Origin of the sequence: Amycolatopsis sp. cmx-8-4 (assembly GCF_046548675.1) — a bacterium.
GTDB lineage: Bacteria > Actinomycetota > Actinomycetes > Mycobacteriales > Pseudonocardiaceae > Amycolatopsis.
This window is the reverse complement of record NZ_JAEBDZ010000015.1, coordinates 110,702-166,612: the sequence shown is the minus strand read 5'-3', so window position 1 is coordinate 166,612 and position 55,911 is coordinate 110,702. Positions and strand designations below refer to the sequence as shown.

At 72.1% G+C, this 55,911-nt stretch carries 52 protein-coding genes (2 of these 52 only partly in view); 20 read left to right on the top strand and 32 right to left on the bottom strand.

Translation table 11 applies throughout. The features are described from left to right. On the bottom strand, window positions 1-626 hold the 5' portion of the coding sequence (locus ACLJQZ_RS29520; RefSeq protein WP_410623122.1) for a Nif3-like dinuclear metal center hexameric protein. Its footprint begins 196 nt before the window's first position; the window shows 626 of its 822 coding nt (coding positions 1-626); the start codon lies at window positions 624-626; its stop codon lies off the left edge, out of view. A 514-nt stretch (window positions 627-1,140) separates the two neighbouring features. Here ACLJQZ_RS29520 and ACLJQZ_RS29515 point away from each other — a divergent pair. From ACLJQZ_RS29515 to ACLJQZ_RS29505, 3 genes are read left to right on the top strand one after another with little or no spacing between them, the layout of a single operon-like run. Continuing rightward, a complete protein-coding gene (locus tag ACLJQZ_RS29515; RefSeq protein WP_410623121.1) occupies window positions 1,141-1,602 on the top strand; it encodes a low molecular weight protein-tyrosine-phosphatase in 462 nt (153 codons plus the stop codon). Window positions 1,603-1,662: 60 nt separating this feature from the next. Next, the gene (locus ACLJQZ_RS29510) at window positions 1,663-2,508 is read left to right on the top strand and encodes an SURF1 family protein (RefSeq protein ID WP_410623120.1); all 846 of its coding nucleotides are present in this window, start codon (window positions 1,663-1,665) and stop codon (window positions 2,506-2,508) included. A gap of 50 nt (window positions 2,509-2,558) precedes the next feature. Then, on the top strand, window positions 2,559-3,182 hold the full coding sequence (locus tag ACLJQZ_RS29505; RefSeq protein WP_410623119.1) for an FMN-binding negative transcriptional regulator: 624 nt from the start codon (window positions 2,559-2,561) through the stop codon (window positions 3,180-3,182). Between the two features lies 1 nt (window position 3,183). On the opposite strand, the gene ACLJQZ_RS29500 is transcribed toward ACLJQZ_RS29505, so the two are convergent. Further along, a complete protein-coding gene (locus ACLJQZ_RS29500; protein ID WP_328646135.1) occupies window positions 3,184-4,074 on the bottom strand; it encodes a cobalamin biosynthesis protein in 891 nt (296 codons plus the stop codon). Between the two features lie 154 nt (window positions 4,075-4,228). After that, on the bottom strand, window positions 4,229-4,921 hold the full coding sequence (locus ACLJQZ_RS29495; protein ID WP_410623118.1) for a FadR/GntR family transcriptional regulator: 693 nt from the start codon (window positions 4,919-4,921) through the stop codon (window positions 4,229-4,231). A gap of 104 nt (window positions 4,922-5,025) precedes the next feature. Between ACLJQZ_RS29495 and ACLJQZ_RS29490 the strand changes: the two genes are divergently transcribed. From ACLJQZ_RS29490 to ACLJQZ_RS29475, 4 genes are all read left to right on the top strand, one after another. Further along, a complete protein-coding gene (locus tag ACLJQZ_RS29490; protein WP_410623117.1) occupies window positions 5,026-5,520 on the top strand; it encodes a gluconokinase in 495 nt (164 codons plus the stop codon). After that, complete coding sequence (locus ACLJQZ_RS29485) at window positions 5,517-6,884, top strand: gluconate:H+ symporter (protein WP_410623116.1); 1,368 nt, start codon at window positions 5,517-5,519, stop codon at window positions 6,882-6,884. Before ACLJQZ_RS29490 ends, ACLJQZ_RS29485 begins: the two co-directional genes overlap by 4 nt. 273 nt (window positions 6,885-7,157) lie before the next feature. Beyond that, complete coding sequence (locus ACLJQZ_RS29480) at window positions 7,158-7,481, top strand: ArsR/SmtB family transcription factor (RefSeq protein WP_410623115.1); 324 nt, start codon at window positions 7,158-7,160, stop codon at window positions 7,479-7,481. After that, window positions 7,478-7,984, top strand: a complete 507-nt coding sequence (locus ACLJQZ_RS29475; RefSeq protein ID WP_410623114.1) for an SRPBCC domain-containing protein — start codon at window positions 7,478-7,480, stop codon at window positions 7,982-7,984. Before ACLJQZ_RS29480 ends, ACLJQZ_RS29475 begins: the two co-directional genes overlap by 4 nt. Before the next feature lie 51 nt (window positions 7,985-8,035). Here the strand turns inward: ACLJQZ_RS29475 and ACLJQZ_RS29470 are convergent, their stop codons facing one another. The 11 genes from ACLJQZ_RS29470 to ACLJQZ_RS29420 all read right to left on the bottom strand — a co-directional run bounded on the left by ACLJQZ_RS29470 (window position 8,036) and on the right by ACLJQZ_RS29420 (window position 22,274). After that, window positions 8,036-9,004: an N-acetylglucosamine kinase gene (locus ACLJQZ_RS29470; RefSeq protein WP_410623113.1), complete on the bottom strand. Its 969-nt coding sequence runs from the start codon at window positions 9,002-9,004 to the stop codon at window positions 8,036-8,038. Next, entirely contained in the window at window positions 9,001-10,266 is a 1,266-nt protein-coding gene (locus ACLJQZ_RS29465) for a 6-phospho-beta-glucosidase (protein WP_410623112.1), read from the bottom strand. Before ACLJQZ_RS29465 ends, ACLJQZ_RS29470 begins: the two co-directional genes overlap by 4 nt. Then, window positions 10,263-11,153, bottom strand: coding sequence for a carbohydrate ABC transporter permease (locus tag ACLJQZ_RS29460; RefSeq protein WP_410623111.1), 891 nt, complete (start codon window positions 11,151-11,153; stop codon window positions 10,263-10,265). Before ACLJQZ_RS29460 ends, ACLJQZ_RS29465 begins: the two co-directional genes overlap by 4 nt. Further along, window positions 11,150-12,184, bottom strand: coding sequence for a carbohydrate ABC transporter permease (locus ACLJQZ_RS29455; RefSeq protein WP_410623110.1), 1,035 nt, complete (start codon window positions 12,182-12,184; stop codon window positions 11,150-11,152). The genes ACLJQZ_RS29460 and ACLJQZ_RS29455 overlap by 4 nt, the downstream gene beginning before the upstream one ends. Then, the gene (locus tag ACLJQZ_RS29450; protein ID WP_410623109.1) at window positions 12,181-13,542 is read right to left on the bottom strand and encodes an extracellular solute-binding protein; all 1,362 of its coding nucleotides are present in this window, start codon (window positions 13,540-13,542) and stop codon (window positions 12,181-12,183) included. The genes ACLJQZ_RS29455 and ACLJQZ_RS29450 overlap by 4 nt, the downstream gene beginning before the upstream one ends. Before the next feature lie 23 nt (window positions 13,543-13,565). Next, window positions 13,566-14,801: an ROK family transcriptional regulator gene (locus ACLJQZ_RS29445; RefSeq protein WP_410623174.1), complete on the bottom strand. Its 1,236-nt coding sequence runs from the start codon at window positions 14,799-14,801 to the stop codon at window positions 13,566-13,568. Window positions 14,802-15,225: 424 nt separating this feature from the next. Continuing rightward, window positions 15,226-16,245, bottom strand: a complete 1,020-nt coding sequence (gene nudC, locus ACLJQZ_RS29440) for an NAD(+) diphosphatase (RefSeq protein WP_410623108.1) — start codon at window positions 16,243-16,245, stop codon at window positions 15,226-15,228. Beyond that, on the bottom strand, window positions 16,245-17,636 hold the full coding sequence (locus ACLJQZ_RS29435; RefSeq protein WP_410623107.1) for a M16 family metallopeptidase: 1,392 nt from the start codon (window positions 17,634-17,636) through the stop codon (window positions 16,245-16,247). The genes nudC and ACLJQZ_RS29435 overlap by 1 nt, the downstream gene beginning before the upstream one ends. Continuing rightward, window positions 17,633-18,925 carry a M16 family metallopeptidase gene (locus tag ACLJQZ_RS29430; RefSeq protein WP_410623106.1) on the bottom strand — a complete coding sequence of 431 codons (1,293 nt, stop codon included), beginning with the start codon at window positions 18,923-18,925 and terminating at the stop codon, window positions 17,633-17,635. Before ACLJQZ_RS29430 ends, ACLJQZ_RS29435 begins: the two co-directional genes overlap by 4 nt. Window positions 18,926-18,988: 63 nt before the next feature. Beyond that, window positions 18,989-20,536 carry a DUF2207 domain-containing protein gene (locus tag ACLJQZ_RS29425; protein WP_410623105.1) on the bottom strand — a complete coding sequence of 516 codons (1,548 nt, stop codon included), beginning with the start codon at window positions 20,534-20,536 and terminating at the stop codon, window positions 18,989-18,991. A 1-nt stretch (window position 20,537) separates the two neighbouring features. Then, window positions 20,538-22,274, bottom strand: coding sequence for a DUF2207 family protein (locus ACLJQZ_RS29420; RefSeq protein WP_410623104.1), 1,737 nt, complete (start codon window positions 22,272-22,274; stop codon window positions 20,538-20,540). Between the two features lie 483 nt (window positions 22,275-22,757). Between ACLJQZ_RS29420 and ACLJQZ_RS29415 the strand changes: the two genes are divergently transcribed. Continuing rightward, complete coding sequence (locus tag ACLJQZ_RS29415) at window positions 22,758-23,861, top strand: neutral zinc metallopeptidase (RefSeq protein WP_410623103.1); 1,104 nt, start codon at window positions 22,758-22,760, stop codon at window positions 23,859-23,861. 100 nt (window positions 23,862-23,961) lie between these two features. Here ACLJQZ_RS29415 and ACLJQZ_RS29410 read toward each other — a convergent pair whose 3' ends face one another. Then, entirely contained in the window at window positions 23,962-24,981 is a 1,020-nt protein-coding gene (locus tag ACLJQZ_RS29410; protein WP_410623102.1) for an RDD family protein, read from the bottom strand. Window positions 24,982-25,013: 32 nt separating this feature from the next. Here ACLJQZ_RS29410 and ACLJQZ_RS29405 point away from each other — a divergent pair, with 32 nt between their 5' ends. Next, the gene (locus ACLJQZ_RS29405) at window positions 25,014-26,021 is read left to right on the top strand and encodes a stage II sporulation protein M (protein WP_410623101.1); all 1,008 of its coding nucleotides are present in this window, start codon (window positions 25,014-25,016) and stop codon (window positions 26,019-26,021) included. Here the strand turns inward: ACLJQZ_RS29405 and ACLJQZ_RS29400 are convergent. From ACLJQZ_RS29400 to ACLJQZ_RS29375, 6 genes are all read right to left on the bottom strand, one after another. Beyond that, window positions 26,013-26,768 carry an RICIN domain-containing protein gene (locus ACLJQZ_RS29400; protein ID WP_410623100.1) on the bottom strand — a complete coding sequence of 252 codons (756 nt, stop codon included), beginning with the start codon at window positions 26,766-26,768 and terminating at the stop codon, window positions 26,013-26,015. The genes ACLJQZ_RS29405 and ACLJQZ_RS29400 overlap by 9 nt on opposite strands. A 48-nt stretch (window positions 26,769-26,816) precedes the next feature. Next, complete coding sequence (locus ACLJQZ_RS29395) at window positions 26,817-28,109, bottom strand: DUF58 domain-containing protein (protein ID WP_410623099.1); 1,293 nt, start codon at window positions 28,107-28,109, stop codon at window positions 26,817-26,819. Window position 28,110: 1 nt separating this feature from the next. Further along, the gene (locus tag ACLJQZ_RS29390) at window positions 28,111-29,082 is read right to left on the bottom strand and encodes a MoxR family ATPase (RefSeq protein ID WP_326946362.1); all 972 of its coding nucleotides are present in this window, start codon (window positions 29,080-29,082) and stop codon (window positions 28,111-28,113) included. Further along, window positions 29,079-30,218: a DUF4350 domain-containing protein gene (locus ACLJQZ_RS29385; RefSeq protein WP_410623098.1), complete on the bottom strand. Its 1,140-nt coding sequence runs from the start codon at window positions 30,216-30,218 to the stop codon at window positions 29,079-29,081. Before ACLJQZ_RS29385 ends, ACLJQZ_RS29390 begins: the two co-directional genes overlap by 4 nt. Further along, window positions 30,215-30,841: a DUF4129 domain-containing protein gene (locus tag ACLJQZ_RS29380; protein WP_326946360.1), complete on the bottom strand. Its 627-nt coding sequence runs from the start codon at window positions 30,839-30,841 to the stop codon at window positions 30,215-30,217. The genes ACLJQZ_RS29385 and ACLJQZ_RS29380 overlap by 4 nt, the downstream gene beginning before the upstream one ends. Before the next feature lie 77 nt (window positions 30,842-30,918). Next, window positions 30,919-32,097 (bottom strand): hypothetical protein, encoded by a 1,179-nt coding sequence (locus ACLJQZ_RS29375; RefSeq protein WP_410623097.1) that lies wholly within the window; start codon window positions 32,095-32,097, stop codon window positions 30,919-30,921. Window positions 32,098-32,291: 194 nt separating this feature from the next. On the opposite strand from ACLJQZ_RS29375, the gene ACLJQZ_RS29370 reads away from it, so the two are divergent. Beyond that, window positions 32,292-33,371, top strand: coding sequence for a neutral zinc metallopeptidase (locus tag ACLJQZ_RS29370; RefSeq protein WP_410623096.1), 1,080 nt, complete (start codon window positions 32,292-32,294; stop codon window positions 33,369-33,371). 3 nt (window positions 33,372-33,374) lie between these two features. Here ACLJQZ_RS29370 and ACLJQZ_RS29365 read toward each other — a convergent pair whose 3' ends face one another. Together ACLJQZ_RS29365 and ACLJQZ_RS29360 are read right to left on the bottom strand one after the other, a co-directional pair. Next, the gene (locus tag ACLJQZ_RS29365; protein ID WP_410623173.1) at window positions 33,375-33,821 is read right to left on the bottom strand and encodes a hypothetical protein; all 447 of its coding nucleotides are present in this window, start codon (window positions 33,819-33,821) and stop codon (window positions 33,375-33,377) included. 115 nt (window positions 33,822-33,936) lie between these two features. Continuing rightward, entirely contained in the window at window positions 33,937-35,016 is a 1,080-nt protein-coding gene (locus ACLJQZ_RS29360) for a potassium channel family protein (protein WP_410623095.1), read from the bottom strand. A gap of 91 nt (window positions 35,017-35,107) precedes the next feature. Here ACLJQZ_RS29360 and ACLJQZ_RS29355 point away from each other — a divergent pair, with 91 nt between their 5' ends. Then, complete coding sequence (locus ACLJQZ_RS29355) at window positions 35,108-35,476, top strand: hypothetical protein (RefSeq protein WP_410623094.1); 369 nt, start codon at window positions 35,108-35,110, stop codon at window positions 35,474-35,476. A 136-nt stretch (window positions 35,477-35,612) separates the two neighbouring features. Here the strand turns inward: ACLJQZ_RS29355 and ACLJQZ_RS29350 are convergent, their stop codons facing one another. After that, complete coding sequence (locus ACLJQZ_RS29350) at window positions 35,613-38,852, bottom strand: ATP-dependent helicase (protein ID WP_410623093.1); 3,240 nt, start codon at window positions 38,850-38,852, stop codon at window positions 35,613-35,615. After that, on the bottom strand, window positions 38,849-42,022 hold the full coding sequence (locus ACLJQZ_RS29345; protein WP_410623172.1) for an ATP-dependent helicase: 3,174 nt from the start codon (window positions 42,020-42,022) through the stop codon (window positions 38,849-38,851). The genes ACLJQZ_RS29350 and ACLJQZ_RS29345 overlap by 4 nt, the downstream gene beginning before the upstream one ends. 172 nt (window positions 42,023-42,194) lie before the next feature. On the opposite strand from ACLJQZ_RS29345, the gene ACLJQZ_RS29340 reads away from it, so the two are divergent. The 7 genes from ACLJQZ_RS29340 to ACLJQZ_RS29310 all read left to right on the top strand — a co-directional run bounded on the left by ACLJQZ_RS29340 (window position 42,195) and on the right by ACLJQZ_RS29310 (window position 46,411). Next, the gene (locus ACLJQZ_RS29340) at window positions 42,195-42,518 is read left to right on the top strand and encodes an MGMT family protein (protein WP_410623092.1); all 324 of its coding nucleotides are present in this window, start codon (window positions 42,195-42,197) and stop codon (window positions 42,516-42,518) included. 28 nt (window positions 42,519-42,546) lie between these two features. After that, window positions 42,547-43,398 carry a siderophore-interacting protein gene (locus ACLJQZ_RS29335; RefSeq protein WP_410623091.1) on the top strand — a complete coding sequence of 284 codons (852 nt, stop codon included), beginning with the start codon at window positions 42,547-42,549 and terminating at the stop codon, window positions 43,396-43,398. 83 nt (window positions 43,399-43,481) lie between these two features. Further along, window positions 43,482-43,916 (top strand): SRPBCC domain-containing protein, encoded by a 435-nt coding sequence (locus tag ACLJQZ_RS29330; RefSeq protein ID WP_410623090.1) that lies wholly within the window; start codon window positions 43,482-43,484, stop codon window positions 43,914-43,916. After that, window positions 43,916-44,245 (top strand): ArsR/SmtB family transcription factor, encoded by a 330-nt coding sequence (locus tag ACLJQZ_RS29325; protein WP_410623089.1) that lies wholly within the window; start codon window positions 43,916-43,918, stop codon window positions 44,243-44,245. The genes ACLJQZ_RS29330 and ACLJQZ_RS29325 overlap by 1 nt, the downstream gene beginning before the upstream one ends. A 21-nt stretch (window positions 44,246-44,266) precedes the next feature. After that, complete coding sequence (locus ACLJQZ_RS29320; protein WP_410623088.1) at window positions 44,267-45,616, top strand: MFS transporter; 1,350 nt, start codon at window positions 44,267-44,269, stop codon at window positions 45,614-45,616. Then, entirely contained in the window at window positions 45,616-46,122 is a 507-nt protein-coding gene (locus tag ACLJQZ_RS29315; RefSeq protein ID WP_410623087.1) for a DUF899 family protein, read from the top strand. Before ACLJQZ_RS29320 ends, ACLJQZ_RS29315 begins: the two co-directional genes overlap by 1 nt. Further along, window positions 46,034-46,411 carry a DUF899 family protein gene (locus ACLJQZ_RS29310; RefSeq protein ID WP_410623086.1) on the top strand — a complete coding sequence of 126 codons (378 nt, stop codon included), beginning with the start codon at window positions 46,034-46,036 and terminating at the stop codon, window positions 46,409-46,411. The genes ACLJQZ_RS29315 and ACLJQZ_RS29310 overlap by 89 nt, the downstream gene beginning before the upstream one ends. Window positions 46,412-46,615: 204 nt before the next feature. On the opposite strand, the gene ACLJQZ_RS29305 is transcribed toward ACLJQZ_RS29310, so the two are convergent. Both ACLJQZ_RS29305 and ACLJQZ_RS29300 read right to left on the bottom strand, forming a co-directional pair. After that, window positions 46,616-47,422: a uroporphyrinogen-III synthase gene (locus ACLJQZ_RS29305; protein WP_410623085.1), complete on the bottom strand. Its 807-nt coding sequence runs from the start codon at window positions 47,420-47,422 to the stop codon at window positions 46,616-46,618. Beyond that, the gene (locus ACLJQZ_RS29300) at window positions 47,415-48,383 is read right to left on the bottom strand and encodes a helix-turn-helix transcriptional regulator (RefSeq protein ID WP_410623084.1); all 969 of its coding nucleotides are present in this window, start codon (window positions 48,381-48,383) and stop codon (window positions 47,415-47,417) included. The genes ACLJQZ_RS29305 and ACLJQZ_RS29300 overlap by 8 nt, the downstream gene beginning before the upstream one ends. A gap of 63 nt (window positions 48,384-48,446) precedes the next feature. Between ACLJQZ_RS29300 and ACLJQZ_RS29295 the strand changes: the two genes are divergently transcribed. Beyond that, on the top strand, window positions 48,447-48,842 hold the full coding sequence (locus tag ACLJQZ_RS29295; RefSeq protein ID WP_410623083.1) for a DUF3224 domain-containing protein: 396 nt from the start codon (window positions 48,447-48,449) through the stop codon (window positions 48,840-48,842). A 9-nt stretch (window positions 48,843-48,851) separates the two neighbouring features. Then, on the top strand, window positions 48,852-49,958 hold the full coding sequence (locus tag ACLJQZ_RS29290; RefSeq protein ID WP_410623082.1) for a DNA glycosylase AlkZ-like family protein: 1,107 nt from the start codon (window positions 48,852-48,854) through the stop codon (window positions 49,956-49,958). A 40-nt stretch (window positions 49,959-49,998) separates the two neighbouring features. Here the strand turns inward: ACLJQZ_RS29290 and ACLJQZ_RS29285 are convergent, their stop codons facing one another. The 5 genes in view from ACLJQZ_RS29285 to ACLJQZ_RS29265 are tightly spaced (at most 40 nt apart) and all read right to left on the bottom strand, a layout consistent with a single transcriptional unit that may run on beyond the window. After that, on the bottom strand, window positions 49,999-51,102 hold the full coding sequence (locus ACLJQZ_RS29285) for a uroporphyrinogen-III synthase (RefSeq protein WP_410623081.1): 1,104 nt from the start codon (window positions 51,100-51,102) through the stop codon (window positions 49,999-50,001). Further along, window positions 51,099-51,443 (bottom strand): nitrite reductase small subunit NirD, encoded by a 345-nt coding sequence (gene nirD / locus ACLJQZ_RS29280; protein ID WP_410623080.1) that lies wholly within the window; start codon window positions 51,441-51,443, stop codon window positions 51,099-51,101. The genes ACLJQZ_RS29285 and nirD overlap by 4 nt, the downstream gene beginning before the upstream one ends. After that, window positions 51,440-53,944: a nitrite reductase large subunit NirB gene (nirB, locus tag ACLJQZ_RS29275; RefSeq protein WP_410623079.1), complete on the bottom strand. Its 2,505-nt coding sequence runs from the start codon at window positions 53,942-53,944 to the stop codon at window positions 51,440-51,442. The genes nirD and nirB overlap by 4 nt, the downstream gene beginning before the upstream one ends. Before the next feature lies 1 nt (window position 53,945). Continuing rightward, complete coding sequence (locus ACLJQZ_RS29270; protein ID WP_410623078.1) at window positions 53,946-55,301, bottom strand: nitrate/nitrite transporter; 1,356 nt, start codon at window positions 55,299-55,301, stop codon at window positions 53,946-53,948. 40 nt (window positions 55,302-55,341) lie between these two features. Next, a protein-coding gene (locus ACLJQZ_RS29265) for an FAD-dependent oxidoreductase (protein WP_410623077.1) crosses the window boundary here: on the bottom strand, window positions 55,342-55,911 show its end. Its footprint extends 858 nt past the window's final position; only the last 570 of its 1,428 coding nucleotides appear in the window; its start codon lies off the right edge, out of view; the stop codon is at window positions 55,342-55,344.

Genomic DNA, 55,911 nt, shown 5'->3' with positions numbered 1-55,911 from the left:
TGATGCCGCAGGTCGGCGGTGACGTAGGCGTCGACCCCGGCTTCGGTGGCCAGCGCGAGGTAGGAGTCCCCGGCCCCGCCGGAGACGGCGACGGTGCGGATCGGGCGGTCTTCGTCGCCCGCGCCGAGCACGCCGGGGACGGTCGCGGGCAGAGCGTCCGCGACGCGCTGCACGAAGACGCCGAAGGGTTCCGGCTCCGGCAGTTCGCCGATGCGGCCGAGGCCCGTGACGCCGTCCGGCTTCGGGTCGAGGGGCCGCAGGACGCGGAGGCCGATCGCTTCGGCGAGCGCGTCGGAGACGCCGGGGTCGGCGGAGTCGGCGTTGGTGTGCGCGCAGTAGAGCGCGATCCCGGCGCGGATCATCCGGTGCACGAGCGCGCCCTTCGCCGTGTCGGCGGGGACGCCGTGCACGCCGCGCAGCAGCAGCGGGTGGTGCGCGACGATCAGCTGCGCGCCGAGCTCGGCGGCTTCGTCGAGGGTGTCGGCGCCGGGGTCGACGCAGAAGAGCACGCGCGTCACGGGCTCGGCCGGGTCGCCGCAGACGAGGCCGACGGCGTCCCACGACTCGGCGAGCGCCGGCGGGTACGCCTGCTCCAGAACGGTGATGACTTCGGAAAGGGCGGGCATCCGGGGATCTTCGCATGGAGCGTTTCGGGCCGTGCGGCTTCGGTCCTGGCTCGTCACGGTGATGGTGGCGCTCTTGGCCTGCAGGGCCCCGGCGTCGTCGTTGTGGCGCCTCACGGATCTCGCGGCGCAGCCTGCCGACGGAGCCGGCGGTCACGCTTCCGGCACGAGCAGCCCGTTCGTGTCCTCAGCGGCAGCTTCTCGCCGCCGACGTCCTCCACCGCTTCGACGCCCTGCACGCTCGCGCACGAAAGAAGCCGTCTCGGCGACCTGCCGCGTTAGGGGGCGCTCCGGCGGCGGATCACCGCCGCCGCGAGCGCCGTGCGGGGGTCAGTTGCAGTTGCCGCAGCAGCCGCAGCCCTGGCCGGTGCACTTCGAGCAGCACCCGTGCATGATCGCTCTCCTTCCGGTTCGCGTCCTCGCGTGATCGACGCTAGGTGCCCGGTGCGGGCCGGTGGTACCGCCGAGCGGTGAGCAGACCAGGTGAACCCACCGGGCCGGTGGTTACGCTCGCCGCATGCTTCGGATCGTCGTTGTCTGCTCCGGCAACATCTGCCGCTCTCCCATGGCCGAGCTCGTCCTCCGGAAGGAGCTCGACGACGCCGGCCTCGCCGACGCCGTCCGCGTCACCAGTGCCGGGACCGGCGGCTGGCACGAAGGGGAACCCGCCGACAAGCGGGCCAGGGCGACCCTCGAGGCCCACGGCTACCCCACCCGGCACGTCGCGTCCGAGGTCTCCGACGAGGACCTCGGCGCCGACCTCCTGCTCGCCGCCGACGAAGGGCACGCCGAGTTCCTGCGGGCCCGCGTCGACGATCCGGCGAAGGTGCGGCTGCTGCGGTCGTTCGACCCGTCGGCCCCGGACGGCGCCGAGGTGCCGGACCCCTACTACGGCGGTGACGACGGCTTCGAGGACGTCCTCGGCATGCTCGAACGCGCGGTGCCCGGTTTGCTGGATTGGGTGCGTTCGCACCCCTGACGCGTCACATTGACCGAGGTCGGCGGGCGGCCCGGACCGGGCACGGCCTACCGTGGTGGGGTGCGGTTGCGGTTCCTGCTCCAGCCCGGGTGGCTGGCTCTGACGGTGGTGGTGTTCGCCTTCGCCGTCTGTTGCTTCACGCTCTTGTCGCCGTGGCAGTTCGGCCGCAACACCGAGCGCGAGCAGCAGAACTCCTCGCTCGAGACGTCGTTCACGGCCGCGCCGGTGCCGCTCGACCGGCTGCTGGCGCCGGGCGCCGCGCCCGATCAGCACACCGAGTGGCACCTCGTGTCGATCACCGGCCGGTACCTCCCGGACAAGGAGGTCGTCGCCCGGCTGCGGACCGTGCAGGGCGAGGGCGCCTACGAGGTGCTGACGCCGTTGCGGACGACCGACGGCACGGTCGTGCTGATCGACCGCGGGTTCGTCAAGCTCGACAGCAAGTCCGGCGTGCTGCCCTTCGCGCCGGCGCCGGGCGGGACCGTGCGGGTCACCGCGCGGGTGCGCAGCGACGAGACCGACCCGAAGAACCGCGACGCGTTCGCCGACGCGTCGACCGGCGGGCGGCTGCAGAGCTACGTCGTCGACTCGAAGGTCGTCGCGCGGGCGGGCAAGATCGACATCCGGCCCGGGTACTTTCAGCTCGACACCGATCAGCCCGGCGTGCTGGGCGCGCTGCCGCTGCCGCAGACCGATTCGGGACCGTTCTTCTCGTACGCGCTGCAGTGGATCGCGTTCGGCGCGATGGCGGTGCTCGGCTGGCTGTACTTCACCGTCCGCGAGCTGAAGCCGGGTGGCGCGCTGACCGCGCCGAAGGAGCCGGGCGAGCGGACGCGACGGAAGTCCGTCTCGGAGATCCTGGCCGAGGACGAGGCCGAGTACGCCGAAAGTGGCCCTTCGAAGTAAGCCGGAAATGGCCCTGGGGCGAGGCCACTTGCGGTCTTCATACTGGGCTCATGCTGATCCACCCCTGGGACGCCGCGAAGGACGACGCCGAGTGGCGGGACTGGCTGGCCGGCCACGACTTCGGCCAGCTGATCGCCGGCGGCACCGGCCGCGACCTGCCGATGGTCACGCCCGCGCACTTCGCCTACGACGGCGACCGCACGATCGTCACGCACCTGGCCCGCCCCAACCCGATCTGGCCGCTGCTGGAGGAGCACCCGCGCGCGCTGCTGACGGTGGTCGACGACTACACGTACATCCGCGCGGACTGGAACACGGCGTCCGGCGCCGACCCGGCGCGCGGCGTGCCGACGTCGTACTACGCGACGGTCCAGCTCGAGGGCGACGTCCGGCTGGTCGACGACCCGGCGGCGAAGGCTTCCTTGCTGGACAAGCAGTTGCGCCACTTCGAGACCGACGGAGCGCGCGCCCCGGTGAGCGCGACGGACGCCCCCGACCGGCGGCTGCTGCCCGGGATCCGCGGGATCGAGTTCACGATCACGGGCGTGCGCGCGAAGTTCAAGTTCGGCGGAAACCGGACGGAAGAGGACGGCGAGCGGATCGGCGCCCAGCTGGCCGAGCGAGATGGGCGGCTGGACGCGGAGGCCCTGACCCAGCTGCGTCGCCGCGGCTGACTCAGCGGTTGCGGCGCCAGAGGCCCGCGACCACCGCGAGCAGCACCGACGTCACGCCGGCCAGCCAGCCGACCACGCGGGACAGTTCCACCGCGCGTGTCACGTGACCGGCGTCCGGGTTGCGGCCGACGCCCAGCACCGGGCGCTCCTCGATGCCGTGCGGGTACACCGTCCGGCCGCCGACGCGGATCTCCAGCGCTCCCGCGAACGCCGCCTCCACGCGGCCCGCGTTGGGGCTGGGGTGCGCGATCGTGTCGCGGCGCCACGCGCGCCACGCGCCGCCCGCCGAGCCGCCGACCACCGGGGCCGCCAGCACCGTCAGGCCCGCCGCGATGCGGGTCGGGACCAGGTGGACGAGCTCGTCGAGACGGTCGAGCGCCCAGTGGCCGGGGCGGCCGCCGCGCGTGCGGCGCAGCAGGCTGACCGCCCGCGCGCCGAGCAGGCCCGGGACGCCCGCCACCGCGCCCCACACCAGCGGCGCGACGACGGCGTCGGATGTGTTCTCCGCCAACGTTTCCACCGAAGCCCGCGACAGCGCGACCGGGCCCAGCCCGTCGGCGACGCGGGGGTCCAGTTCGGACAGTGTCGAGCGGGCCGGCTCGAACCGGCACTCCTCGAGGTCGCGCGCGAGCTCGGTGCCCTGCAGCGCCAGGCCCGCCGCGCCGAGCACGGCCCAGGTCGTGACGGCGGTCGCCGAGGCCTGCACCAGCGGACGGCCACGGCCGGCGCGTTCGAGCACCAGGCCGCCCAGCACGGCGGCCACGGCCACCGCGGCGCCCGGCGCGGGCCCGAAGCGGCGGAAGGCCGTCACCGGCGGACGCCGGCGCGGGTCGCCGAGGGCGCCGTCGGCCGCTACGCCCAACACCAGTCCGATCGCGCGCGCCGCGCTCACCTGTGCCCCCCGGCAGAAAGAAAGTCCAGTTCGAGGAGAGGCTACTCGCCCCGGGAACACCCTCCGCAGCCCCGGGACGACTGTCAGGTCAGCCGCGGGTTCGCGGGGCCGGAGAGCCGCAAGCCGGCGACGAGAGCGTGGTCCCGCGCCGGGTTCACTCCACCAGCGCCGCGATCTCCTCGCGCGCCTGGACCACGATGTCGCGCATCGCGCGCTCGGCCCGGTCCGCGTCGCCCGCCGTCACCGCGGCCGCCACCTCCAGGTGCAGGGCCACCGCCTCGGGCTGGGGTTCCGGGGGCATCAGGCCGTGGCCGGTCCGGCCGGTCAGCACCTCCGCGACGACCTCGGACAGCTGCGCGAACATCGGGTTCCCGGACGCCGTGAGCAGCAGGTCGTGGAACGCGATGTCGAACCCGAGGAACGCCGGGAGGTCGCGCGCCTTCGCCGTCCGCGCCAGCCGTTCGCCCAGCGCGCCGAGGCGGCCGCGCTCCTCCGGGGTCGCGCGCAGGGCCGCGTAGCGCGCCGCGCACGGCTCGATCGCCGAACGCAGCTCGTTCAGCGTGGCCAGGGCGGCCGGGCGCGACGGGCCGTCGAGCTGCCAGCGGATCAGCTTCGGGTCGTAGTGGTTCCACTCCCCCGGGTCCCGCACGATCACCCCGACGCGCCGCTTGCTGCTGGTCAGGCGCATCGTCTCGAGCACTCGGACCACTTCACGCGCTACCGTCCGCGAAGCACCGAAGCGTTCCTGGAGCTCTTCGGACCGCAGCACCGTCCCCGGCGGCAGCGAACCGTTCGCGATCGCCGCGCCGAGCTCGTCCAGGACCTGGTCGTGCCTGTCGTTCCCCACGACCCCCAACCTAGCGAACTGACTCGATTAAGTAGCACTTAATCTTGAATAAGTAGTACTTTTGAGTTTGACTCACCCGAGCACAACGAAGTGGGAGGTGCGGGATGACCGTCATCGTGGTGATGGGGGTGTCGGGCTCCGGGAAGACGACGGTCGGCACGGCGCTGGCGAACGCGCTGGGCGTCGAGTACGCCGAGGCCGACACGTTCCACCCGCAGGCCAACATCGACAAGATGACCGCCGGGACGCCGCTGACCGACGCGGACCGCGCCCCCTGGCTCGAGGCCATCGCCGGCTGGATCCGCGCGCACCAGGACACCGGCGGTGTCGTGACGTCGTCCGCGCTCAAGCGCCGCTACCGCGACGTCCTGCGCACCGGCGGAAACGTCTGGTTCGCCCACCTGCACGGCGACCGCGAAATCCTCGCCGAGCGCATGCAGACCCGCAAGGGCCACTTCATGCCGGTGTCCCTTTTGGACTCGCAGCTCGCCGACCTCGAACCCCTCGAGCCGGACGAGCCCGGCGCGATCTTCGACATCCGCGACACCCCCGGTGAGATCACCGGAGCCGCGTTGACCGCCTTCCGGGAGCTCGCATGACGTCCGTCCTCGCCGCCGCCTGGACCGGCCACGACACCCGCCTGATCGGCGCGACCGTCGTCGCCATCGCGGTGATCGTCGTGCTGATCACCAAGGTGAAGCTGCACCCGTTCCTGTCGTTGGTGCTCGGCTCGCTGGTGCTCGGCCTGACCGCCGGGATGCCGGTCGACAAGCTGATCAAGAGCTTCTCCAACGGCGTCGGCAGCACGGTCGCCTCGGTCGGCATCCTCATCGCGCTCGGCGCGATGCTCGGCAAGCTGCTGGCCGACTCCGGTGGTGCCGACCAGATCGTCGACACCGTGCTCGGCAAGGCCCGCGGCGCCGCGCTGCCGTGGGCGATGGCCCTGGTCGCGGCGCTGATCGGGCTGCCGATGTTCTTCGAGATCGGCCTGGTCATGCTGATCCCGGTCGTGCTGCTGGCGGTCAAGCGTACCGGGAAACCGTTGATGCTGCTGGGGATTCCCGCCCTCGCCGGGCTTTCGGTGCTGCACGGCCTGGTCCCGCCGCACCCCGGTCCGCTCGCCGCGGCGGGCGCGCTGAACGCGAACGTCGGGATCACGCTGGCGTTCGGCCTGCTCGTCGGCATCCCGACGCTGGTCATCGCGGGCCCGCTGTTCGGCAAGCTCGCCGCCCGGATGGTGCCGGACGCCGTGGCACCCGCGCGGCTGGTTCCGGAGCGAGCGGACACGGACAAGCCGCGCCCCAGCTTCGCCGCGACGCTGTCGACGGTCCTGCTGCCGGTCGTGCTCATGCTCGCGAAGGCGCTGTCGGACATCCTGCTGGACAAGGAAAGCCAGGCGCGCAAGATCCTGGACTTCATCGGCGACCCGCTGATCGCGCTGCTCGCGGCGGTACTGGTCGGCATGGTCCTGCTGGGCCGTCCGGCCGGCCTCGGCCGCGGCCAACTGTCCACTGTGGTCGGTGACGCGCTGGGCCCGATCGCCGGGATCCTGCTGATCGTCGGCGCCGGCGGCGGCTTCAAGCAGACCCTGGTCGACGCCGGTGTCGGCGACGTCATCACGGGCCTGGCCAAGGACGCGAACCTCTCGCCGCTGCTGCTGGGCTGGCTGGTGGCGGCGGCGATCCGCCTGGCGACGGGCTCGGCCACGGTCGCGACGGTCTCGGCGGCGGGCATCGTCGCACCGCTGGCCGCCACGATGGACCCGTCGCACAGCGCGCTGCTGGTGCTGGCGATCGGGGCCGGGTCGCTGTTCTTCTCGCACGTGAACGACGCGGGGTTCTGGCTGGTCAAGGAGTACTTCGGGCTGACGGTCGGGCAGACGCTGAAGAGCTGGTCGGTGATGGAGACGCTGATTTCGGTGGTGGCGATCGCGCTGATCCTGCCGCTGTCGCTGGTGGTGTAGCCCGATGTCCTGAAGGGCACCCTCAGGGATCTTGAGTCCCCGAGGGTGCCCTTCAGGACATTCGCCGTGTCGTCCCTCCAAACACGCGTGTCGACTCCCGGATCACGCGTGTCGACCTTTCCGTCACACGGCGAACGTCGAGCTGCCTCGATCCGAGCCGCCCGGCCCGTGATCAGAACGTCGACACGCGTGACTGGAGGGTCGACACGTGTGATCCGGAGGTCGACACGGCGACCGTTGACATGTGACCTTTTGGTCACCTATTCTTTCGGCGTGCCCGACGACGACCTGGTGTTCAAGGCGCTGGCGGATCCGACCCGCCGGTTCCTGCTCGACCTGCTCTTCGAGCGTGACGGGCGCACGCTCACCGAACTCGAAACGCAAGTCGACATGAGCCGCTTCGGCGTGATGAAGCACCTCAAGCTGCTCGAAGAGGCCGGCCTGGTCGTCGCGCGGAAGGAAGGGCGGGAAAAGCTGCACTTCCTCAACCCCGTGCCGATCCGGGAGATCCACGACCGGTGGATCGACAAGTACACCGAGCGCCGGGTGACCGCGCTGCTCGATCTCAAGAGCGAACTGGAAGGCGACGAACCATGACGAACACCGTGCAGGTCAACCGCATCTACATCAAGGCCACCCCGGAGCGGATCTGGGAAGCCATCACCAAGCCCGAGTGGACCCAGAAGTACGGCTACACCGGCCTCGTCGACTTCGATCTGAAGGCGGGCGGCAAGCACCGGACCCACCCGACGCAGGCCTTCATCGACGCGGGTTTGACCGGTGACCTGATCGACGGCGAGGTCCTCGAGGCCGATCCGCCGCGCAGACTCGTCATCACGTGGAAACTGCTGATGGACCCGGCCATGGCGGACGAGCCCTACACGACCGTCACCTACGACATCGAAGCGACGCAGACCGCCGGCACCAGGCTCACCGTCACCCACGACGTCACCGGCGCGCCCGCCACCGGGGCGATGGTCGGCGGGGAGCACGAGGACGTCGACGCCGGGCCGGGCCAAGCTGCGGGCGGGGGCTGGGCCTGGATCCTCTCCGACCTCAAGACCCTGCTGGAGACCGGCGACGTCATCGTGCCGGCCTGACGAGGGCCCGGCAGGCCGGCTCGCGCCGCTTCGAGCCGGCCCACCGGGGGTCTACGCGCGCTGGGTCGCGGCCTTCAGCGCGGCCTTCGCGGACGCCGGCGCGTCCAGGGTGTCCAGCCCGAACAGGGCCGCCCCCACCACGGGGTTGACGTCCACCACGCGGACCACCGCGCGCGGCGCCACCTTCAGGCACCGCCGCTCGATCTCCGCGATCACCGGGGTGCCGATGCCGGTCAGGACACCGCCGCCGAGGACGATCTCCGGGGTGTCCTCCGTGAGGTCCAGCTTCCGGAGGATCACCGCGGCGAACACGCTGACCTCCTCGACGAACCTCGTCACGATGTCCGCCGCCACCTCGTCGCCCGCCGCGGCCACCTCGAACAACAGCGGGCAGAGCCCGTGGATCGAGGCAGCCGGGATTTCTTCGAAGTGCAGGCCCTGGACGACGTCGAACAGCGTCTCGCGGCCGAAGAAGCCGGCGACGGCCTCGCGGAGCGACGTGCGCGGGCCGCGGCCGTCCTCGGCGCGGACCGCCCACCACAGGGCCTCCTCGCCGAGGCGGTAACCGCCGCCCCAGTCGCCGGAGATCTTGCCCAGCGCGGGAAAGCGGTGCACGCGCCCGTCCGGGCCGACGCCGGCGCCGTTGATCCCGGCACCGCACACCACCGCCACGCCGATCCCCGCGCTGCCCGCCCGGAGCAGCGCGAGGGTGTCGTTGCCGACGGTCAGCGTGTCGCTCCACCCGCGGGCCGCCAGCGCCGCGTGCAGCGCCTCCTCCTCGCGCGGGAAGTCGAGCCCGGCCAGGTACGCCGACGTGTGCACCGCGAACGGCTTCTCCCCGCGAGCCGGGAAAGCCTCCAGTACCAGGTCTTCCAGCGCCGCGACGCAGGCCGCGACGCCGACGTTCTGCGGAGAAGCACCGGGACCGCGCGACTTTCCCAGCACGACGCCTTCGCGGGACACCACGAGGACCTCGGTTTTGCTGTTGCCGCCGTCGATCGCGATGACAGCTGGCTTCATCCGCGGGCCCAGGGCAGGTACTCACGGTTGATCTGCACCAGCGAATCGGCGAGCGTGTCGGCCTTCGTGTACTGCCCGACCAGCGGGTGCGCGAGCAGCGCGTCGGCCACGCGGTCGCGGCCGCCCTTGACCGCCGCTTCCAGCGCGAGGAACTCGTACGCCGTCGTCGCCGCGATGAGCCCGGAGAACTGCGGCTCCACCGGCGTCTGCGCGATCGGCGTGGCGCCCTTCGAGTCCACAGTGGACCGAACCTCGATGACGGCGTCGTCCGGCAGGAAGCCGAACGTGCCGTCATTGCGGACGTTCACCACGTGCTCTTCGGCCGGGCCGTCCGCGGTCAGCGCGTGCACCAGCTGCACCGCGGCCTCGGAGTAGTACGCGCCGCCGCGCTTCTCCAGCGACTCCGGCTTGGTGTTCTCCTCCGGGTCGAGGTAGATCTTCAGCAGCTCTTCCTCGACGTCGCTGACGACGTCCGCCCGCGGCCGCTCGGTGCGCTGCTTGGTGACCTGCTCGTCGTGCGCGTAGAAGTACTTCAGGTAGTACGACGGCACGACGTTCATCCGCCGCAACCACTTCTGGGGCACACTGACCTCATTGGACAGATAGTCCAGGTGCTTCTCCAGCAGCTCCGGCAGCCGGTCGACGCCGTCGACGAGCGCGCCGCGCTCCCAGCTCAGGTGGTTCAGTCCGGTGTGGACGAGCTTGACGTCGTCCGCGCCGACGCCCAGCAGCTTCCCGAACTGCCGCTGCAGGTTGATCGCGACGTTGCACAGCCCGACCGCGCGGTGCCCCTCGTTGAGCAGGGCGCGCGTGACGATGCCGACCGGGTTGGTGAAGTTGACGATCCACGTGTCGTCGCCGGCGATCTTGCGGACGCGCTCGGCGATGTCGAGCACCACCGGCACCGTGCGCAGCGCCTTCGCGAGCCCGCCCGCACCGGTCGTCTCCTGGCCGACGCAGCCGCAGGCGTGCGGGAACGTCTCGTCGGAGCGCCGCGCCCGCTGGCCGCCGACGCGCAGCTGGATCAGCACGGCCGACGCGCCGTCGACGCCCTCTTCCAGCGACTGCGTCGTCCGGACCCGCGCGGGGTGCCCGGCGTGCGCGAGCAGCCGCTGGCTGAACCCGCCGACGGCCTCGACGCGATAGGCGTCCGGGTCGACCAGCACGATCTCGTCGACGTCCAAAGTGGACCGGCGACCGGCGATCCCGTCGATCAGCTCCGGCGTGTAGGTGGACCCGCCACCGACGACTGCCAGCTTCATCCCTTGACTCCCGTGAATGTGATGCCCTTGACGAACGACTTCTGGGCGAAGATGAACAGGATGATCACCGGCGCCATGATCAGCGCGGTCGCCGCCATCGTCATGTTCCACTCGACGTGGTGCATGCCGCGGAAGGACGCGATCGCCAGCGACAGCGGCCAGTGGTCCTGGTCCTCGCCCGTGTAGAGCAGCGGCCCGAAGTAGTCGTTCCAGGTGAACAGGAAGCAGAACATCGCGGTGGCCGCGATTCCGGGCTTCGCCATCGGGATCAGCACCCGGTACATCGCCTGGAACTCGTTGCAGCCGTCGATCTTCGCGGCTTCGAGGTAGTCCTTCGGAATGGTGAGGAAGAACTGCCGGAGCAGGAAGATCGAGAAGGCGTCGAAGAAGAAGTACGGCGTGATCAGCGGCACGAGCGTGCCGGTGAGCCCGAGCCGCACCCACAGGTCGTACAGCGGGACGACGGTCACCTGCGGCGGCAGCATCATCGCGGCCACCGTGAGCATGAAGAACAGGTTCTGCCCGCGCCACCGCAGTTTCGCCAGCGCGTACGCCGCCGGGATCGCCGAGAGCAGCGCGCCGATCGTCGCCAGCCCCGAGTACAGCAGGCTGTTGCCGAAGTACTCCAGCAGCGGCGCCTTCTGGAACACCGTCACGAAGTTCTCGAAGTGCCACACGCTCGGCCACAGGCTCGCCGTCATCGCCTGGTCGTCCGCCATCACCGCGGTGAGGAAGACGAACAGCAGCGGCAGCATGAAGATCACGCCGAGCGCGATCCCGGTCGCGTGCAACGCGATCCAGGACAGGCGCCTGTCCCAGCTCCGCTTGAACCGCACCTTCGGGTGCACACCCGCCGGCTTCTGCGGTGCTTCCGCCAACGCGGTCATGTCCCCTCCTCCTGGTGCTGGGACTTACGAAGCTGCCGCACCAGAATCCAGGTGAAGCCCGCCGAAACGATGAACAGCAGCACCGCCATCGCCGCCGCGTAACCCATGTTGAAGTAGCGGAAACCCTGGACGTACAGCCAGATCGGATACGTCAGCGTCGAGTTTTCGGGTGCGCCGATGAGCTTCGAGTTGCCGGCGACGTCGGCCGTGCCCGCCGAAGCGGACGCCGCGACGATCGCCTGCGTGAAGAACTGCAGCGCGTAGATGATCGAGTTGACCACGCCGAACAGCAGCACCGGCGAGATCGACGGCAGCGTGACGTGCCAGAACTTGCGGACCGAGCCGGCGCCGTCGAGCTCGGCGGCCTCGTACTGCTCGGTCGGGACGTCGAGCAGCGCGGCCAGGATGATGATCATCAGCTCGCCGGAGCCCCACAGCGCGAGCAGCGTCAGCGCGGGCTTCGACATGGCCGGGCTGTTGAACCACAGGCCGCCGTCGATGCCGATGAGCCGCAGGAACCGGTTCACCGGGCCGAACTCGGGGTTGAACACGAAGACGAACGCCAGCGTCGCCGCCGCGGGCGGGGCCAGCGTCGGCAGGTAGCAGAGCGTCCGCACCAGGCCGACGCCCGACTTCAGCCGGGAGATCACCGACGCGATGCCGAGGGAGAACAGCACCCGGCACGTCGTCAGGATGACCACCAGCCACAGCGTGTTGTACGCCGCGACGCCGACGAGCGGCTCGGTGGTGAACATCCGGACGTAGTTGTCGAACCCGATGAACTGCGGCGGGTTGATCAGGTCGTACTTGGTGAAGGAGTAGTAGACCGTGGCGATCAGCGGGTAGCCGAAGAAGACCAGGAACCCGACGAGCGCCGGGGCCATGAAGAACAGCGCGGTCCGGCGGCGCTTGCCGGCCCGGCGGGCCCCCGCCCGCGCCTTTTCGGGCGCGGACGGGGTTCCGTCGGTCGTTGAGGGGAGGGTGCGGGGCGAGGCACTCTTTACCGCCGAGGCCCCGTCGGACAGAGTCATCCGCCCGCGCCCTTCTGCTTCAGTTCGTCGTCGATCTGCGCGTCCACCTTCTTCAGGCCTTCGGTCAGATCGGGGATCGAGCCGGCCTGCCACTTCTCGGCGAAGTCGTTGACCGCCTTGAGGTGCGCGTCACCGATCGGGGTGGTCTGGTTCGACACGAGCTTGCCGCTGTCGTACATGTCGAGGAACGTCTTGAACTGCGGCTGCAGGTCGAGGCGCGGCGACGTCAGCGAGGCCTTCGTGCTGGGCACGTTCTTCAGGCCGTTGGCCATGTCCACCAGGGTGTCGGTGTCCAGGGTGGCCTGCTTGATCAGCTCCCACGCGGCGCCCGGGTTCTTGGCGCCCTTGGGGATCGCGATGATCGTGCCGGTGGTGAAGGCGCTGCCGTACTTGTCGGCCATGGTGCTGAGCACCGGGGCGGGCGCGGTGGCGTAGTTCAGCGTCGGCGCCTGGTCCTTGATGAACGCGGTGCGGAACTCACCGTCGTAGATCATCGCCAGCTTGCCCTTCTGGAAGCCGTTGTCGGCGGAGTACTCGTCACCGAGGCCGGCCTTGAACTTCTCGACCTTGTCGTGGCCGCCGAGCGCGTCGATCAGCTTCTGCTGGAACTCGAACATCGCCTTCCAGCCGGGGTTGGTGGCGAGGTCCGACTTGCCGTCCGGGCCGATGAACGGCGCGCCGAAGTTCGGCGCCCAGTACTGGGCCTGGTTGCCGTAGAACGGCATGGACGGCAGGAAGCCGGCGACCTTGATCGAGCCGTCCGCGTTGTACTCGGTCAGCTTCTTGGCGTCTTCGAGCCACTCGTCGGTGGTCTTCGGCGGCGACGTGATGCCCTTCGCCGCGAACAGGTCCTTGTTGTAGTAGAGGCCGTAGACGTCGGCGAGCATCGGCATCGCGCAGCGCTTGCCTTGGTACTCGGTGTAGTTCCGGACCGCTTCGGGGATCTGGTTGAGGTCGATCTTGTCGCGGTCGATGTAGGGCTTCAGGTCCTGGAAGCTGCCGTTGGAGCACCAGGCGCCGAGGTTGTCGGTGTAGAACGAGATCGCGACGTCGGGCGGGTTGCCACCGCGGATCGACTGCGTGAGCTTGTCGTCGTCCTGGTTGCCCTCGTGCTTGATCTCGATGTTCGGGAACTTCGCCTTGAGCTTGTTCAGGCCCGCGGTGACGACGCCGTACTCGCGGTCGGTGAACTTGCTGTAGACGGTGATCGTGAGCTTGTCGTCCTTGCCGGGCGCTGCGGCCGCGTCACCGCCGCCACTGGGCGCGGCGGCGCCGGAACAGGCGCTGGTCAGCAGGACGGACGCCGCGGCCACGGCGATTAACGCTGCGCCGCGACGGGTCCGGTTGGTAGGGCGCATGGCCCTCCTCCTCATCGGTTGGGCTACTCGGTTGGGGACGGGGCGGGACGGGTGTTCGGGACCGCCGCTTTACCGGGCGAGGGTCCGACCGCGGGTCGGCGCGACCCGAGGAGCGTGGGGGTGACGACGCCGAAGACGTCCTCACGGGTTTTGGCGAGCGCGGACTGCAGCGCGCCCGCGCGGACGGCGTTGCCCTGCACCGAAGCGCAGCCGACCGGCGTGCGCGGCAGGACGAGCGTGTGCAGCCGGTCCTGCACCAGCGCGGCGAAGTTCTCGCCGCCGGCGCGGCTGGTGTCGCCGCAGAGCAGGACGAGCTGCGGGTCGGCGACGGCGACGAGGTTCGCGATGCCCCCGGCGACGCGCCGTGCGAGGTCGTCGAGGAAGGGGTGCTGCATTCCGGCTTGGGTGACGGCGTCCCAGGCGGTCGCGGCGGTGATGCCGTGCGCGGCGGCCAGCCGGCAGATGGCGGGCGAGTCGACGAGGTTGCCGAACCGGGCGCCGGCCTCGGGCCAGACGTCGCCGGTGTCGACGGTCGCCGGGTCGGGCACGCGCATCCAGTCGATCTCGCCGCCGCCGCCGGTGGCGCCGCGCAGCAGCCGCCGGCCGATGACGACCGCGCCGCCGACGCCTTCGGACAGCCACACCATGACGAAGTCGTCGACGTCCTGGGCCTTCCCGGCACTCATCTCCTCGACGGCGACGAGGTTGACGTCGTTCTCGATCAGGACGTCGACGCCGAGTTCGTCGCTGAGCTTCTGCGGGACGTCGAAGCCGAGCCAGCCCGGGATGTGCGGCGCGGAGGAGAGCAGGCCGGTGCGCGGGTCGAAGGCGCCCTGCGCGCCGATGACGACGTGGGCGAGCTCTTCGCGGGTGATCCCGGCCGCTTCGGCGACGTGGCTGAGAGCCTCGCCGAAGGTCCCGACGACGTCGGCGCCTTCGTGGACGGGCAGCGCGACCTGGTGCTCGGCGAGGATCGTCCCGGCGACGTCGGCGACGACGAAGTCCGCGACGTGCGGGGTGAGATCGACGGCGGCGACGCGGGCGAGGCCGCCGTTGGCCGACCAGAGCTGGGCGCGCGGCCCGCGACCGCCACCCCTGACACCGGCCTTGACGACCAGGTTGTCCTGCTCGAGGCGGGTGAGCAGCTGCGCGGTGGCGGGCTTGGAAAGACCGATGGCCAGCTCGAGCTCGGCGCGCGTCAGCGGGCCCTCCCGCAGGAGGACCTCGATAGCGGCGCGATCGTTGATCTCGCGCAGCATCCGCGGGCTACCGGCTCGCACTGTCGTCGCTCCCGACTTAATTAGGATACTTTACAGACGGTTTCCGGGGACTGTAGTGAGCCGCGGCACAGCCGTCAACGGGCTCGGGAAACGGCCAGGTAACGCTTGAAGTCGCGCGTGTGACACGGCGGATCCCACTAGCCCGGCCGCCGTTTCGGCTGGTGGAGGAGTTGCGACGCGGCGTTTGCGCCGGTCAGCGGGTCACCGGAAAGCGGCTTGCGGTGGCCGCCACCGGACCACGCGGACGCGCACGTCCACCGGGGAGTGTCGACGAATCGACCGGCTTCGAGTCACGGTCGAACTGCGCCCATCCGGCACGGCACCCGCCTGATCGGCGACGACCCCGAACGCACTGAAGGCCACCATGAGGGAAGTCCTCAGGTGGCCTTCAGAGACGTACGACTTACTCCTCCGCGTCCGCCCAGGCCTTGAGCATCACGCGGGCGATGGACGAGTTGCCCGGCAGGAGGATCTCCGCCGCGCCGTCCGCGATCGGGGTCGGCTTGGCGCCCTCGTTTCGCAGTGAACTGTTCTCGAACGCCGCGCGCACCTCCGCGCGTGACACCCACAGCGCCTCTTCGATCTCGCCGTCCGCCGGGACCAGCGGCAACGTGCGATCCGCCCGGGCCGTGAAGCCCAGCATGATCGAGCGCGGGAACGGCCACGGCTGGCTGCCGAGGTACCGGACGTCCGACACCGCGGCGCCCACCTCTTCGCGGATCTCGCGGAGCACGCACGCCTCCAGCGACTCGCCCGCCTCGACGAACCCGGCCAGCACCGAATAGCGACCGGCCGGCCAGATCGGCTGGCGGGCCAGCAGCACGTGGGATCCGTTCGTGCCCTCCAGCGAGTGGACCAGGCAGATCACCGCCGGGTCGGTGCGCGGGTACTCCTCGCGGCCGTCGTGCGTGCACTTGCTCGCCCAGCCGAACTGGATCAGCTCCGTGGGATTTCCGCAGCGGGTGCAGAACTTGGCCTGGCGACGCCAGTTGCGCAACGCCTGCGCCGTCGTGAACAAGCCTGCCGACGTGTCGTCCAGCAGGTCGCCGTACCCACGCAGCTCGACCCAGATCTCGCCGTCGACGCGCGGGACCTCTTCGACGAAGCCCCAGCTCCCGGCCATCTTCACCGTGTCGGTTTCACCCGAAGGGCCGCCCGGGAGCGACCAGTAGTCGGTGTCCTGCCACTCGCCGAGGAACACCGCGTCCGACGGCGGTGCCGTGCCGAAGTCGACCGCCTTGCGGAACGCCAGCACCGACGAGCCCTCGACGACCGGGGTGCGCCCGGTGTCGTCCAGGAGGACGACCCGGGCGTCGGCCCAGCGCGAAACCAAGCGTGAAGGGTTGGTGCGCAAGCCTTCCTGACGGTCCACAGTGGACCTCGACAGGGTCGGCAGGGCACCGAGGGAGAACGGGACGGACATCAGGCCGGCTCGCCCACTACGACGTCGCCGAGCGCGAGGAGCTTGCGTTCCAGGACCGCCGCGTCGCCGACGACCACGCCGGTGAACCGCTTGGGGGCGAAGAACTTCAGCGCCGCGTCGGCCACCTCTTCGGCGGTCACGGCGGCGACCCGCGCCGGGTGCTCGTTGAGCCACTCCAGGCCCAGCCCGGTCGACGCCAGTGCCAGCACCTGGCCGGCCAGACCGGACTGCGACGACGTCGACGTCAGCAGCGAGCCGATCGCGTACTGCCGCACCGACTCCAGCTCGTCGCCCGCCGGCGGGACCTGGCCGAGGCGGCCCAGCTCGTAGCGGGTCTCCAGCAGCGCCGGGGCGGTCGCGTCGGTGGCGGTGTCCGCGTCGACGTTGACCACCGCGGTGCCGTCGGTGAACTCGAAGCCGGAGTGCGCGGAGTAGGTGTACCCCTTGTTCTCGCGGATGTTCTCGACCAGCCGCGACGAGAAGTACCCGCCGTAGGCCAGGTTCGCCAGCTGCAGCGCGGCGTACCCCGGGTCGGTGCGCGGCACGGTCTGCGCGGACAGCCGGATCTGCGACTGGACGGCGCCGGCGCGCGGCACCAGCAGCACGCTCGGGCCGGTCAGGTCCGGCAACGCCGGGAGCCGCACGGCCGAGCGGTCCGACGCCCAGGCGCCGAGCACCTTCTCCAGGTCGCCGATCACCGCGGTCGGGTCGATGTCGCCGACCAGCACCAGCACCGAACCGCGCGCCTGCACGGACGCCTGGTGCAGCGCGCGGACCTGCTCGGGCGTCACGACGGCGACGTCCTCCGCCTGCGGCACCTCGCGGGTGGCCGGGTGGTCGCCGTAGCGGTGCTTCTGCAGCGCTTCGCGGGCGATCGTGCGCGGCTGGGTGCGGGAGACGGCGATCCGCTCGACCAGCCGCTCCTTCTCGCGGGCGATCTCCTCGTCGGCGTAGGTCGCGCCGGTGAGGACGTCGCCGAGCACGTCGAGGAACGTCGGCAGCTTGCCGGCGAGCGCGGAGCCGGTCAGCACCAGGCGTTCCGGGTCGACGCCGCAGCCGATGTCGCCGCCGATCAGCGCCAGCTCGGCGTCGATCTCGATGCGGTTGCGGCGCGCGGTGCCGGTGAGGATGGTCTCGGCGAGCACCTCGGCGATCGCCGGGTGCAGCTTGTCGTCACCCGCGAACGGGATCCACAGCCGGGCCTCGACCATCGGCACGGTCGCCTTGCGCACGGCCACCACGCGCAGGCCGTTGGCCAGCGTGGTGTCCACATGGGACAGGTCGGCGGCGGACCGCTGCTCGCCGAGCGGGGGCAGCGGGCGCGGCCCCCGCGCGGTGCGGCCGATCTCCTCGGCGCTGCGGTGCGTTGCAGAAGTCGTGGGGGAGCTCACTGCTCGTTGGTCCCTTCCGAAGCGGGCTTGACCACCAGGACGGCGCGCGCGTCGGGGCGCAGCGCCTTCGCCGCCGCCGAAACGGCTTCCGAGGTGACGGCGGACATCCGGTCCGCGAGCTGGTAGACCAGCGAGGCGTCGCCGTAGAGCAGTTCGAACGAGCCGAGCGCGAGGGTCCGGGACACCAGGCGGTCGTGCTCGGAGTGCAGGCTCGCGGTCCAGCGCGCGGTGACCTTGCGCAGTTCCTGCTCGTCCGGCGGGTTCTCGGCGATCTTCTCGAGCTCGTCGTCCAGCGCCGCGAGCACGCGCTCGCGCGGCACCTCGTGCGGGTGGATCAGGGTGATGGTGAACGTGTCCGGGTCGCGGGCCTCGAACGGGCCGAACAGCCCGGCGCCGGCGCCGATGTCGACGACCAGGGGCTCCTTGTGCACCAGCCGCTGCTGCAGCCGGGAGCCGTCGCCGTCGGTCAGCACGCCGGCCAGCACGAGGTAGGCGAGGTAGCCGCCGACGTCGTTGATCGGGTCCGGCATCCGGTAGCCGACGGCGAGCGCGGGCAGCGGGGCGTGCGGGTCGATCGTCTCGCCCAGCAGCTCGCTGGTCGGCAGCGGCTCGGCGAACGACGGCCGCTGCGGCGCCGGCCGGTGCGGGACGTCGCCGAAGTTCTTCTCGATCAGGTCCTTGGCGCCGGCGATCTCGAAGTCGCCCGCCACGGTGAGCACGGCGTTGGCCGGCGAGTAGTAGGTGTCGAAGAACGCGGCGCAGTCTTCGACCGTGGCGCTCTCGAGGTCCTCGAAGCCGCCATAACCGTTGTGCGCGTTGGGGAACGTCGAGTACAGGACCGGCGGCAGGGTGATCCACGGGAACCCGCCGTACGGCCGGTTCAGCACGTTGAGCCGGATCTCCTCTTTCACGACGTCGATCTGGTTCGCCAGGTTCTCGGCGGTCAGCTTCGGCGCGCGCATCCGGTCGGCTTCGAGGAACAGCGCGCGTTCCAGCGCGGCGCTCGGCAGCACCTCGAAGTAGTCGGTGTAGTCCGGATGGGTGGACCCGTTGAAGGTGCCGCCGCTGGACTGGACGTGCCGGAAGTGGGCGAGTTTCTCCAGGCTCTCGGAGCCCTGGAACATCAGGTGCTCGAAGAGGTGCGCGAAACCGGTGCGCCCCTCCGGCTCGGAGCGGAAACCCACGTCGTAGTGCACGCTGACGCCGACCACCGGCGCGGTCGCGTCGGGTGCGAGGACCACGCGCAAACCGTTGTCTAGGGTGTATCGGACGAGCTCGGGATCGGCCATGACCCCACCCTACGACGGCTCGCCCGCTCTCCGCGTCCCGCCTCGTGAGTGGTAATTCGGGTTCTAACCCGAATTACCACTCACGAGGCCCTGGAGGCGACCACGATGGGCCGCCGCGAGCGCGCCAGCCAGGTTGATCGCGAAGGATCCGGCCTGGTCAGGGGTGATGTCGCCGTCGTGCCAGTAGACCGTCGGCGGGTGCTCGAGACCGTCGAACGCGGCCACCCACGGCCCTAGTTCGCCCAGAGCGAGCGCGTACGGCAGGCCGCGTGAGAACACCAGTTCCCGTTGGGGCTTGCCGAGGTCCTTCACCTTCACGGAACCCAGTTTCGCGGCGACCCCGCGGAGCCGCCGTGCGACGTCGAGACCGGCTCGCCGGCGCGCGGGCAGCGCCGCCGAGACCACCGCGGCGGCCGCCCCGGCCAGCGCGAGGATGACGCCGAGCTGGGCGTACCCGGCGGTCAGCGCGAGCAGGACGGTCAGGAACACGCCGTAGCAGACGACCCGGATCCCGGCGCGGCGGAGCCGGCCGGGCCGCGGCGCGAGCCAGCCGCGGCGGACGGCGTCGGCGTACAGCTCCCCCGGTGCGATGCCGACGTGGTCGCGCCGCAGTTCGGCAAGGGTCACCGGGTCCTCCGGCAGGACCGCCTCGAAGACCGCACGTTCGAAGGAGGTCAGGTGCTCGTCGGCCGGGTTGCGGCGGGTCAGCCGGGAGCCGTCACTCACCCAGAGGTAGTTGCGGACGGCCAGGTCGAGCACGGTCGCGGCGAGGTCCGCCGCGCCGGTCCGGCCGTGCAGCAGCAGGCCGACGTGGCCCGGCAGCACGCCTTCCGGTGACGCGAACTCGCCGTTCGCCGAGACCAGCTCGGCCTTCGGCGGCTCCCCCGCGCCGGCGTCCCGGCGGCGCGCGAACAGCACGAACGTGGCCGCGGCCAGCAGCAGCGCGCCGAAGCCCGCCCAGGCCCAGCCGACCGGGGCGGTGACGACGAACGCGCCCGCGAGCGTCTTGGCCGGCACCAGGCGGGCGTTGGCCGGGACGGTGCCCGCCGGCAGCTCGACGGTGGCCGTCATCCGCTGGCCCGCGAGGAGGTTCTGCTGGCTGAACCGGGTCAGCCCGGCGTGGTCGATCTGCGCGGCGCCGCAGGAGAAGTCCGAATCGGCCGGTCCGGCCAGGCAGTCGACCGCCGTCGGGATCCTGGGCGCCGCGAAGGACGCGCGGAGGAACTTCAGGTCGGTGCTCCAGCCGCCGGCCAGCTCCCAGGTGACGCGGTCGCCGTCGACCGCACCGTCCACTGTGTACCTGACGGTCGACGTGCCGGCCGTCAGGTGGATCGTGAAGGCGTCCTGGTCCACCGAGGCCGTGCCGCTGCCTTCGAGGACGACGTCGCGCACGCCGTAGACGCGGTCGCGGTGGTGCGGCGCCGGGACCCGCAGCGGGACCCGGCGGTCCATCGTGACGCCGCCCGGCACCGACACCGCCTCGGCGACCGAAAGCGAGCCGTCGCGCTCCACCTTGAGCTGGATCTCGGCGCTCTGCGGCAACGCGGGCGGCGGTGGCTGGTCCACCGGCGCCGCGGCCAGGACGAGCGTCAGCACCGCCGCCGCGAGCACGTCAGCGCGGCGAGGTGGCGCGGCCGGACTCGGTGAGCAGTCCGTCGAGCGCGGTCAGGAACGACGGGAAGTGCGTGCCGAACCGGCGCAGGTCGCTGTCGGCCTCCATGCCGCCGTACCAGTAGAGGCCGGCCGTGCCGTCCGACGCCGGGTTGAGCGCGGCGAAGGCGCCCAGCCAGCGTTCGGTGTCGCCCAGCACCACCGCGTACGGCAGCGACCGGGAGAACACCATCTCGCGGTCGCCCGGCGGGATGTCCTCGGCCTTGGCGTGGTGCAGGTAGTGCAGCAGGCCGCGGACCTGGCCGACGAGCACCCGGCCGCGCGCGGTGCGCGAGGGCAGCAGCGCGGCCGCGGCGGCGACGCCGAGCCCGGCGAGCGCGAGCGCGACGCCGAGCAGCGCGTACCCGACGGTGAAGGTGAGGATCGCCGTGACGACCAGGCCGAGCACGAAGATCCCGGCGCCGAGCCAGGTCAAGCCGCCGCGCGCGGTGTCAGGACGACGGGAGAACCAGCGCTTGGTGACGACGTCGGCGTACATCGCGTCGCTGATCCGGCGCAGGTCGAGGCCGCCGCGGGCGCGCAGCTGCGACACGAGCACGGCGTCGGTGCCCGCCGGCAGGAGCGTTTCGTAGACCGCGCGCTCGAAGTCGTGCAGGTGCTCGTCCGGCGGGTTGCGGCGGGCGAGCTGCCAGTCGGGCCCTGGTACTTCCGCGAGCCACAGGTAGTTGCGGACGGCCAGGTCGACGACGGTGGCGCTGATGTCGACGACGTCGACGGTCTCGTCGATCACCGTGCCGACCTGCCCGGGCAGCACGCCGTCCGGGGAGGCGAAGTAGACGCGTTCGCCGTCGCGCAGCAGGACCTCGACCGGGCCGGTCGCGGCGGTGAGCGCACCCGCGTCCTGCTTGCGGCGGCGCACCACGAAGACCGCGGCGGCGGCGAGCAGGACCAGGAGGACGGCGAAGGCGACGCCGGTCAGCGGCGTCAGGGCGAAGGCGTTGGCGAGCAGGCCGATGCCGGCGAACTTCGCGGTGGCCGGCGCGGTGTTCGCGGGCAGGCCGACCAGCAGGTCGACGCGGTCGCCCGGCTGGACGTCGTTCTGCTCCAGGCGCACGACGCCGGTGTGGTCGAGCTCGCTGAGCGTGCAGCGCCGGCTGGAGCCGATCGGGCCGGCGAAACAGTCCACAGGGGACAGCTCCGGCGACGGCGCGATGAAGGACGCGGTGAGCTTGGCGACCGGGCCGTCGAATCCGCTCGCGGCCTGCCAGCGCGCCTGCTGCCGGCCGCCCTGGTCGGCGACGACGCCGTCGACGAGGTAGGTGACGGTGGAGCTGCCACCGGTGAAGGTGAGGACGAGCTGGTCGCCGGTGATCCGGCCGGCGGCCGCGCCCTCGGTCTTGACGTCGCGGACGGCGAAGACGCGGTCCTGGTCGTCACCGGCCGCAACCCGCAGCGGGACGCGGGAAACGAGCTGCTGCCCGCCGGGGACGGTGACCTTTTCGGTGACGGAGAGGGAGCCGTCGCGCAGGAGCTTGAGCGCGACGTCGGCGGTGGCGCCGTCCGGGGCCTGGACGCCCGGGACGTCACTGCCGAGCAGCTGCGGCTTCTTGACCTGCTCGCTCGGCTGCGCGGGCAGGGGCGGCCCCGCTGTCGGCCCGGTCGGCCCGTCGGCGGCGGCCGCGGGCCCGGCGGCGGCCAGCACACCCGCCGCGACGACGAGCCCCAGTTTCCTCAACACAGCACCACACCCTAGAGCACTGGATCTATGCTGACGGCCGGAACGGCGAGATCAGCGCGGGTACGCCGGTTCCGACGGGGTGAGTCCACGGGGGGTTCCACACAGATGTCCCAACCGCCGCAGGGTCCGCACGACCCGCGACGTCCGGTGCCACCACCGGGCCGGCCGCCGTTGCCGCCGCCGGGGGCGCGGCCGTTGCCGCCACCGGCGAACCGGCCGTTGCCGCCCGGTCAGCCGGGGCGTGGGCCGGGTCAGCAGGGTCAGCCCGGGCAGCAGGGGCAGGGACCGCGGAATCCGCAGCTGCCCGTCGGCTCGCCGCCGGGTTCTCGCGGTCCGCAGGGACCGCCGCGGCAACCCGGCCGTCCGCCGCAGGGGCCGTGGAATCCGCGAGGTCCGCAGGGCACGCGTGGGATGCCCATGCCGGGTCCGCCGACCGGGCCTCAGTTCCGTCCGCCGCCCAGCGGGGCTCCGCTGCCGCCGCCCGTGACGGCGCCTGCTCCCGTCTTCACCCCCGGGTACGCCGGGCCGCCGCCCGCGATGGGGTTCGGGCCGCGGTTCGCACCCGGGTACCGGCCCTACGTCGCGAAGAAGTCGAACACCGGCGTGATCGTGGCCGTGGCGATCATCGGGATCGTGGCCGTCGTCGGCGGGGTGATCGCGGCCGTCGCGCTGACCGGCGGGCACTCGCGGCACGTCGCCGACGCCGGCTACTCCAGCACGTACCCGACGGACACCTACTCCGAGACCACCAGCGACGAAACCACCTCGGCGACGTCGTCCACCGAAGAGACGACCACGCGCCAGACCCGCACGTCGGGGCGCGAAACGCCGACGTCCCAGACGCCGTCCGGCCCCCACTCGGTCTCGGCCACCGGCACCAACCCGCTGTTCGGCAGCGCGAACTTCGGGCTGCAGAACGTCCCGTGCACGCTGAGCCGCTGGGCGACCGACCAGAACAGCGTCACGAAGTTCTTCCAGTCCGGCATCGCCTGCCTCGACGCGATGTGGTCGAAGGCCCTCGGCGGCGCGGACCTGCCGTTCGAGACGCCGAACCTGTCCGTGCCGCGGTCGCTTTCGGAGTCCTCGACGCCGTGCGGCAGCGGGGGCACGACCACCGGCGTCACGCCGTTCTACTGCCCGTCGAACAACACGATCTACATGCCGATGGACCGGATCGAGATCGAGACGTGGGGCAATCACCCCGGCCCGTACCTGTCGATCCTCGCCCACGAATACGGCCACCACGTGCAGAACATGGCCGGCATCTCCGACGCCTACGGCGAGCAGCGCTACGACGCGGGCGCGGACTCGGCCGTCGGCCTGGAGCTGTCCCGGCGGATGGAACTCGAGGCGCAGTGCTTCTCGGGGATGTTCCTGGGCTCGGCGTCGGTCTCGGGCGGCTCGGTCGACAAGAACATCTACAACGAGGCCTGGAACGCCCAGGACCGCGGCGACGACTACGCCCGCAACGGCAAACGCGACCACGGCAGCGCCAAGCACAACATCTCCTGGTGGCAGCACGGCGCGACGACCAACCGCAACCAGCAGTGCAACACGTGGACGGCGTCCGGAGGCGACGTCTCCTAACGCCCCAATGTGGCGTTGGGTGCATCTGACGCACCCAATGTGGCGTTCGGTGCGTCCAACGCACCCAACGCCACATTGGGGCGTTCGGGGCCGGGGCCGGTCAGCTCGGCGGGGTGAACGGGTTCTCGGCGGGCGCCGCCGGGGTGCCGCGCGGTGGGGTCGGCTCGGAGGAGCCCGCGTATTCGGGTGACGCCGCCTGCGCTGGGAAGGGCCGCGATTGCGGCTGCCCCGGATAGGCCTGGGCCGCGTTACCCGGCGCCGGGTAACCCTGCGCCAGTCCCGCGGACGCCTGCGCCGGATAGCCCTGACCCTGTGGCGCAAACGCTTGCGCCTGCTGGGCCTGGGCCGCCGCGTACGCCTGGAAGGCCCGGGCGTGGTCGCGGTTGCGCCGCTCCGCCAGCACCGCCGCGAGGAACGCCCACGGCGGCACCCCGGGCGGCACCGCCGCCCCCAGCGCGTTGCCGACCTGCTGCGCGAGCCCCCAGCCGAGCGCGTGCGAGGCCTCCGGGCGAAGCTCGTTGAACCGGGCGAGGAACTGGCGGCTCGCCAGCGCGAGGCCGTCCGGCAGCCGGGTCAGGTCGAGCTGGGACGCCCAGCCCGCGAGGCCCGGCGGCATGCCGATCGCCGGGTAGCCGGCGCTCTCCGGGACGCGTTCGCGCACCACGAGCGTCCCGGCCAGGAAGTCGCCGACGCGGCGGCCGTCGGACGAGCACAGCGACACGATCACCGCGACCGCGCCGAACAGCCCGAGCGTCCAGAAGTCCACGACGAACCCGGCGAGCCCGCGGGTCAGAGCGTGCCGGAAGCGGATCGGGCCGCCGTCGACGCGCACCACGCGCAGGCCGACCGCCATCTTGCCCAGCGAGCGGCCCCGCGAGAGCGTTTCGAACAGCACCGGGTAGCCGACCATCACCAGCACCAGGAACACGAGGAAGAGGGTCAGCGCGAGCGAGCCGTCGCCGGCCGGGACGGCCAGCGTCATCACGAAGACCGCGCCGAGCAGCAGCGCGAACTGCACGACGACGTCGAGCGCCATCGCCAGGGCGCGGCTGGCGAGCTTGGCCACGTGCAGGTCCAGGACGACGGCTTCGCCGGTGACCAGCTCGGATTCCTCGTGCACCGGGCCAGCGTATCGACGGATAGGGTGACCGGGTGGATGTGGACGTCTTCGTCGCGGCGCACTCGGCGGAGTGGCACCGGCTCGGCGAGCTCAGCCGCCGCGGCGGGAAGCTCACCGGCGCGGAGGCCGACGAGCTGGTGACGCTCTACCAGCGCACGGCGACGCACCTGTCGATCGTCCGCTCGGTGGCACCCGACCTGGCGCTGCTCGGACGGCTGTCCGGGCTGGTCGCCCGCGGCCGCAGCGCGATCTCGGGGTCGCACAACCCGGCGTGGCGCGAGGTCGCGCTGTTCTTCACGCGCCGCTTCCCGGCCGCCGTCTACCTGTCACGGCGCTGGTGGATCCCGGCCGCGCTGGCGTCGATCGCGGTGATGGTGGTGATCGCGGTGTGGGTTTCGGGCGACCCGCACGTGCGCGCGTCGATCGCGACGCCGGACGAGCTGAACCAGCTGACCAAGCCGGGCGGCGAAGCCGAGACCTACTACTCGACCGGCCCGGCGACGTCGTTCGCCGCGCGCGTCTGGACCAACAACGCCTGGGTGGCGGCGACCTGCCTGTTCCTCGGCGTCGCGCTGGGCCTGCCGGTGATCGGCGCGCTCTGGATGAACGCGCTCAACGCCGGCGTGATCATCGGCGCGATGAGCGCCGCGGGCCGCGCCGACGTGATGATCGGCCTGCTGCTGCCCCACGGTCTCCTGGAGCTGACGGCGGTGTTCATCGCGGCGGGCGCCGGGTTGCGGCTCGGCTGGACGGTGATCGACCCGGGCCGCCGATCGCGCACCGCGGCGCTGGGCGAGCAGGGCCGGTCGGTCGTGGTGCTGGCGCTCGGGCTGGCGTGCGTGCTGTTCGTGTCAGGGGTCATCGAGGCGTTCGTGACGCCGTCGGGCTGGCCGACGTGGGTTCGTGTCGGGATCGGCGTCGTGGTCGAGGTGGCGTTCCTGGTCTACGTCTTCACCCTCGGCCGCCGCGCCGCTCGCGAAGGCGAAGTCGGCGACCTCGAAGCGCGCGACATCGGCGACGCGCTGCCCGAGTCAGCATAAGCACGAGCCCTCGAAGGCGATGGACGATCCGTCGTCCAGCCCGGCGGTTCCGACGAAGCGCGCCTCGAATTCACCCACCTCCGTCAACGTCAGCTTCGGGCTCGACGCGGAACCGTCCGCGCCCGTCTTGACGGTCACCGTTTCCGCGCCCCCTTCGAAGACCAGGAGGTTCTTCGGGCGGGCCGCGCGGACGAAGAACGTCACCGGGACGTCGGCCGCCGGCTGGCCGTTTTCGCCGATCACGCGGACCACGAACGGTGCGCCCGGGTCCTTCGTCGCCAGGCGCTGACCGTTGCCGGACAGGATGGCGAGGGTGCGCCCGCCCGCGGCCCAGGTGTTCGGGATTCCGGTCAAGGAGCAGACTTCCTGGTACAGCCGCGCGCCCGCGACGGCGCCTTCCGCGGTGAGGCACCGGGCCGTGGCGACGTTCGCGATCTCGACCAGGCCCGGCAGCCCGGCCACGCGCCGCCAGGCCTGGTGCTCATCCTTGGCGTCACAGGCGGCCAGCTTCACCGTGACCCCGTCGACCGGGCTCGCCGCCGCAAGACACTGTCCATTTTGGACGTTCGTGAAGCGTTGACCGGCATATGTCCACTTCGCACTCGCGTCTCCCGCGTCGGCCAGCACGGGCTTGCCGTCGGCCACCGCGAGTGAGAGCTTGCCCCCGCCGTCGGCCAGGTACACGGGAGCGCCGTCGGCCGCGGGTGCCGAAGTGATCGCCAGGGCCACCGCCATGAACTTGAGCATCCTCCGGGCTTAACAGACCGGGCGGACGTCCACCACCGGAGTCACCCATCAGAGCCGGCCCGCGGCCTTCAGGGCCAGGTAGCGGTCCGCCAGCGCCGGCGGCAGCTCCTCCGGGACCGCGTCGACGACGCTGACCCCGTGCCGCGCCAAGCGTTCCGTCACGCGGCCGCGCTCCGCCATGGTCCGCGACGCCGCCGCCGCGTCGTACACGGCCTCCGCGTCGCCGCGCCCCGCCAGCATCTCCGCGACCCGGGGGTCCGCGACCGACGCGATCACCAGCTCGTGCCGCGACGTCAGCGAGCTCAGCACCGGGAACAACCCCTCCTCCAGCGGCGCCGCGTCCAACCCCGTCAGCAGCACCACCAGCGCGCGCCGTCGAGTGCGCCGCAGGATCTCGGCGACCATCCCGCGCGCGTCCGTCTCGATCAGGGACGGCTCCAGCGGCGCCATCGCGTTGACCAGCGACGTCAGCAACGCCGCTCCCGAGGAACCCTGCACCGCCGCGCGCAGGCGCCGGTCGTAGGCCAGCAGGTCGACGCGGTCGCCGGCTTTCGCGGCGAGCACCGCCAGCAGCAGCGCCGCGTCCATCGCCGCGTCCAGGCGCGGGGCGTCGCCGACCCGGCCCGCCGAGACGCGGCCGGTGTCCAGCACCAGCACCACGTGCCGGTCGCGTTCCGGGCGCCAGGTCCGGACCATGACGTCCGCCGCGCGCGCTGTCGCCCGCCAGTCGATCGAGCGGACGTCGTCGCCGATCACGTACTCGCGCAGCGAGTCGAACTCCGTGCCCTGGCCGCGGATCAGCACCGCGTTGCGGCCGTCGAGCTGCTGCAGCCGCGCGAGCCGCGACGGCAGGTGCTTGCGGCTGTGGAACGGCGGCAGCACGCGGACCGTCCACGGCACCACGTGCGAGCCCTGCCGCGCCGCCAGCCCCAGCGGGCCGACCGAGCGGACCGTCACGCGCGCCGCCGTCCGGTCGCCGCGCCGCGACGGCCGCAACGCCGTCACCAACGCGCGTCGCTCCCCCGCCGGCACGCGCAGGACGTGCCGGTCGGCGGCACTCGCCGATGGCGGCCACGCGTCGCGCAGCTGCCCGCGGACCGCGCGGCCACCGGGGTTCGCCACCACCAGCGTCACCTCGCACGGCTCGCCGAGCCGCACCGACGTGTCGCCGGAGCGCGCGAACGTCAGTGGCCGGACGCTCCCGGCCAGCACCAGGTCCACCACGACGAGCACCAGCAGCACCCCGCCGACGGCCAGCAGGCCGGCCCGCGACGGCAGGAGCAGCCCGACCACCAGCGCGCCGAAGAGCGCCAGCAGCCCGAGCCTTCCGGTGACGGCCATGTCAGCGCGGCACGGGCACGGACGCGAGCACCCGGTCCAGCACGCCGTCAGCGGTGACGCCTTCGAGCTCGGCCTCGGGCCGGACGTCCAAGCGGTGCCGGAGCGCCGGCCGGGCCAGCGCCTTGACGTCGTCCGGGGTCGCGTAGTCGCGCCCGGCGAGCCACGCCCAGGCGCGCGTCACCGCGAGCAGCGCCGTCGCGCCACGCGGCGAGACGCCGATCCGCACCGACGGCAGCTGCCGCGTCGCCCGGCAGAGGTCGACGACGTAGCCGATCACCTCGGGCCCGATGGTGACCTTCGAAACGGCTTCGCGGGCCGTGGCGAGTTCCGCCGCCCCCGCGACCGGCTTGAGGCCCGCCGCCGCGAGGTTGCGCGGGTCGAAGCCCTGCGCGTGCCGCCAGAGGATGCCGATCTCGTCCTCGCGCGACGGCGTCGGCATGGTCAGCTTCAGCAGGAACCGGTCCAGCTGCGCCTCCGGCAGCGGGTAGGTGCCCTCGTACTCCACCGGGTTCTGGGTGGCGATCACGATGAACGGGTCGGGCAGCGGCCGCGACTCGCCGTCGAGGGAGACCTGCCGCTCCTCCATCGCCTCCAGCAGCGACGACTGCGTCTTCGGCGGCGTCCGGTTGATCTCGTCGGCGAGCAGCAGGTTCGTGAACACCGGGCCCTCGCGGAAGGAGAACTCGCCGCTGTGCGCGTCGTAGACGATCGAGCCGGTGACGTCGCCGGGCATCAGGTCCGGCGTGAACTGCACCCGCTTGGTCTCCAGGTCCAGCGCCGCCGCGAGCGCCCGCACCAGCAGCGTCTTCGCGACGCCGGGGACGCCTTCGAGCAGCACGTGCCCCCGGCAGAGCAGGGCCAGGATCAGCCCGGTGACGGCGGCGTCGTTGCCGACGACGGCCTTCGCGACCTCCGCGCGCAGCGCGATCAGCGCGTCGCGGGCCCCGGTCGTCCCTTCGGTACCGCTGCTCAAGTTCGCTCCACCTCTCGTTCCACCCTGTCCAGTTCGCCGGCCAGCCGCACCAGCGCGGGATCGCCGGTCACCGGCGGCCCGTACAGCACAGCGCCGACGTCGTTCGCGGGCCGGCCGGCCCGCTCGCTCACCGACGTCACCAGCGCCGCCGCGTCGGCGTCGCGGGGCAGGCCCAGCGTGGTCCGCAGCCGGGACCGCGCCGCCTCGCGCAGGGTCTCGCCGGCGTGGTCCGCCGCCTTCGCGCGCCGGTACAGCCGGGCGCGGCCCTCCGCCGTTTCGGCCGCGCGGACGACGACCGGCAGCGGCTCGGTGACGACCGGGCCGAGCCGCCGGGCCCGCCACAGCGCCAGCAGCGCGACCGCGATGCCCACCTGCGCGGCGCCGAAGTACCAGCCGTCCGGGATCAGCTCGAAGATCGACTTCCGCGAGTCGTCCAGCGCCGGGTCGGTCGCCGACGGCAGGTACCAGACCAGCTTCGGGTGCTGCCCGAGCAGGCGCAGGCTCAGCGCCGCGTTGCCCTCGTCGGCGAGCCGGCCGTTGGTCAGCGGCGCCGACGTGCCGAGCAGCGTCGTCGTGCCGCCGGCGTCGGCGAGCTGCAGCAGCGTGCCGCCGCCGTCCTCGCCCGGGTAGCACGAGCGCGCACCCGGTGCGGCGTACCCGATCCCGCCGAGCGTGGCGTCGCCGGCCGCGACCGCGGCGGCGACCGTGCACTGCGGGCTGAGCGTGCCGACGTCGTTCTGGCCGACCGGCCGGACCAGCGGCAGCGAGTCCTTGAGCGTCGGCGCCCCCGGCGTCACGAGGACGACGTCGGCGGCGCGCCGCCGCAGCGCGTCGAAGCGCTTCGCCGGCACCAGGTCCGGCTGGGTGACCAGCAACGTCGTGTTCTCGCCGAGCGCGTCGTCCGCCTCGTCGATCGTGTGCGCGATCCGGACGTCGACGCCTTGATCGGCCAGCAGCTTCGCGAGCGCGTGCGCGCCGCCGGGTTCGTAGGAACCGGGTTCGAGCGCGCCGTGCGTCTGCTCGCCGCGGCCGAGCAGCAGCAGCGCGCCGGCGGCGACCACCAGCGCGAGCAGGGCGAGCGGAATGCGGGAACCGCGCCAGATCCGGCGCGCGTCCGGCGAAACGGAGGTGCTCACGAGGCCGCCATCACCACCGGCCGTTCCCGGCGGCAGCGTTCGTCCAGCTCGGTCAGCGTGCGGTACGCCGTTTCGGTGCCTTCGCGGCCGCCGTAGTGGACGTCGTCGAACAGCCGCGCGCCTTGCCGCAGCTCGGTCGCGACGTTCGGCAGCAGCACCCCGGCCTCCGCGGCGGCCTCGTCGGCCGTCCGGCCGGAGCGGGCGTCCAGCAGCGCGCGTTCCTCCAGGGCCCGCACGAGCGCGCGGAAGCGGTCACGGACGGCGTCGTCGTAGCGGCCGGCGGCCGCGGCCTCGGCGGCGGAGCGGCGGTAGTCGTCGGCGCTCTGCCGCTTCCCGTCGAAGACCAGCCGGTCCGCCCGGGCCGCGCGGGCGATCTTGCCGGTGCGCAACCGGATCACGACGACGAGCACGATCAGCAGAACCAGGATCAGGACCAGGCCGAAGATCCCGCCCGGGACGACCGACGACAGGCCGTTCAGCAGCTTCTCCAGCTGCTCGCCGAGCCACTGCGCGACCTGCTGCAGCACACTCGGGCGCGCCTGCTGGTACTTCGGGTCGCTCAGCTCCTCCTGCGCGGCCCGGCGTGCCGTGTCCCGGTCGATGTCGACCGGGACGTCGGTCACCCAGCGCTGTTGGGGGGTCCAGGGGGGCTTGTCCCCCGGCTGGGGTCTGGGGCTCGGCCCCAGAAACCACAGCGACGTCACCATGCCTGCGGCGGCGTCACCCCGGCGGCGCGGGCCAGCTCGATGTCCATGCCCTCGCGGCGCATCCGCTGGTCCAGGTAGATGATCACGGTGACCAGCGCGACGAACGGCGTCGCGATGGTGCCGGAGATGACCTGGCCGACCGACGCCAGCAGCAGGTCGCCGGTGCTCGGCACGACCGTCGCGGCCGACGGGTTCAGCACCTGCTGGAAGACGCCGGTGCCGAGGGTGAACGGCAGCTGGATGATGTTGTTGAAGAGGTACTCGATGATCCAGGCCAGCGCCAGGATGCCGAGCACGCGCCAGAACGAGCCCTTGACGAGCTTGACCGAGCGGGAGAACGCCTGCTTGAACGTGCCGCGCTCCAGGATCAGTGCCGCGCTGGCCAGCGCCCAGAACACGTACGCGAGCACACCGGGGACGATGCAGAGCATCAGGCCGATCGTCGTGGCCACCGAGTAGACGAGCCCGATGCCCAGCAGCGGCAGGAGCCGGGGCTGAACCTCGGCCCACGCGATCGAGAAGGTCACTTCGCGCCCGAGTGCGGCGCGGCCCATGACGGCGGCGAGGAACCCGTTGAGCAGCGTCGTCAGCAGCGTTGTGAGCGCCGCCGTCGGCAGGACCACCAGGAACACGTCGCCGAACACGCCGAACATGGCGTCGCGCGCCTCCGCCTCGGTCGCGCCCGGGCCGAGCGCGGCGACCGAGGTCAGTTCGCCCAGGTCCGCGTAGAGGAACTTCTGCACGAGGAAGGTGATCGCGGCCGAGATCACCGCCAGCACCGCGCCGACACCCAGGATGAGCAGCGGGTGCCGGCGGATCGCGGTGATCGAGCCGTCGAGGATGTCGCCGATGTTGAGCGGGCGCAGCGCGATCACACCGGGCTTGCCCAGCCCGTGCGGGCTGAAGGCCCGCTGCTGCGGGAACTGCGGGTACTGCGGCGGCGGCCCGCCGTAGGGCATCGGCGGCGGGGTCTGCGGCTGCCACCCGGGCGGCGGCTGCGCACCACGCGGGTCCGGGGCCTGCCAGCCGGTCGGCGGCGTCGGCGGTGACTGATCGTGACTTTCCGGTGGCTTCGCCTCACCCGATCCAGGAGCGTGAGCCCGGGGCAAGCCCTGGCTCGGTGTCGGCGTGTCGGTGCCCTCTTCGCCGGACGCGCCACCGGTCTCTGTCATCGAAGCCCCTCGCCTGCGGTACCTGCTTGCGGACACTCTCTCAGAGCGGGTTGTACCCGGCCAGACCTGGGGTGACGTCGGTGCGCCGCGACCCTGCGCACACGGACGGGTGCGGGAGGCACCGTTCCCCCGGTAGGCTGAACGCCGGGATCGGGTACCCCCGGTCCGTACCGAGACCCTTCGGGACTGCCTAGATGACGCAACCGCCCCACGGCCAGGTACCGCCCAGCGGTTCCGTCCAGCCGCCGCCGGTGCCGGATGCGCAACCGGCTCCCGCGTGGCTGGGTCACCCGCACACCGTGCCCGCCGCGCCGCGCCGTCGTTCGCCGGCCGCCGTCATCGGGGTGTGCCTCGGCGCCGTGGCCGTGCTGGTGCTCGGGCTGGTCGCCATCGTGGCGCTCAACCGCCAGGACACGCCACTCGCGAACCCGGCTTACCGCGACACGCCGTCGTCCCAGGACGTTCCCTCACAGCTGCCCGGGGGCGCGGGCGCCCCGGCGTCGGTGTCGCCCGGCCCGTCGACCGAGCTGTCCACACCGAGTGCGACCGGCCCGCAGAAGGTCCTCAAGCTGGCCGACCACCCGATCCTGCAGGACCCGAACGCCGGGCTGCAGAACCGCGTCTGCACGCTGCCGGCCTGGCAGAGCACCCAGGCGGGCGCGGAAGCGTTCTTCACCGCCGCCAGCAAGTGCCTGGACGCGGCGTGGGGCCCGTTCCTCACCGCCTACGGCCTGCCGTTCACCCCGCCGGCGCTGCACTTCCCGACCAGCGCGAGCTTCGAGACCGAGTGCGGCACCATCCAGGTCGGCATCGCGACCGCCGCGTACTACTGCGAGAACAACCTGTACGTGCCCTTCCGCGGGCTGCAGACCGACCAGTACGGCAACAACCCCGGCGTCTACCTGGCCCTGTTCGCCCACGAGTACGGCCACCACGTCCAGGAGGTCGCCGGGCTGATGGACGCGGCCTGGCAGAAGATCTACGAGGCCGGCCAGAACAGCCCCGCCGGGCTCGAGATGTCGCGGCGCAAGGAACTGCAGGCCCAGTGCTTCTCCGGGATGTTCCTCGGCGCGCACGTCGACCAGGGCGGCACGATCAACCGCGACATGTACAACAAGGCCTGGAACGACCAGGAGACCCGCGGCGACAACACCTCCCGCAGCCACGACCACGGCACCAACGCGCACTACGCGTCGTGGTGGCGGGCGGGCGCGACGAGCAACCGGATCTCCGACTGCAACACCTTCGCGGCACCGTCCTCCGAGGTCAGCTGATGGTCAGCTGACCTTCGCGGGCTTGGCGGCCTTCGGTTCCGGGTTCGGCTTCGGCGGCAGCCGCAGCCAGGTGTAGACGAAGATCCCGCCCGAGAAGCAGGCGAACACCAGCAGCGCGAGCCCGAGCGGGCGCCGCGCGTCCGACGCGCCGGCCGACGTGTCCGCCACCTGGACGGCGACCGTGCCCTGGTCCGGGAGCTCGTCCGGGACGCCGACGTCGACGCGCTCGTTCTGGCCGTGGCCGCAGCCGTTGAGCGTGCCCTCGTGGGTCTTGCCGGCGACGGTGAACCGCACGGTCTCGACGGGGTCCAGCCGGTCGCACGGCGCCGGCTTGGTGACCTCGGCCGACACCGGCGCGCCGAGGTCGTCGTCGCTGATCCCGAGCAGCCCGGGCCCGGCCAGCCAGGCCAGCAGGACGACGAGCACGCCCGCCGCGGCGGGGATCGCCACCGAGGGCCACTTCAGGGCGAGGGGTCGCGGGGGCACGCGGTCATGGTTCCAGATCCCGACGGCAAAACCCAGGCGGCACGGTCTCGGGTCCGCTGGTCGGCCGGGCGAACCGGACCTACCGCTCGATCTTCTCCGTCTGCGTCACCTTCTTGACGTAGAGCAGCTTGTCGCCGGGCTCGATGGCGTCGGCCTGCGGGGCGTCGACGCGGTAGAGGACGCCGTCGCGGACCAGGCCCAGGACGAGGTCGGACAGGTGTCGCGGCGACCCGCCCTCTTCCGACGGCTCGACCGCGCGTTCGGCGATGGCCAGCCCGGACTCCGGGGTGAGCAGGTCCTCCATGATGTCCACGACCAGCGGCGTCGACGTCGCCATGCCGAGCAGCCGCCCAGCCGTCTCGCTGGAGACGACGACCTGGTCGGCGCCGGACTGCTTCAGCAGGTGGACGTTCTCCGCCTCCCGCACCGACGCCACGATGTGCGCGTTCGGGGCGAGCTCGCGCGCGGTGAGCGTGACGAGCACCGCCGTGTCGTCGCGGTTCGGGGCGACGACGACCGCGCGCGCGTGCTGCACGGCGGCGACGCGCAGGACGTCGGACCGGGTGGCCGAGCCGTGCACGGCGACCAGGCCGAGCGCGCTCGCGGCGTCGAGGGCCTGCTGGTCGGTGTCGACGACGACGACCTGACCCGGGGCGACGCTCTGGTCGCCGAGCAGCGCGTTGACGGCGGACCGGCCCTTGGTGCCGAACCCGACGACGACCGTGTGGTCGCGCACCTTCGTCCTCCACTTCTGGATCTTGAACGCCTGCCGGGAGCGCTCGGTGAGCACTTCCAGGGTGGTCCCGACCAGGACGATGAGGAAGAGCACCCGCAACGGGGTGATCACCAGCACGTTCACCAGGCGGGCGGACGACGTGGCGGGCGCGATGTCGCCGTAGCCGGTGGTCGAGAGCGAGACGGTCGCGTAGTAGAGGCTGTCCAGCAGGGACAGGCCGTCACCGTTGGCGTCGCGGTACCCGTCGCGGTCGACGTAGACGATGATCACCGTCAGCAGCAGCGCCAGGGTCGCGCCGATGACCCGCTTCATGATGGAGCGAAGGGGGCTGACCGTCAGCTCGGGCATCCGCAGGACGCCGACGAGCTCGTGGTCGGGCCGATCGGTGAGACTGCCGAGCGGCAGCCGCCTCAGGGCCCTCATGCACTGGCTCCCGCAGGCAGGTGTCGAGCGTCACTCACGCCCGGAGGATAGCCGAACCGGACGGCGGCCCGCCGCGTGGAACGATGAGCCGATGGCTACTTCACAACGGCCCGCGCACGTCATGGCCGGTGCGCTGGGTTTCATGGGCGCCCTGCACTTCGCGGTCCCGAAGCCGTTCGACGGCCTGATCCCCCGCTCGCTCCCGGGCTCACGCCGGGCGTGGACGTACGGCTCGGGCGTCGCCGAACTGGCGGTGGCGGCCGCGGTGGCGGTCCCGCGCACCCGCCGCCTGGGCGGCCTGGCGGCGGCCCTGCTCTTCCTGGGCGTCTTCCCGGGCAACGTGAAGATGGCGGTCGACGCCCGCACCGCCCCGCTCCCGCAGCGAGCGATCGCGTGGGGCCGCCTCCCGCTGCAGTGGCCCCTGATCGCGTGGGCCCTGAAAGTCCGCGACTCCGCGTGATCAGGAAGCCGACACGTGTGATTTGAACGCCGACACGCGTGATTGAGGGGTCGACACGACATCCGGCCCCGGCATCGCCGTGTCGACTCTCCAGACACGCGTGTCGACTCTCCAGACACGCGTGTCGACTCTTCGATCACGACTCGGGGAGGTTGCGGAGCAGGCTTCGGATGCCTTCGGCGTCCAGGAGGTCGGCCGGGCGGATCGTGTGGTTGGCGCGGACGTAGTGGAACGCCGCGCGGACCTGCTCCACCGGGACGTTCTTCAGGGCCGCCCAGGCCATCCGGTACGCCGCCAGCTGGACCGACAGCACCGCCTGCCGGGACTCCGGCGGGACCGAGCCCGTTTTCCAGTCGACCACTTCCCAATAGCCGTCGGGATTCCAGAAGACGGCGTCCATCCGGCCGCGCAGGGTGATGCCCTCGACGTCGGCCGAGAACGTGATCTCGACGGCGTGCGGGACGCGCGCGGCCCATTCGCTCTTGTCGAACTGCGTCTGCAGCTCTTCGAGGCCGGGGTCCGGGATCTCGGCGAAGTCGGCGGCGCCCGGGAGGTCGTCGATCTCGATGAGCTGGTCGCCGCCGAAGCGACGCTCCAGCCAGCTGTGGAACTCCGTACCGCGGCGGGCGAAACTGTTGGGCGCCATCGGCAACGGCCGTCGCAGGTCCGTCGCGAGCTGCGCGGAATCCTCCGCCAGCGCGACCAGCTGGCTCACCGAAAGCCGGGACGGCAACGGGACCCGCTTGATCTGGTCGTCCTTGCGCGCCCACTCCTCCAGCAGGACGTCGGTGTCGGTGAGCCAGCCGTCGGGATCGTCCTCTTCGGACTCTTCCTCTTCCGAAGACGCCGACAGCGCCTCGAAAACCAGGTCCACTCCACCTTGGACGCCGGTGCGGCGGTCGGCCAGCGGGTCGATCGGCCAGCGGGCCTTCCGCGAGTCCGAGACGAGGGGGTTCTCGTCGTCCGGCCCGGGCTCCGGCGCCCAGTCGCCGAGCTGCCCGACGCCGGATTCCCGGATGACGCCGGCGATCTCGGTCAGGAACTCCGACGGCCCCTTCGCCCGGCTGCTGCTCTCGTTCCACCAGTGCCCGGAGACGATCAGCGCGTGCTCCGACCGGGTCAGCGCGACGTAGCAGAGCCGCCGTTCCTCCGACTGCTCCCGCTCGACGAACCCCGCCTCGTGCAGCTCGAGTCCTTCTTGGACTTCCTTGCGGTCGTAGCCGTCGGCGATCCGCAGCTCCGGCAGGTCCTGGGAGTCGCCACGCAACGCGGCGGGCAGCGACGTCGCCGTCCGCAGCCACGACGACGACCGCCGCCGGCCCGGGAAGACGTCCTGCACCAGGTGCGGCACGGCGACGACCTCCCACTCGAGGCCCTTCGCCGAGTGCACAGTGAGCACCTGCACCCGGTCCGGCACCACCTCGACCTCACCCGGGGTCAGCCCGTCTTCGGCGTGCGCCGCGGTGTTCAGGTAGTCCACAAAGGACAACAGGGTCGCGGTCGGCGCCGTCTCGGCGTAGTCGGTGACGACTTCGGCGAACGCGTCCAGGTGCGCTCGCCCGGCGGATCCCGGACGCGCCAGCGACTCCACGTCCAGCAGCAGCGTGCGCTCGACGTCGGCGACCAGCTCCGGCAGCGACTGGTCCAGCCGGCGCCGCAGCGCGGCCAGCTCCCAGCCGACGCGCCGGATCCGCTTGTAGCCCTCTTCCGAATACCTTTCCGGCGAGCCGGGTTCGTCGATCGCGTCGATCAGCCCCGCCTGCTCGACGCGCTCCACGACCAGCTCGGGGCCGTCCGATTTCTCCGGGCTCGACAGCTCCCCCGCGCGCCGCCACAACGCGGCGACGTCGGCGGCCGCGAGCCGCCAGCGCGCGCCGGTCAGCAGCCGCGCCGCCGCACTGCCGGAGAGCGGGTCGGCGAGCACGCGCAACGTCGAGACGAGGTCCGCGACCTCGGGCTCGTCCAGCAGCCCGCCGAGGCCGACGACCTCGACCGGCAGCCCGCGCGCCCGCAGCTCGGCGGCGATCGGGGCCATGTCGGCACGACGCCGCACCAGCACGGCCGCGGTCGGCGGCTTGCCGGTCCGCTCCTGCACGGCGTACCAGCGCCGGGCCAGCGCGTCGGCCACCCACTCGCGCTCGGCGCGGACGTCCGGCAGCAGCGCGCACGCGATGTCCGCGGGCCCGGCACCCTCGCGCGCCCGCAGCCGTTCGACGCCGAGGCCGCGCGCCCGCAGCGGTTCGGCGATCGCGTTGGCGAGGTCGAGGATCTCCGGCGGGTTGCGGAAACTCGTCAGCAGGCCGAAATCGTGGGCGGGGGCGAGTTTTTCGCCGTCAAAGCGCGGGAAGTCCGTGGTGAAGCGCGGCAGGTTGGCCGCGCTGGCGCCGCGCCAGCCGTAGATCGCCTGGGCCGGGTCGCCGACGGCGGTGACCGGCATCGGCGGGTTCTCGACGCCGCCGAACAGTGCCCGCAGCAGCACGCGCTGGGCGTGCCCGGTGTCCTGGTACTCGTCGAGCAGCACCGAGCCGAACCGCTCCCGCTCGCCGCGCACGACCGACGGGTACTCGCTCGCCAGCTGCGCGGCCAGCGACATCTGGTCGGCGAAGTCCAGCGCACCTTCGTTGCGCTTGCGCCGGTGGTAGGCCTCGACGAGCGGCAGCAGCGCGAGCCGGAAGTGCTGTGCCGCCATGATTTCGGTGAGCTTCTGCGGCAACGCGGCCCGCTGCCCCTTGGCGCGCGGGGCGTTCTCGATGACCTGGCACATCCACGACGTGTACTCGGCGAGTTCCTCTGTGGACACCAGGTGTTCGCCGAGTTCACCGGCCAGGGCCAGGACGTCGGCGGTGACCGTCGGCGGGACGCGGTCGGTGTCCAGCTCGTTGTCCCAAGTGGACACCACGCGGTGCGCGAGCTGCCACGACGACGTCTCCGACAGCAGCCGGACGCCGGGCTGCACCGGCAGCCGGAGCCCGTGTTCGGACAGCAGGCGGCCGGCGTAGGCGTGGTAGGTGAGCACGGTCGGTTCGCCGGCGACCACCGTGGACCGCAGCCCGCCGGACGGGTCGAGCCGGTCCAGCAGCCCGGATCCGGCGAGCCGCCGCAACCTCGCGCGGACGCGTTCGCCGAGCTGACGCGCGGCCTTGCGAGTGAAGGTGAGGCCGAGGACGCGGTCCGGGCTGACGATCCCGTTGGCCACCAGCCAGACCACGCGCGCGGCCATCGTCTCGGTCTTGCCCGCACCGGCGCCGGCGACCACAAGGGACGGTTCGACGGGCGCGGCGATGACCGTGGCCTGCTCGGGAGTCGGCCGGTGCAGGCCGAGCGCGTCGGCGAGTTCGGCGGGCTCGACCGTATTCGCGATGACAAGAGGACTCACGGACCGGGCACCTGCCTGCCCTCGGGACGCAGCGGGCAGCAGCCGCGCGCCGGGCAGCGGTCGCAGTCCACGTTCTCCTGCGCCTGGTAGTCCGGCCCCGCCGCCGACGCCGCCGCGCCGCGGACCAGGTCCAGCCACTGCTTGCCGCCCACCTCGTCCATCGGCGGCTGGGACCGCTCGGTCGCGCCGGTCTTGTTGTTGGCCTTCGCGACGTACACCAGCCGCGCGCCGCCCGCTTCCGTGCGGCCCTCGATCGCGCCCAGCAGCACCGCCAGCTGGTACGCGGCCAGCTGCGGGTGCTCCTCCGCGTCCTTGCCCGACACCGGAACCTTGCCCGTCTTGATGTCGACGATCACCGGCCGCCCGTCGGCGTCCAGCTCCACCCGGTCGACCCGCCCACGCAGCAGTACGCGCACCTCGTCGGCGCCCCCGGCCGGCAGCTCGACCTCGATGTCCTGCTCGACGCCGGCTTCCTTCAGCTCCGCCCGGCTGCGCTCCAGCCAGGTGACGAAGTTCTGCAGCATCCCCTCGACCCGCCGGCGCTCCCGCTTCGAGAACCACGGCGCGCCCGCGTCGACGCGCACCCACGCGTCGTCCAGCGCGGCCTGCAGCTCGGCGTCGGTGCTCCCGGACGCGACGGCCTGCGCGAGCCCGTGCACCAGCGTCCCGGTGACGGCGGCCAGCTGCGCCGGGTCACTCCCGCCGTGTCGCTCGATCATCCACCGCAGCGGGCACTTCGTCAGGATCTCCACTGTGGACGGTGAGATCCGGATCAGGTCGCCGGGCGGGTGCACCGGTGCGTCGGTGGACGCCGGGAGCAGGCCGTACCAGGTGCTCGGGTGCGCGCCGGGGACCTTGGCGTCGGCCAGCCGCGCGAGCTGCTTGGCCGCACGGCGCCGGCGCGCCGGGTCGGCCTTGTCGTCGCAGACGACCTCGCGCAGGTCCCCCACCAGCTCGGCGAGCACCAGCGACCGGCCCGGCGGCTTCATCCGCGAGTCGAGGCCGCCGTCGTCGGCACCGTTCTCCTCCAGGTCGTCGAGGAAGCGCGACGGCTGTTCGTCCTCGCCGGACACCGCGGTGACCAGCAGCGTCTCCTTCGCCCGGCTCATCGCGAGGTAGAACAGCCGCCGTTCCTCGGCCAGGATCGGCGCGGTCTGGGAGACGGCGTCATCGTCCACTCCGGACATCAGGTCCTTGAGCCGTTCCACGCCCAGCACGGATCCGCGCAGCCGCAGGTCCGGCCAGGCGCCCTCCTGGACTCCGGCGACGGCGACGACCGTCCACTCGCGACCGGCGGCGGAGTGCGCGGTGAGCAGCGAGACGCCGTCGGCCGGGACGGCGGCCGGCGCGAGCGTGTCGCCCGCGATCTGTTGCGCACCGAGATAATCCGCGAAAGAAGCGACACTGGAGCGGGGCAGCCGGTCGACGTACCGGCCGGCCGCGTCGAACAGCGCGACGACGGCGTCGAGGTCCCGGTCGGCCTGCGCGCCCAGCGAACCGCCACGCTCGGTCTGCTTCAGCAGCTTCTCCTGCAGGCCGCTTTCGTTCCACAGCTCCCACAGCACCTGCTCGACGCCGTCCCCGCGGGCGACGGCCTGGTGCGTGACGCGCAGCAGGCCGCCGACGCGCCGCACCGGCTCGGCCTCGGCGTCACCCAGCCCGATGAGGATGTCCCCGCCGCGCAACGCTTCCACGAGCAGGTCGTCACTCGAGCGCTGCCCGCCGCCGGCCAGCTCCAGCCGGCGCAGACCGCGCCGGAGCCGTCGCAACGCCAAGGGGTCCGCGCCGCCGAGGGACGACGACAGCAGCATCTCGGCGAGGTCGATGTCGAGCAGGTCCGGCGAGGGCGCGAGTTTCAGCACGGCCAGCAGCGGCCGCACCGCGGGCTGACGCGCCAGCGGCAGTTCCTCCGTGGCCGACCCGATCGGCACGCCGGCCGCGCGCAAAGCGCGTTGCAGCACCAGGAAAGTCCGCGCCGGCGACCGGACGAGCACCGCGATCTCCGACCACGGCACGCCGTCGACGAGGTGCGCGCGCCGGAGCTGGTCGGCGATCCAGCTCGCCTCGGCGGCGGGGGTCGGCATCACGCGCACGCGGACATTCCCGCCCGTGGCCCCGGCGGGCGGGACGATCTTGCGGTGCTGGGACAGCCCGGGCAGCGTCGCGCCGATCTTCGCGACCGCCAGCCGCACCGCCGGGGCGAGCCGGTGCGACGTCGTCAGCGTGATCGTCCGGCTGCCGTCCGGGTCGGCGTCGGCGAACAGGCTCGCGTCGGCGCCGCGGAAGGAATAGACGTTCTGGTCGGGGTCGCCGGCGACGACGAACTCGGCCGCGGTGTGCCCGATCATCCGGACCAGGCTGGTCTGCAGCGGGTCGAGGTGGTGGGCGTCGTCGACGAACAGGTGCCGCACGCGGGTGCGCTCCCGTTCGCGCAGCTCGTCGTCGTCCTCCAGCGCGAGCAGCGCGGAGGTGACCAGTTCGGCGGCGTCGAGAGCGGGCGCGCTCGCGACGCCCAGCGCGTTGCCGCCGGCGCCCTGCAGCTGCGTGACCTCTTCGTACTGCGCCCAGAAGAGCCCGGCGGCGAGCCACTCCTCGCGCCCGCGGCGGCGGCCCAGCTCGGCGAGGTCCGCCGGGCCGAGCCCGCGCTCGGCCGCGCGCATCAGCAGGTCGCGCACCTCCTCGGCGAAGCCGGGGACGATGAGCGCCGGGCGCAGCTGCTCCGGCCAGTTCTCGGCGCCCTCGTCGAGGTCGCCGGCGAGCAGCTCGCGGACCACGACGTCCTGTTCGGCGCCGGCGAGCAGCCGCGGCGCCGGGAGCTCCGCGCCCATCGCTTCCAGCCGCAGCAGCGAATACGCGTACGAGTGGACGGTCCGGACGAGCGGCTCGCGGACGGTCCGGGGCAGCGGCCGCGCCAGATCGGGGTCGGCGGTGAGGCTGCGGGTGATGCCGGCCCGCAGCGCGTCCGCGGCCTTGCGGGACGTGGTCAGCACCAGCACGCTCTCCGGGTCGGCGCCCTCGGCGATCCGGCGCGTCGCGGCCGACGCCAGCAGCGTCGTCTTCCCGGTGCCGGGCCCGCCGAGCACCCGCAGGAAACCCCCGGGTGCGGACAGTACGCGCCGAGCGCCGGAATCCCAGGTGAACGTGGGCAGGTCGGCGATCGGCGGGCGCACCAGCCGCGCGTTCGCCGGTCCCGTTCGCCTGCCGTTCACCCCGCGATGGAACCACGTCCGGAGTAACGGGCGGCGCACCGGCACACCTAAGCGCGGGCGTGTCCGGTGAAGGTCACCGCCCGTGCGACAGGCGGCATCGGAAAGTGTCGTACCCATCGGGCAGAGTGGGGGCATGGACGACGTTCTGCACGAGCGGGTGCGGGAGATCATCGAGTCGGTGCCGGCCGGCACGGTCGCGACGTACGGCGACATCGCGGCGCTCTCCGGCGCGCCCTCACCGCGGATGGTCGGCGCGATCCTCGCCGAGGACGGGCACGACCTGCCGTGGCACCGGATCCTGCGCGCCAACGGCACCCCGGCGCCGCACCTGGTCCACGACCAGCTCGAACGACTGCGCGAGGAAGGCGTACTGGCCGACGGCCAGCGCGTCGACCTGCGGAAATACCGCTGGCAACCGGAGGGTGCCGACGACTCCGAGCCGGGAGGGCTGTTCTGACGCCCATGAATTAGGTTAGCCTCGCCTAATGACGACGCAGGTGGAGCGACCGGCACTGACGTACCACCGGGCCCGCGTGACGACGGTCCGGCCGATCACGCCGCACACGGTGCGCGTGACGTTCGAGGCGGCGACCTTCGCGGGGGTGCCCGCCGGGGCGCCGGACCAGTACGTCAAGGTCTTCTTCCCGCTCCCCGGCCAGGAGACGCCGACCCTGCCGGACACCGGCTCCGACGTTTTGTCGTGGTACCGCACGTACCTCGCGACGCCGGACGGCGTCCGCCCGCCGATGCGGACGTACACGGTGCGCGCGCACCGGCCGCGCTTCGCGGAGATCGACGTCGACTTCGTACTGCACGGCGACACCGGCCCGGCCTCGGCGTGGGCGTCCCGCGTGACACCGGGCGACCGCGTCGCCTTCCTGGGCCCGCACGGCCTGTACGACGTCCCGGCCGGCACCGATTGGCAGCTACTGACCGGCGACGAGACGGCGCTGCCCGCGATCGGCGCGATCATCGAGCAGCTCCCGGCCGGCGCGCGGCTTTCGGCGTACATCGAGATCTCCGGACGCGAAGAACGTCAGACGTTCGAGACGCGCGGAGCGGTCGAAGTCCACTGGCTGGTGCGCGGCGCGCGACCGCACGGCGAGGCGTTGCTGGAGGCGGTCCGCGCGGCGACCTTCCCCAATGGGACGCCGTATGCGTGGGTTTCGGGCGAGGCGGGCGTGGTGAAGCTCGTGCGACGGCACCTCGTGCGAGAGCGCGACGTCGACAAGCGGCGGATCTGCTTCACGGGCTACTGGCGGCTCGGGATGAGCGAAGAAGCCGCGAGCCGGGAGTCGTTCCGCGCGGTGGAGGCGGGCGAACTCCCCGAGGACTGACGCCATAAGCGCAACCCTGGGGTTGCACCGCACTCCATCATGTGCAACTGTGGCATTGCACATGAGACGACGAAGGAGTGCCCATGAGCACCGACAGCATCGAACGCGAGATCGTGATCGCCGCGAAGCCGGCCAAGGTCTGGCCGCTGGTGGCCGAGCCCGGTTTCTGGGCGACCGACGACGAAACCGTCCAGGGCACCATGGCCGAAGAGGGCCAGATCCTGGTCGTCACGCACTCGGAGCACGGCGAGTTCCCGCTGCGCGTCGAGAAGGTCGACCCGCCGCACTACCTGGCCTACCGCTGGGTCAGCGCGTTCCCCGGCGAAGAGCTGCGTGAGGACAACTCGACGCTCGTCGAGTTCACCCTGACCCCCGAGGGCGACGGCACCCGCCTGCGCGTCGTCGAGAGCGGCTTCGCCACCCTGCCGACGTCGGATGAGAACCGCCGCAACGTCGTCAAGGATCACACCGGCGGTTGGGAGCAGTGCTTCACCACCCTCGCCGCACGCGCCGAATAATGGCGCACGACGTCGTCGACGGCGTCCTGGCCGCACTGGCCGATCCGACCCGTCGTCAGCTGCTGGACCTGCTCGCCGCCCACGGCCAGGCCACCGCGACGACCCTCGCCGGCGGCCTCCCCGTGTCGCGCCAGGCGATCGTCAAGCACCTCACCGTCCTCGACTCGGCCGGGCTGGTCGGCAGCGTGAAGATCGGCCGCGAGGTCCGCTACGCCGTGCGTTCGGAAGCCCTGGACGCGACGGCCCGCTGGATGACCTCGCTCGCCGCCGACTGGGACCGCCGGCTGGCCAAGATCAAGCGCCTCGCGGAGGCCGACGAGCAGGACTGACTTCCTCCCCAGGAGAACCCCATGTCCGTCGTTGCGCTACCCCCTGCCCATTTCACGCCGAGACAGCGCGCCGTCCTGGCCGTGCTGCTCGGTGCCGGCTTCCTGCTGTCGATCGACTTCTCGATCCTGAACGTCGCGTTGCCGCAGGTCGGCGCGGGTGTCGGGCTGGACCTGACGTCGCTGCCGTGGGTCAGCACGGCGTTCGTCCTGCCCGCCGCGGGCTTCACCCTGGTCTGCGGCCGCCTCGGGGACCTGTTCGGCCGCCGGCGGCTGTTCTGGTCCGGCACGGCCCTGCTGGCCACGGCGTCGCTGTTGGGCGGTCTCGCCACGACGCCGGAGCTGCTGCTGACGGCCCGCGCGCTGCAGGGCTTCGCCACCGCGATGACGCTGCCCTCGGCGTTGTCGCTGCTGACCACGACGTTCGCCGAAGGCCGGGCGCGGGACCGCGTCCTCGGCCTCAACGGCGCCCTGCTCTCCGGCGGCTTCACCGTCGGCGCGCTGGTCGGCGGCGCTCTCGTCGGCCTGCTCAGCTGGCGCGCGGCGTTCTTCATGAACGTCCCGGTGGCCGTCGCCATCCTGGTCGCGACGCCGTTCCTCGTCCCCGAATCGACCGTGGCCGGCCGCGCGCGGCCGGACCTGCCCGGCGCGTTGACGATCAGCGGCGGCCTGCTGGCACTGGTCTACGCCGTCATCGACAAGAGCGTGCTCGCCGCGGTCGCCGGAGTGGTGCTGCTGACCGCGTTCTGGCTCATCGAACAGCGCTCGCCGGCACCGCTCGTGCCGCCGCGAATCCTGGCCCGCCGCACGGTCAAGTGGGGCAACTTCGCCGGGCTGGTGCTGTTCGCGGTGGAACCCGCGGTGATCTTCCTGACGACCCTCTACCTGCAGCGGATCCTGGGGCTTTCGCCGTGGGCGACCGGCCTGGTCTTCGGTGTGCCGGGCCTGGCGTCGGTGGCCGCGGGCGTGCTCGCCGGGCGCGCGATCGGCCGCTTCGGCAGCCGCGTCCTGCTGGCCGCCGGGCTGACCGTCGAGGCGCTGGCGACGGTGCCGCTGCTGTTCCTCGGCCCCGGCCGCGGTGCCCTGCTGATCCTGCTGCCGGCCCTGTTCGCCGGGTTCTTCGGACACGTCGCCGCGATCGTGGCGTACACCGTGACCGCGACGTCCGGGCTGCCGGACGAGGAGCAGGGCCTGGCCACCGGCCTGACGTCGATGACCCAGCAGGTCGGCATCACCGTCGGCATCCCGGTCCTGAGCGCCGTCGCCGCGACGCAAGCCGCCGAGCTGACCGGCATCCACCTCGCGCTGGGCGTGGCCGTGGTCGTCACCCTGGCGAGCGTCGTCCTGCTCACCGCCAAGCTGAAGGAGTCCTGATGGCCATCGTCGACCGCGAAACGTTTCAGGCCGAGCTGGATGTCTTGCGCACCAGGGAAAAGGCCCACACCCGGGAAGGCGACGCGATCGCCGCGGCCCGCCGCCGGCTGCCCATGGTCGAGGTGGACGCCACCCTCGAGCTGCTCGGCCTGGACGGGCCGGTCACGCTGCTGGACGCGTTCGAGGGACGCCGTCAGCTGATCGCCTACTACTTCATGTGGAACCCCGGCCGGCCCGCGGCGGAGCAGTGCGAGGGCTGCACGTTCTACACGAACCAGGTCGCGGAACTCGCCAACCTGCACTCCCGCGACATCACGTACGCGGTCTTTTCCCAGGGCCGCAACGTTTCCACCGGCCCGGCCGACGCCGACGTCGTACGCCGAAAGCCTGCGCTACCGCGGCTTCATGGACTGGCACATGCCCTGGTACTCGGCGCAGCCGTCGCTCGACACGCTGCTCGTCGGGCGCGAGGCCGGCCTGTTCCACCTGGTCTGCTACCTGCGTGAGGGCGACCGCGTCTTCGAGACGTACTGGACGAAACGCCGTGGGGTGGAAGCGATGGACTACAGCTACGCGCTGATGGACCTGACGGTTTTCGGCCGCCGGGAGCCCTGGGAGGACTCCCCGGACGGCTGGCCACAGGACCGCACGAACGTCCGGACCGACACCGGCGCGCCCGCGTGGACACCCGGCCCGGGCCGGCCCATCGCCCAGTGGCCCCGGCTGGCCGCCGGCCGCTCCGACGACCTCGGCGTCACAACGGCGTCGGACCAGCCGCCCCACCAATGCCACTGAGCGCCGCGCTTTGCCCGTCGCCGCCAACCGAAACTCCCCCGCCACACCCAGGGGGGCGTGCCCTGCTCCAGTCTATCGGCCCACCCCACCCCGGATGGGTGACGCGGCGAATCTGTGGATGGCCGGACGCGATGTGGACAACTCGGGCGGAAAGCCGCCAAGTCGGTTGACAGCTACACCCTGAGCGTCCAGGTCGGTTGGCAGCTACACCCTGAGCGTCGTAACCAAGAGTTTCACCAGCGCTCCCAGGCGCTGCCGGTCCGGTTGCCGCGTGCGCACCCCGGCTTCTTCGAGGGGCGCCGCCGTCACCGGGCCGACGCACGCGCACACCACCGGGCCGCGCAACGCCGTCAGCAAGTCGTCGTAGCGGCCGTGGTCCCGGGCCAGCGTCAGGAAGTTCGCCGCCGCGGGGGCGCTGGTGAACGCGATCGCGCCCAGCTCGCCCCCGATCGCCGCGTCGATCAGCGCGTGCACCGGGGTGACGTCCGGCGGCGAGTACCAGCGGTACGGCTGGACCGCGACCAGGCTCGCGCCCGCCTGTTCCAGGGCCGACGTGTGCTCCGGCAACGGCGTCCCGTGCAGCTGGACGGCCACGCGCTTGCCCGCCAGCCCCGCCGAAGCGAGGGTCCCGAAGAGTTCCGCGTTGGACTCCGAAGCGGCCGAAAAGGACTCTCGCAGCCCGGCGCCGCGCAACGCGCCCACGGCCTTCGGGCCGCGCGCGTAGATCCGGGACTCCCCCAGCGCCGTCAGCAACCGGTCGCGCAGGCCCCAGCCGTCGGCGGCGGCCAGCCAGCCGCGGAAGCCCGCGCCGGTCGTGATCGCCGTGAAGCCGACGGGGGACGCCAGCAGCGCCTCGGTGCCCGCGCGCAGGTCGGGGTCGGCGTCCAGGGGGACGATGGTGATCGTCGGGGCGTGGCGGACGTCGGCGCCGTAGCGTTCGAGAGCCTCGATGAAGTCGTCGGCCCGCCGTTCGGCCGTGACGCCGATCGCGACCCCGCTCAGCTCACCCATAGATCGCGCCCATCTCCTCGATCGCCGCCGCCAGCTGCGCCCGCAGGTCCGCGGGCTCGAGGACCTCCAGGTGCGGCCCGAAGCGCAGCAGCTCGCCGATGGCCGGCTCGCCCGGCTCCACCGGCAGCTCCATGGTGAGCCAGCCGTTCGCGGCCGGCTCGTTCGGGCACTCGCGCAGGGCCCGGGCCCCGACGGCACCCGCGTAGAACGGTACGAGAGCCTGCGCCCGCGGCGACAGCCGCACCACGGCGACGCGCGGGTACATCCGCCGTTCGAACTGCTCGGACCACTCCTGCCAGTAGGCCGCGAGGTCGAAGCCGGCCGGCCGCTCGAACTCCTCACCGAGGTCGGTCAGCTCCTGGATCCGCGAGATCCGGTACGTCCGGTCGCTGCCCTCGCAGCGCCCGGCGAGGTACCAGTTCCCGGCTTTGAGGATCAGCCCCAGCGGCTCGAGGTCCCGCTCGACGACCCGCTGCCCCCAGCGTTCGTAGCGGATCCGGATCCGGTGCGACGACCACACGGCGTCGGCGACCGCGGACAGCGTCGGCAGGCTTTCGATGCCCCGGTGCCAGCCAGGAACGTCGAGGTAGAACCGCTCGGCGACGCGGCCGGCGCGGTCACGCAGCTCCTGCGGCAGCGCGGCGTACAGCTTGAGCTGGGCGGCCGCGAGGACCGTGCCGAGGCCCAGCTCGGCCGCGGCGACCGGCAGCCCGGCCAGCGACAGCGACTGCGCCTCCTCTTCGGTCATCCCGGTGAGCCGCGTCCGGTAGCCGTCGACCAGGCGATACCCGCCGGTCCGGCCGCGGTCGGCGTACACCGGGACGCCGGACGCCGAGAGCGCGTCGATGTCCCGGTAGACCGTGCGCACCGAGACCTCCAGCTCCTCGGCCAGCTCTTCCGCCGTCATCCGGCCGCGGTTCTGCAACAGCAGGAGAACGGACAGGAGACGGCTGGCGCGCATGAATATCAGTATGACCGAAATACCTGACACAAGCTGACAGGTATGACCGTCAGACTGTCTTCCATGAACGCATTCACCATGAAGAACTGGGAAGAGAACGTCGTCAGCGGCTCGGAGAACGGGCCGCGGGTGGCGCACGCGCACGCGTCGATGGCGTACGAGGGTGTCATCGAGGGTGAATCGGTCTGCGACCTGCTGCTGTACTACGCGGGCGAGGGCTACGACAGCGGCTCGACGACGTCGCCGAGCCTCGAGCGTTTCGACGGCAAGGTCGACGGTCGCGAAGGGACGTTCATCGTGCGGCACGAGTTCACGTTCGACGCCAAGGGCATCGCGTCGACGTTCAGCGTGGTCCCCGGCTCGGGCACGGGCGCGCTGACCGGGCTCACCGGCACCGGCACGGTCGGCGGCGCGATGGGCGAGGAGAAAATGGGGTACACCTTCGAGTACAGCCTCTAGGAGTCGCCCGTGGACCGTCGTCAGGTACTCGCCTACCGCATCGCCGAGCACGGCTTGCACCGCGGTTCGACGGACGTCGCGGATCTCGCCGTCGTCCGGGCCGGTCTGCAGGACAGCATGCGCGACACCGCGCTGCTGGCCGCGGTGGCCCGGCTCGACGGTCCGGTGTCCCTTGTGGACGACGACCGCCTGGTGCTGGCCTGGACGTTGCGCGGTGCGCCGCACTTCCACCTCCGCACCGACCTCGCCGAGGCGACGCGCGCGCTGATCCCGCTGGACGACGCGGACGCGCTGGCGAGGATGCTGTGGCAGCGCAAGGAGCTGGCGGCGACGGGCGTGGCGGCGTCGGAGGTGGTCTTCACGGCGGCTGCCGCCCTCCGGAAGGTCGTCACTTCGGAGATGACCAAGGGCGCGGTCTCGACGGCGGTCACGAAGCTCGTACCGCCGGAGTTCTCGCGGTGGTGCCGAGGTTGCAACGCGACGCACATCCACGAGCAGCTGATGCGCATCGCGACCCCCTTGGGCGGCATCCGCCTGGTCAAGGGCGCCACCCCGGCGACCTTGGCGCCGCTCGAAGGCCGCGGCCGCATGCGCACGACGCCGGACCCTACGGCGGCGACGTCGGTCATCACCTCGTACCTGCAGCTCAACGGCCCGGCGTCCCCGGGCGACGCGGCGGAGTTCGTCGGGACGTCCCGGGCGGTCGTGGACCGGACCTGGCCCACGGACCTGGCCGACGTCGAGGTGGAGGGCAAGACCCGCTACCTGCCCGCATCGCGGCTGCCTGCCCTGGAGAACCCACCGGAGCCGGACGTGGTGCGGCTGCTGCCACCGTGGGACCCGTTCATCCAGGCGCGCGACAAAGCCCTGCTCGTCCCGGACCCGGCGCGGCGCAAGGAAGTCTGGAAGATGCTGGGCAACCCGGGAGTCCTGCTGGCCGAGGGCGACATCGCGGGCACGTGGCGCACGAAGGCGAGCGGCACGAAGCTGACGTTCACCCTGACGGCGTTCGACCCCCTGCGCCCCGCGGCCCGGGAGGCGGCCGAAGCGGAAGCAGCACTCGTGGCGACGGCGCGGGGGTTCGAGAAGCACGACGTCACCTGGTCCGTGTCGTGAGTGGTAAGTAGGGTTCCAACCCTCCTGAACACTCACGACCTCAGGTGTCCACCGCCAGCCGGTAGCCGCGCTTCACCACCGTCTGGACCACTCGCCCGCTGCCCAACGACGTCCGCAGGCGGCCGATCGCCGTCTCCACCGCGTGCTCCTCCCCGCCGCCCGGCAACGCCGCGATCAGCTCGCGGCGCGACACCACCCGGCCCGGCGACGCCGCCAACGCCCGCAGCAGCGCCATCGGCGCGGGCGCCACCTCGCACCACTCGCCGTCCACGATCGCCGCTTCGCCGCGGAGTTCCAGACACCGCCCGCCCGCCTGCAGCCTGGGGGAACGCGCGACCAGCGTCTCGGCGAGAGTCCGGGCCAGCGCGCCGATCCGCGCGCGGTGCGGCTGGACCGTCGGCACCCCCAACGCCGCCAGCGGGCCCGCCGTGATCGGGCCGACGCACGCCGCCACCACCGGGCCCGAAAGAGCCGAGATCAAGCCGGGAAGGCGGCCCGTGCGGCGGGCCAGCGCCAGCAAGGAAGCAACCGCAGGCGCGCTCGTGAACGGCAGAGCGTGGATCGAGCCCTCCAGCACGCCGTCCAGCAGGCGGTCCACCGGGCCCGGGTCGACCGGGCCGACCCACCGGTACACCGAGATCTCGATGACCTCCGCGCCCGCCGCGCGCAGCGTGTCCACGAAGTACGGCAACGGCTCGCCGTGCAGCTGGACCGCGATCCGCCGGCCGGAAACGCCCGACGCCAGCAGGTGCTGGAGCAGCTCCGCGTTGCTCTCCGACGCCGGCGAGTAGTCCTCCGACAGCCCCGCCGCGCGGATCGCGCCCGTCACCTTCGGGCCGCGCGCCAGCAGCGACGACGTCGAGAGGCGTGCGACCAGCGCCTCCCCCAGGCCCCAGCCCTCGGCCGCCTCGAGCCAGCCGCGGAAGCCGATGCCGGTCGTCGCCACCACCGCGTCCACCGGCGAGTCGAGCAGCCGCGCGGTCGCCGCGCGCAGCTCGGTGTCGTCCGTCAGCGGCACGATCCGGATCGCCGGGCCGTAGCGGACGCCCGCACCCTTGCGCACCAGCAGCGCGCCGAGCTCGTCCGCCCGGCGCGCCGCGGTGATGCCGATGACGAAACCCGCCAGCGGGAGCACTTCCGTCACGGCGACTCCACTTCGACCACGCCCTCTCGCACGCGCACCTCGTACACCGGCACCGCGACGCCCTCGACGTCCAGGCATTGTCCACTGTGGAGCACAAAACGTTCTTTGTAGACCGGCGACGCGACCACCGGCACCCCGCCGGCGTCCCCGACGATGCCCCGCGAAAGCACCGCCGCGCCACTGCACGGGTCCCAATTGGACAGTGCGTACCACCGCGAACCGGGCAGCCGGAAGATCGCCACCTGGACGCCGTCGCCGAGCAGCGCCGCGACCCCGGAGTACTCCGGCACCGCGTCCACCGGGCACACCGCCGTCCACGTCCGTTCGAGAGACGTCGTCATCGCCGCACCTCCGGGACACCCAGCATGACCGGCACCTTCTGCTCCCGCTCGGACCGGAACGAGATGGCCGGGTCCGGCGTCCCCGGCGCGTTGACGAACGACGTGAACCGCGCCAGCTTCTCCGGATCCTCCAGCACACCGCGCCACTCGTCGGCGTAGTTGTCGACGTGCTTGGCCATCGCCGCGTCGAGGTCCTCGCAGATGCCGAGGCTGTCGTCGACGATCACCGCGCGCAGGTGGTCGTGCCCGCCCTCCAGCTCCTCGATCCACGGCGCCGTCCGCTGCAACCGATCGGCCGTGCGCACGTAGAACATCAGGAACCGGTCGATGGTCCGGATCAGCGTCGGAGTGTCCACATCGGACACGAGCAGTTCGGCGTGACGCGGCGTCGTACCACCGTTGCCGCCGACGTAGAGGTTCCAGCCGTTGTCCGTGGCGATGATCCCGAAGTCCTTGCTCCGCGCCTCCGCGCACTCCCGCGCGCACCCGGACACCGCGGACTTCAGCTTGTGCGGCGACCGCAGCCCGCGGTACCGCAGCTCGAGCTCGATCGCCAGCCCGACGCTGTCCTGCACGCCGTAGCGGCACCACGTCGACCCGACGCACGACTTCACCGTCCGCAGCGCCTTGCCGTACGCGTGCCCGGACTCGAACCCGGCGTCCACCAAACGCCGCCAGATCAGCGGCAATTGGTCCACTGTGGCGCCGAACAGGTCGATCCGCTGCCCGCCGGTGATCTTGGTGTACAGCCCGAACTCCTTCGCTACCTCGCCGATCGCGATCAGCTTGTCCGGCGTGATCTCGCCACCGGGGATCCGCGGTACGACGGAGTAGGTGCCGTTGCGCTGGATGTTCGCCAGGAACCGGTCGTTGGTGTCCTGCAACGTCAGCTGCTCGCCGCCGAGCACGTGCCCGCTGCCCAGCGTGGCGAGGATCGACGCCACCGCGGGCTTGCAGACCGCGCAGCCGGTACCCGTGCCGTAACGAGCGATGACCTCGCTGAACGTCGAGATCCGAGTGGCCCGGATGATCTCGAACAGCTCCGCGCGCGACTGTCCGAAGTGCTCACACAGCGCCTTCGACTGCTCGACGCCGGCCGCGGTCAGCAACCGGCCGAGCAGCGGGACGCAGGAGCCGCACGACGTCCCGGCGCGGGTGCACGCCTTGAGCTTGCCGACGGTGTCGCAGCCGTCCTCGTGCACCGCCCGCGTGATCGCACCCTTAGAAACGGCGTTGCACGAACAGATCTGCGCCGCGTCCGGCAGCGCGTCGACACCGACCGCCGCACCGCCACCGGCCGGGGCGAGGATCGCGGAAGGCTCCGCGGGCAGCGGACGACCGACCAGCGCCCGCAGCGTGTTGTACTCCGCCGCGTCGCCGACCAGCACGCCGCCGAGCAGGGTCTTGCCGTCGTCGGTGACCACGAGCTTCTTGTACGTCCCGGCGACCGCGTCGTTGACGGCGACTTCCAAAGCGCCTTCGGTCGTCGCGTGCGCGTCACCGAAGGAGGCGACGTCGACGCCCATCAGCTTCAGCTTGGTGGACGTGTCCGGTTCCGGGAACGTCCCGGAACCGCCGGTCAGCTGCGCGGCGACGATCTCGGCCATCGCGTACCCGGGCGCCACGATGCCGTAGACGCGCCCCTCGACCGCGGCGCACTCGCCGATCGCGTACACCGAGGGATCACCCGTACGACAAGAAGAATCCACCAACACGCCACCGCGTGGCCCGACGTCCAAACCGGACTGCCGCGCGAGGTCGTCCCGCGGCCGGACGCCCGCCGAGAACACGACCAGGTCGACGTCCAGCTCGGTTCCGTTGCCGAGCCGGGCCACCAGCCGCGAACCGTCGGCCTCGATCGCGTCGGTCGACGTTCCCGTGTGGACGGTCACGTCCAGCCCGGTGATGAGCCGTCGCAGCAGCGAGCCGCCACCCTCGTCCACCTGCAGCGGCATCAACCGCGGCGCCATCTCGACGACGTGCGGCGAGAGTCCCATGTCCCGCAACGCCTTCGCGGCTTCCAGGCCGAGCAGGCCACCACCGATGACGACCGCCGCACGCCGGCCGCGGCCCGGGCGCAGGGCCGCCGCGCGGATCGCGTCCAGGTCCTCGATGGTCCGGTAGACGAAACAGCCGGGCAGGGCGTGGCCGGGCACCGGCGGTACGAACGGCCGCGAGCCGGTGGCCAGCACGAGCGCGTCGTACGAGACCGTGGCGCCGGACGCGGTGGTGACCGTGCGAGCAGTGCGGTCCACCGAGGTGACCAGCTCGCCCAGCCGCAAGTCCACAAGGGAGTCACCCGCGTAGTCCGAGCCGGGCAACGCCAGTGACGCGGGGTCCCAGCCGTCCACGTAGGACGTCAAGGCCACGCGGTCGTACGCCGGGCGCGGTTCCTCGGCCAGGACGACGATCCGCCAGTGCCCGGCGCTGTCGGCGGTGCGCACCGCCTCCACCAGCCGGTGCGCGACCATGCCGTGTCCGGCGACGACCAGGGTGGGCATCTCAGACCTCCGCTCCCGCGAGCGCCCGGCCGCGCTCACTCGGCTGTTCGGCGGGCTTGCGCAGGTAGACCGCCCAGGTGACGGCGAAGCACAGCCCGTAGAAGACCAGGAACCCGATGAACGCGGGCGCGCCGCTCTTGGCGTCGGCGAACGACTGCCGGAAGGCGAGGTTGATGAACAGCCCGCCCTCCGCGCCGATCGCGCCGGCCAGGCCGATCAGCGCGCCGGACCGCCGTCGTGCCTTGAGCAGTTCGGCCGCCTCCTCGGCGCCGTTCGCGATCGCCGTACGGGCTTTCGCGCGGAAAATCGCCGGGATCATCTTGTACGTCGAGCCGTTGCCGACGCCGGTGAGCACGAACAGCACGATGAACGCGACCGTGAACAGCGTCAGGGACTTCGACGTCGAGGCGAGGATCAGCACGACCGTCGCGAGGGCCATCCCGACGAACGTCGCGAAGGTGACCTTGCCGCCGCCGATCCGGTCGGACAGCCACCCTCCGGCCGGGCGCGCGAGCGAGCCGAGCAGCGGGCCGAGGAACGTCACCGCGGCCGCCTGCAGCGGCGTCCGGCCGAACTGGTTCTGCAGCACCAGCCCGAAGGCGAAGCTGTAGCCGATGAACGAGCCGAACGTGCCGACGTAGAGGAACGACATCACCCAGGTGTGCCGGTCCTTGACGATCTCGCGCATCGCCTTGGTGTCGCCGCGGACCGTCGCGAGGTTGTCCATGTAGCGGTACGCGCACACCGCGGCGATCACGATCAGCGGGATGTAGACGTACAGCACGATCCGCGGCGCGGTCGCGCCCGCCGTCCCGATCACGAGCAGCCCGACGAGCTGGATCGCGGCGACGCCGAGGTTGCCGCCACCCGCGTTGAGACCGAGCGCCCAGCCCTTGTGCTTCTCCGGGTAGAACGTGTTGATGTTGGTCATCGACGACGCGAAGTTGCCGCCGCCGACCCCACCGAGGGCCGCCACCAGCAGGAACGTGCCGAGCGACGTGCCCGGGTGCAGCACGACCGCGGCCAGGATCGTCGGGATCAGCAGCAGCAAGGCGCTGACGACTGTCCAATTGCGACCGCCGAACTTGGCAACGGCGAAGGTGTAGGGCAGCCGCATCAGGCCACCGATCAGCGTCGGCGTCGAGACGAGCAGGAACTTGTCGGCGGCGTCGAAGCCGTAGTCCTTGCCCATGAACAGGACGATGACCGACCACAGTGTCCAGACGGAGAAGCCGATGTGCTCGACCAGCACGGAGAACCAGAGGTTGCGGCGGGCGACCTGCTTGCCGGTCTCTTCCCAGAACGTCTCGTCTTCCGGTTCCCAGTGCTCGATCCAGTGCTTCCCTTGATGGGCCATCACGTTCTCCTCGTCCGAAGTCGGGTGGTCGTCGGGGTCGTCATTGCGCGGCGAGCCAGTTCGCGACGGCGCCGACGGTGTCGGCGCACCCGCCGCAGCCCGTGGTGGCCCGCGTGGCCCGCGCCAGTGCGGGAGTCTCGGTGGCCCCGGCCTTCCAGGCCTCGATCAGCCGGGCCTTGGTGACGTTGTTGCAGCGGCAGATCACCGCCGCCGCCGGCAGCTCGGCCGGGCCGGCCGCCTGAGCGGTGCCGGGCGGGAGGGCCCGGCCGAGCAGCACCGCGAGCCGGTCGTCCGGCAGCGGCGTCCCGCGGTCGTAGTACTGGGTGATCGACGCGGCCGCGTCGGGCAGGCCGAGCAGGATCGCGCCGGTGACGCGGTTTTCGCGGACGACGAGCTTGCCGTACCGCCCGCCGGCCGGGTCGGTGAACGTCAGCACCTCGGCGTCGTCGTCGGTCGCCTCGACCTGGGTCTCGCCCAGCGCGGCGAGGTCGACGCCGCGTGCCTTGAGCCGGATGACGGCGGTCGTGCCGCGGTAGCGCGCGGCCGCGTTCGTGCCGGTCAGGACATCGGCCAGCACCTCGGCCTGCTCCCACGCGGGCTGGATCAGCCC

Excerpts from the sequence above, each read along its gene's own strand:
- ACLJQZ_RS29515 (WP_410623121.1), top strand. The coding sequence starts at position 1,141 with ATGCTTCGGATCGTCGTTGTCTGCTCCGGCAACATCTGCCGCTCTCCC.
- ACLJQZ_RS29505 (WP_410623119.1), top strand. The coding sequence starts at position 2,559 with ATGCTGATCCACCCCTGGGACGCCGCGAAGGACGACGCCGAGTGGCGG.
- ACLJQZ_RS29490 (WP_410623117.1), top strand. The coding sequence starts at position 5,026 with ATGACCGTCATCGTGGTGATGGGGGTGTCGGGCTCCGGGAAGACGACG.
- ACLJQZ_RS29485 (WP_410623116.1), top strand. The coding sequence starts at position 5,517 with ATGACGTCCGTCCTCGCCGCCGCCTGGACCGGCCACGACACCCGCCTG.
- ACLJQZ_RS29475 (WP_410623114.1), top strand. The coding sequence starts at position 7,478 with ATGACGAACACCGTGCAGGTCAACCGCATCTACATCAAGGCCACCCCG.
- ACLJQZ_RS29470 (WP_410623113.1), bottom strand. The coding sequence starts at position 9,004 with ATGAAGCCAGCTGTCATCGCGATCGACGGCGGCAACAGCAAAACCGAG.
- ACLJQZ_RS29465 (WP_410623112.1), bottom strand. The coding sequence starts at position 10,266 with ATGAAGCTGGCAGTCGTCGGTGGCGGGTCCACCTACACGCCGGAGCTG.
- ACLJQZ_RS29460 (WP_410623111.1), bottom strand. The coding sequence starts at position 11,153 with ATGACCGCGTTGGCGGAAGCACCGCAGAAGCCGGCGGGTGTGCACCCG.
- ACLJQZ_RS29455 (WP_410623110.1), bottom strand. The coding sequence starts at position 12,184 with ATGACTCTGTCCGACGGGGCCTCGGCGGTAAAGAGTGCCTCGCCCCGC.
- ACLJQZ_RS29450 (WP_410623109.1), bottom strand. The coding sequence starts at position 13,542 with ATGCGCCCTACCAACCGGACCCGTCGCGGCGCAGCGTTAATCGCCGTG.
- ACLJQZ_RS29445 (WP_410623174.1), bottom strand. The coding sequence starts at position 14,801 with ATGCTGCGCGAGATCAACGATCGCGCCGCTATCGAGGTCCTCCTGCGG.
- nudC (WP_410623108.1), bottom strand. The coding sequence starts at position 16,245 with ATGTCCGTCCCGTTCTCCCTCGGTGCCCTGCCGACCCTGTCGAGGTCC.
- ACLJQZ_RS29430 (WP_410623106.1), bottom strand. The coding sequence starts at position 18,925 with ATGGCCGATCCCGAGCTCGTCCGATACACCCTAGACAACGGTTTGCGC.
- ACLJQZ_RS29400 (WP_410623100.1), bottom strand. The coding sequence starts at position 26,768 with ATGCTCAAGTTCATGGCGGTGGCCCTGGCGATCACTTCGGCACCCGCG.
- ACLJQZ_RS29395 (WP_410623099.1), bottom strand. The coding sequence starts at position 28,109 with ATGGCCGTCACCGGAAGGCTCGGGCTGCTGGCGCTCTTCGGCGCGCTG.
- ACLJQZ_RS29375 (WP_410623097.1), bottom strand. The coding sequence starts at position 32,097 with ATGACAGAGACCGGTGGCGCGTCCGGCGAAGAGGGCACCGACACGCCG.
- ACLJQZ_RS29370 (WP_410623096.1), top strand. The coding sequence starts at position 32,292 with ATGACGCAACCGCCCCACGGCCAGGTACCGCCCAGCGGTTCCGTCCAG.
- ACLJQZ_RS29360 (WP_410623095.1), bottom strand. The coding sequence starts at position 35,016 with ATGAGGGCCCTGAGGCGGCTGCCGCTCGGCAGTCTCACCGATCGGCCC.
- ACLJQZ_RS29355 (WP_410623094.1), top strand. The coding sequence starts at position 35,108 with ATGGCTACTTCACAACGGCCCGCGCACGTCATGGCCGGTGCGCTGGGT.
- ACLJQZ_RS29340 (WP_410623092.1), top strand. The coding sequence starts at position 42,195 with ATGGACGACGTTCTGCACGAGCGGGTGCGGGAGATCATCGAGTCGGTG.
- ACLJQZ_RS29335 (WP_410623091.1), top strand. The coding sequence starts at position 42,547 with ATGACGACGCAGGTGGAGCGACCGGCACTGACGTACCACCGGGCCCGC.
- ACLJQZ_RS29330 (WP_410623090.1), top strand. The coding sequence starts at position 43,482 with ATGAGCACCGACAGCATCGAACGCGAGATCGTGATCGCCGCGAAGCCG.
- ACLJQZ_RS29325 (WP_410623089.1), top strand. The coding sequence starts at position 43,916 with ATGGCGCACGACGTCGTCGACGGCGTCCTGGCCGCACTGGCCGATCCG.
- ACLJQZ_RS29320 (WP_410623088.1), top strand. The coding sequence starts at position 44,267 with ATGTCCGTCGTTGCGCTACCCCCTGCCCATTTCACGCCGAGACAGCGC.
- ACLJQZ_RS29315 (WP_410623087.1), top strand. The coding sequence starts at position 45,616 with ATGGCCATCGTCGACCGCGAAACGTTTCAGGCCGAGCTGGATGTCTTG.
- ACLJQZ_RS29310 (WP_410623086.1), top strand. The coding sequence starts at position 46,034 with ATGCCCTGGTACTCGGCGCAGCCGTCGCTCGACACGCTGCTCGTCGGG.
- ACLJQZ_RS29305 (WP_410623085.1), bottom strand. The coding sequence starts at position 47,422 with ATGGGTGAGCTGAGCGGGGTCGCGATCGGCGTCACGGCCGAACGGCGG.
- ACLJQZ_RS29300 (WP_410623084.1), bottom strand. The coding sequence starts at position 48,383 with ATGCGCGCCAGCCGTCTCCTGTCCGTTCTCCTGCTGTTGCAGAACCGC.
- ACLJQZ_RS29295 (WP_410623083.1), top strand. The coding sequence starts at position 48,447 with ATGAACGCATTCACCATGAAGAACTGGGAAGAGAACGTCGTCAGCGGC.
- nirD (WP_410623080.1), bottom strand. The coding sequence starts at position 51,443 with ATGACGACGTCTCTCGAACGGACGTGGACGGCGGTGTGCCCGGTGGAC.
- nirB (WP_410623079.1), bottom strand. The coding sequence starts at position 53,944 with ATGCCCACCCTGGTCGTCGCCGGACACGGCATGGTCGCGCACCGGCTG.
- ACLJQZ_RS29270 (WP_410623078.1), bottom strand. The coding sequence starts at position 55,301 with ATGGCCCATCAAGGGAAGCACTGGATCGAGCACTGGGAACCGGAAGAC.